This window comes from Mesonia sp. K4-1, from assembly GCF_008017825.1.
GTDB lineage: Bacteria > Bacteroidota > Bacteroidia > Flavobacteriales > Flavobacteriaceae > Mesonia.
In genome coordinates, this window is sequence record NZ_VRLS01000028.1 from 1 (window position 1) to 51,985 (window position 51,985).

Genomic DNA, 51,985 nt, shown 5'->3' on the forward strand with positions numbered 1-51,985 from the left:
AAGATTTACATCTTTGATCGTTATGGAAAATTATTAAAACAATTAAGCCCTAGCAGTCCAGGATGGGATGGAACCTACAATGGAAAACTAATGCCATCTAATGATTATTGGTTCAGAGTAGAGTACACTGATATTGATGGAACCCGAAAAGAATTCAAAGCAAACTTTACTTTGAAGAGATAAAAGGTAATTCCGCGAAAGCGAAAGACCAACAAAAAAAGATCCCTCCAATATTGGAGGGATCTTTTTTTTATAAATAAATTTATAAGAAAGTTTAAAGAAGTAGTCTTTAATTTGAAGTAAGCTTAATAAATAGTTCTTCTAAATTTTTATGCTTTTGGTGAAGTTGTAAAATCTTTAAACCATTTTCTTGAGCAAAATCAAAAACTTGTGAGCGCATATCTTCATCGGTATTAAAATACAGCCAATACACAAATCCAGCTTTATTTTCTGCTTTTTCTAAATGAGACAAGTTTCTAAAAGCAACTTCTTCAATTCTATAATCAAATTCAACTTCAATAATTTGTTCTTTAGAGCTCTTTAAGTCTTCCAATTTTTTATCAGCAATGATTTCTCCTTTTTTTATGATAATTACACGATCACAAATAGCTTCAACCTCTTGCATAATGTGGGTAGAAAGAAAAATGGTTTTTTCTTTACCTATACTTTTAATAAGTTCTCTAATTTCAATTAATTGATTAGGATCTAAACCTGTAGTGGGTTCATCTAAAATAAGAACATTGGGATTGTGTAATAAAGCATTCGCAAGCCCAACACGTTGTCTAAACCCTTTAGAAAGAGAGCCAATCTTTTTGTTTGCTTCGGGGGTGAGGCCTGTAATAGCAATTACATTTTCAACTTCTTTTTTATCTATAGAATGTACGGTAGCGCTATAATTTAAATATTCACGAACAAACATTTCTAAATATAGAGGGTTGTGTTCGGGTAGGTAGCCTACTTTTTTTTGAATTTCTATCTTATTATCTATCACATCTAAACCTTCTACCTTGGCGGAACCTTCGCTTGGGGTAATGTAGCCTGTTAGGATTTTCATTAAAGTAGATTTACCGGCTCCGTTAGGTCCTAAAAAACCAACAATTTCTCCATTTCCGATTTTAAAAGAAACATTTTTTAAAGCTTGTTGGTCGTTGTATGATTTCGAAATGTTGTGGACTTCAATCCCCATATGCTTAGTTTTGATTCAAAAATAATTAAAATAGCTATACTTTAGCTATAAAGGGGCATATTTGAATTTTTCGTTTACCTATCTTCAAAATCTGACGTATCTTCGTTAAAAAAAAAGAAAGTAGCTGATATTTATTTTTATAATTCAGCGAAAGCGAAAGAAAGAAAAATGGAAAATTCAACAAAACTTAGAGGATGGTTAGATAAATTTGACTTAAACCACCCATTGGTTATTGCTGGTCCGTGCAGTGCAGAGACAGAGGAGCAGGTTTTAAAAATAGCCCATCAATTAAAAAATACAGATACCAGCGTTTTAAGAGCAGGAATTTGGAAACCTAGAACCAGACCTGGTAATTTTGAAGGAGTAGGTTCATTAGGGTTAAAGTGGTTGCAAAAAGCAAAAGAAGAAACAGGTTTGATGACCACTACAGAAGTGGCAAACCCAATTCACGTAGATCTAGCTTTAAAGCACGACGTAGATATTTTATGGATAGGAGCGAGAACGACCGTTTCTCCTTTTATGATACAAGAAATTGCAGAAGCTTTAAAAGGAACCGATAAAACGGTGCTAGTTAAGAATCCTGTTAATCCAGATTTAGCTCTTTGGTTAGGTGCTGTAGAGCGATTTTACAAGCAAGGAATAGAGAATTTGGGAGTGATTCATAGAGGTTTTTCTACTTACGACTCCTCTGAATATAGAAATATTCCTGAATGGCAAATCCCTATAGACCTTCAAAATGAATTTCCAGATTTACCGCTTATTTTAGATCCATCGCACATTGCAGGAAGAAGAGATTTAATATTTGAACTTTGCCAAACCGCTTTAGATTTAAATTATGATGGTTTAATGGTAGAGACACATTATGATCCCGATAATGCGTGGAGTGATGCTAAGCAGCAAATAACTCCAGAAACTTTAGATAAGTATACAATTGACCTGAAGGTAAAGAACAAGGTTTCTTCTAACGAAGATTTTAATTATCAGTTAAAAAAGCTGAGAACCAAGATTGATAAGATTGATGAAAATTTGGTTGAATTATTGGTGAAGCGAATGCAAGTGGCCGATGATATTGGGAAAGTGAAGAAAGAACATAATGTTTCTATTTTACAGCCTGAAAGATGGAAACAAATTTTGGAGCGTATGATTTCTTTATCTGAAGGAAGTGGCTTACAAAAAGATTTTATATTAAATGTTTATAAAGCCATTCATCAAGAATCTATTGCACATCAAAAAAATATTAAATAAAACTCAGTCAATTTAGAGCAAAGTAAATTTGACCAAAATATATTATAATTTAGGAATTTTATAATCTATGAAAGGAACCGTATATAAATCTACAGGGAGCTGGTATTTAGTTAAAACTGAAGAAGGAGAATCTTATAATTGTAGAATTAAAGGTAAATTCCGTATTCAAGGTATAAAAAGTACCAATCCAGTATCTGTAGGGGATGTGGTTCATTTTGATGTAGAAGAAAATGGAGATGAAGTTACGGGAGTTATCAAAGAGATTGAGGAGCGACAAAATTATATAATTCGTAAATCGGTTAACTTATCTAAGCAAACCCATATTATTGCTGCGAATATAGATGTTGCATTTTTAATAGTAACCTTAAATAATCCGCCCACATTTACCACATTTATAGACCGGTTTTTAGTGACTGCGGAAGCTTATGGAATTAAAGCGGTTTTGCTTTTTAATAAAATTGATACCTATTCTGAAGAAGAAAAAGATGAAATTCGGTACCTCGCAGCGATGTACAGAGAGATAGGATATACTTGTTTGGGTATTTCTGCTAAGACGGGAAAAAATATCGATCAGTTGCAAGAATTAATGTTAGGTAAAACCTGTCTTTTTTCTGGACATAGCGGAGTAGGAAAGTCTACTTTAATCAATAAAATTGAACCTTCTTTAGATTTAAAAACTTCACAAATCTCATCTCAGCATATGCAAGGTCAACATACCACGACGTTTGCTGAGATGTTTGATTTGAATATGGATGCTAAAATTATTGATACTCCAGGTATTAAAGGATTTGGAGTTGTAGAGATCGAGAAATTTGAACTCGGAGATTATTTTCCAGAATTTTTTAAGTTAAAACATCTTTGTAAGTTTAATAATTGTTTGCACATTGAAGAACCAAAGTGTGCTATTAAAGACGCTTTAGATGAAGGTGATGTTTCTTGGTCTAGATATAAATCCTACCTTCAAATTTTAGAAGGTGATGAAGAGCATTATAGAACCGATATTTACCCTAAGAAATGAGAGTGATTTTACAGCGTGTAAGACATGCGAGTGTGAGTGTAGATGAAAATACAATAAGCACTATTGAAAAAGGCTTATTGGTTCTCTTGGGCATCGAAGAAGAAGATACTCAGGAGGATATCCATTGGCTTTGTAGGAAAATAGTAAATATGAGAATCTTTTCTGATGAAAATAAGGCGATGAATCTTTCCGTAAAGGATATTGGAGGAGAAATTTTAGTCGTAAGTCAGTTTACTCTATATGCCAGTACTAAAAAAGGCAATCGTCCAAGCTTTATAAAATCAGCAAAGCCAAACACGGCTATTCCTTTATATCATAAATTTATAAAAGAATTAGATACTCATCTAGATACTCCTGTTAGAACAGGAGAATTTGGAGCAGATATGCAAGTAAGTCTCTTAAATGATGGCCCGGTAACGATATTAATAGATTCTAAAAATAGAGAATAAATTATATATTTGGTTTTTACTTTTCTTTTAATAGAATTTATATGAAAAATTTTAATCTGATATTCTTTATAGCTTTCTTATGTCTAAATGTTAGCTATTCCCAAAAGGAGATAGCTCCTCTACTACAAGAAGATTTTAGAAATGCTAATGCGGTTATTAGAAGTTACACGACCCAGGTAGATATATCTCATACTAGATCTATGAATGTTCAGATGTTTAAACTAATTACTGTACTTAATCCAAAAGGAGATAAAACGGCGTTTTCTTATGCTAATTATGATAAAGATTGGGAATTGAAAAGCATAGAAGCTTTAATATATAATTCAGCAGGAAAGTTAATTGATAAAGTTAAAGAAAAAGATTTTATAGATGAAAGTGCTGTAAATGGTTCTACATTATATTCAGATTCAAGGATTAAATATTACGATTACAAACCACATAGTTACCCTTATTCAATTGCATTTTCGGTAGAATATAAGACTAATAATACTGCATTCATCCCAAGCCATAGTTTTATTTCACATTATAATACATACCTTCAAGAAAGCGAATACATTTTGAAGTATGATAAGCTTAAAACTAATTTAAATATTAAAGAAAAAAACTTTGATGATTACAACATTAAGAGAATAACTTTTGAAAATGGGGTAAAATATAAGGCAGAAAATCTAAGCCCCATTCCTAATGAAGATCTTCATGTTCCTAGTGATAATTTTATGCCACGAGTTATGGCTGTTCCCCTGAATTTTAGTTTATCTGGATATGATGCAAAAGAAATTAAAGATTGGACTAATTTAGGAGAATGGTTTCAAAATCAGATTCTATCAGGTAGAACGAGCCTCTCTCAATCCACTATTGGCAAAGTTAATGAATTGACGAGTGGAGTTACTGATAAATTGGAAAAAGCTAAAATCATATATCAACACGTACAAGATAATACGAGGTATATTAGCGTTCAAGTTGGTATAGGAGGTTATCAACCTATAGAAGCGCAAGAAGTGGATGAATTGAAATATGGGGATTGTAAAGGACTTTCTAATTATACTAAAGCTTTACTTGAAGTTGCAGGAGTAGAATCTTATTATACCCACGTAGAAGCGGGTGATGCTAAAATTAACTTCGAAGAGGATTTTGCAAGTTTAGCGCAAGGTAATCATGCTATACTATCAATACCTTATAATGATAAATTATATTGGATAGATTGTACAAGTCAAACTTCACCATTTGGGTTTTTAGGAGGTTTTACAGATGACAGGAAAGTTTTCGTAATGACTCCAGATGGAGGGAAAATAGTAAAAACTCCTAAATATATTAATCAAGATAATTCTCAATCTACAGTTGCGAATATTACTTTCTCCCCAGAAGGAAATGTGGATATTGTAGGTAGTATAAATTCCAAAGGAATTCAATACGACCGTAGACAATATATAGAGAAATTATCTTTAGAAGAACTACAAAAAAGAGATTATCAATATTGGTCTAAAATTGATAATATTAAGGTTATTAAACACGAGTTAGAAAATGATAAAGATGAAATTAATTTTAATGAAGATTTTCACTTAACAGGAGAAAACTATACGACTGTTATAGGAAATAGACTGTTTATTCCTGTCAATCCTATTCATGCTAATTCTTATATTCCCGAACGTTATAGAGATAGAAAAACACCTTTCCATATTTCTAGAGGTTATTATGATGAAGATAAAATAGTTATAAACCTTCCAGATAATTATATCGTAGAATCACTGCTAGAAAAATTTAACCTAGAATCGGAGTTTGGGAATTACTCAATGAGTATTGAAGTGGACGAGCAATCATTAATTTATCAGAAAAAACTTCTCATTAAAGAAGGAAGATATTCCAAAGAGAAGTATAGTGATTATCGAGAATTCAGAAAAAAAATAGCTGAAATAGAAACCAAGAAAATTTCATTAATTAAAAATTAAAAGACTATTTATATGAATAAATCTTTACTAATTTCTTTAGCCTTTATATTTTATTTTATAATAAGTACCACTATTGCTAGAGCGCAAGAATATGAATTTAGAAAAGTAAATAAAGCAGAGCTTTTAAAGAAAGAAAGTGATATTGAAAGTGATGCAGGGGCTGAAATACTCCACCTAAATAAAGAAATTTATTTTGATATCACTCCCTACACCATCTCTTTAATTACAGAAGTTCATAAGAGGATAAAGTTCTATGATACAGATGTCGAAGATTTAAAGTATGCTACAGAAAGTATTCCTTTATATGTAAAAGATGGTGATGAAAAAGTAACAAAATTAAGAGCCTACTCTTACAATTTAGAAGGAGGGGAAGTTGAAGAGACTAAATTAGATAGAAGCCAGATTTTTGATAAAGCTTTATCAGAAAACTATGAAGAGGTAACTTTTACAATGCCTAAAGTAAAAAAAGGAACTGTAATTGATATCTATTATAAAATTAGTTCACCTTATTATATTTATATAGACGAAATTCAATTTCAGTTCGATATCCCTGCAAAAAAAATATCGGCGCAAATTAATACGCCTGGCGATTTTAATTATAATCAGATTAATAAAGGAAGCGTTGCACCAAAATTGACCACCAACGCTCAAATAGATCAAAGAATGGGAATGTTTGCTAATCAATATAGTTACGAAATTGAGAATGTACCAAGTTTAAAGGAAGAAAAATATGTAGATAATATTAATAATTATAGAGGAGGAGTTTTATTTGAATTAAGTTCGATTAAACAAAGTGATGGTTATATGAAGTATTATTCTAAAACATGGGAAGATGTAGCAAGAACATTGGCATCTAGTGATGATTATAAAAATGGTCTAAATAGGACAAATGCATTTGAAGAAGATATCGATCAAATAATTAATCAAGAAGTAGACACTTTAGAACGAGCAAAGAAGATATTTAAGCATGTAAAAGAAACACTAAGGTGGAATGATAAAAAATCTAAATATTTTGAAAACGGAATTCGTAAAACCTATAAAGATAAAATAGGTAATTCTGCAGATATAAACCTTTCTTTGGTGGCTATGTTACGATATGCGGGGATAGAAGCTAGTCCGGTAGTAATTAGCACAAGGGATAATTTAAAACCTTTTTATCCGACTTTAGACAGACTCAATTATGTTATTGCATTAATTAGGCATAATGGAAAAGAGTATTTTTTAGACGCTACAGATAAATATAGCGATTTTAATATTCTACCCATTAGAGATTATAATTGGAATGGGATTATGGTAGATAATCCAAATAAATTATGGAAACTTATAGGATTAAAAGCACCAGATAAAAGCTCTTCAGTCTATCTTATTAATGCTGATTTAAAAGAAAATGGAACTATCTCGGGTTCTGTGAAAGTTAAGAAAGAAGACTATTCAGCATATTTATTTAGAACAAATTATTTTTCAAAATCAAAAGAGGATTTGCTTAGGGATAAAGAAAGTGATTTAAAAAACATCCTTATCAACGATTACGAAGTTAAAAACATTCATCAAACGGGGTTTGTTGTTGAAGAATATACCTACGAATTTGAGCCCTCTATAGAAAAAGTTAATAATCAGTTATTCTTTAAGCCATTTATGTTTTTCGCAACTGATGATAACCCTTTCAAGTTAGAAGAAAGAAATTTCCCTGTTGACTTTATTTATCCTTTTGAAAATAATTACGTAATTAATATTAAGATACCTGAGAACTATGAGATTACTACTTTGCCAGCCCCTTTTAAATTAAGTCTTGGGGAGAATACAGGTTATTATCAATATAATATTACGGGAAATGGTAAATTTATTAGATTGTCAATTAATCTAGAAATGCATAAAAGCAAAGTAAGTCCAAGTCAGTATGAGTTTTTGAAGCAATTTTATAGCAATATGATCAATAAAGAACAAGAGCAAATAGTTCTTACAAAAATATAATTCATGAACATTCAAGATGCGCAAAAAGCAGTAGATAGTTGGATCCAAGAACACGGGGTTCGTTATTTCAATGAACTCACCAACATGGCACAACTAACTGAAGAAGTAGGAGAAGTGGCGAGAATTATAGCTAGACGCTACGGCGAGCAAAGTGAAAAAGAGAGCGATAAAAATAAAGACTTAGGTGAAGAATTAGCCGATGTAGTTTTTGTCGTTTTATGTTTAGCCAACCAGACAGGAATTAATCTACAAGAAGCATTCGATAAAAAGTTAGACCTAAAAACGAAGAGAGATCACGATCGTCATCATCAAAATAAAAAATTAAAGTAATGAGCTTAAAAAAAATCACTAAGATGCCCACGTTTTGGAAATCAGTTGCAATGCTTTCCATCATGTTTATCATCATTTATAACATCATTAACCTAGGTTTTTCATTTGGTTTTGATACTAGCGCTTTCGCGGAATCAAATTTACAACAACCTTATCTTTTTAGATTTTTGGCCGCTAATCTCGTTGGAGGTTTTTTATATGGTTTCATTATGACCTATTTTAAATTTAAAAGTAGGCTTAAAGAAGAAGAAAAAAGAAACGCTTCTTAAATGGATCTTCAATTACATAGTGAAACCCATCAGCTTAACGGAAAAGTAAAAATTACAGGTTCCAAAAGTGAATCGAATAGGTTATTGATCTTGCAAGCTCTTCAGCCACTTTTAAAGATAGATAATATTTCCAATAGCGATGATACGGTAGTTTTACAAGAAGCATTAAAATCTCAAGAAAGTATAATAGATATTCATCACGCTGGGACGGCAATGCGTTTTCTAACCGCATACTATGCAGTTCAGCCAGGTAAAACTGTTCATTTAACAGGGAGTGGTAGAATGAGACAGAGACCTATTTCTCCACTAGTCGATGCTTTAAAATTTTTAGGAGCAAAAATTGAGTATGTAGAAAATGAAGGGTTCCCTCCATTAAAAATCAATGGACAAAAAATAAGCAAACAAGAAGTGCAGATTGATGCTCATATCAGTAGTCAATATATATCTGCTTTAATGTTAGTTGGTAGCTCTTTCTCAAACGGATTAAAAATTCACCTTAACGGAAAAATCACTTCTCTTCCTTACCTAAAAATGACCGCTCAAATTTTAGAAAAGGTAGGCGTAGAAACTATTTTTGAAGACACCTATATTCAGGTTCAATCATCTACAATAAAAGCAAAAAATATAGCCGTTGAATCAGATTGGAGTTCGGCTTCTTATTTTTATAGTTTGGCAGCTTTATCTACTTCCGCAGAAATAGAGCTTTCCACCTATCATAAAAGTAGTTTACAAGGAGACTCTTTACTCGTAAGTATTTATAAGCAATTGGGAGTGAGTACAACTTTTAAAGAGAATTCTATTCTTCTATCAAAAGAAAAAATTACAACTCTAAATGAACTTAGGTTAGATTTAAACTCCTCACCAGATTTAGCTCAAACCATTGTAGTGACTTGTTTTGGTTTGGGAATAGCTTGTCATATTACCGGTTTACATACTTTAAAAATTAAAGAAACAGACCGTTTGTTGGCTTTAGAAAATGAATTAACAAAATTGGGAGCAACTATTTCGGTTACAAGCGACAGCTTAAGTTTAGCTCCATCTTCCCAAATTCATAAAAATATAGCCATAAAAACTTATGAAGATCATCGTATGGCCATGGCATTTGCTCCATTAGCATTAAAAGTGCCAATGGTTATAGAGAATGCCGAGGTGGTTAGTAAGTCTTTTCCTGATTTTTGGAAAAACTTAGAAGATTTTAAAATTTACCACAAAATACTTCCGTAAAGAGATTTTATTTACCGCTCTTATGAGTGCACATCTACCATAAAGGCTATTTAAAATAAAAATCTCAAAATAAAAGCCTATTTACTTGACAACCCCTATTTTGAGGTTGTATATTTGCCGTTCTTAAAAAATATAGTATGGGAATGAAACTTTCACAGTTCAGTTTTGAACTGCCAAATGAACTTTTAGCTGAATATCCATCAGAGCATCGTGACGAAGCTCGTTTAATGGTGGTTAATCGAAAAGAAAATACCATTGAACACAAAATGTTCAAAGATCTTATCGAGTATTTTGAGCCAGAAGACGTGATGGTCTTAAACAATACAAAAGTATTTCCTGCTAGACTTTTTGGAAATAAAGAAAAAACGGGTGCTAGGATAGAAGTTTTCTTATTAAGAGAACTTAATCCAGAAACGCGTCTTTGGGATGTATTGGTAGATCCAGCTCGTAAAATTAGAATAGGAAATAAATTATACTTTGGGGATGATGAAAGTCTAGTAGCCGAGGTAATAGATAATACAACTTCAAGAGGAAGAACGCTTCGTTTTTTATATGATGGTTCTTACGAAGAGTTTAGAAAAAAACTAAATAAATTAGGAGAAACACCACTTCCTAAATACATTAAGCGAGATGTAGAGCCGGAAGATGCAGATCGTTACCAAACTATCTACGCAAAGACAGAAGGAGCTGTAGCGGCACCTACTGCAGGTTTACACTTTTCTAAACATTTATTAAAGCGTTTAGAGATTAAAGGAGTAAACTTTGCGGAAGTTACTCTTCACGTTGGGTTAGGAACATTTAACCCTGTAGAGGTAGAAGATCTTTCTAAGCATAAAATGGATAGTGAAGAAGCAGAGATTGCATTACCAGCAGTTGATACTATTAACGAAGCTATCAAAAACAAAAGAAGAATTTGTGCTGTAGGAACTACGGTAATGAGATCTTTAGAAAGCTCAGTTTCTTCAAACGGAACTTTAAATGAATTTAAGGGATGGACCAATAAATTTATATTCCCTCCGTACGATTTTAGTATCGCAAACTGTATGATCACTAATTTTCATACGCCTAAATCAACACTATTAATGATGATATCGGCATTTGCAGGGCACGATCTTATGGAGCGTGCGTATGATGAAGCTATCAAAGAAAAATATAAATTCTATAGCTATGGTGATGCTATGTTAATTATATAAGATATTTTTAAATAAAAAGAAAGCTGCACTTATAGGTGTGGCTTTTTTTATGGCATTACCTAAAGGTCGGGCTTTACACTGTATCTTTTTTTTGCCATATATAAAAGCAAAAAAAGGATGCCGTTTCAATCCCTAATGCGGTCTCATAGAAAACAATTACCTTTGCCAAGTGAAAGAGAAAAAAAAAGATATACGTGCATTAACCAAAGAACAACTGAGAGAATTCTTTGTTTCCATAGGAGATAAATCCTTTCGAGGAACACAGGTTTACGAATGGCTGTGGAGTAAAGGAGCTCATCATTTTGATGATATGACCAATCTCTCTAAAGAAACTAGAGAAATGCTATCCCAAAACTTTGTTATTAATCATATCGAAGTAGATGAGATGCAAAGAAGTAGCGATGGTACAATTAAGAATGCAGTAAAGCTTCATGATGGTTTTACAGTAGAATCGGTTTTAATTCCTACATTTTCTAGAACCACAGCCTGCGTTTCTTCACAAGTGGGATGTAGCTTAGACTGTAAATTTTGTGCTACGGCAAAATTAAAAAGGATGCGTAATCTTAATCCAGATGAGATTTATGATCAGGTAGTAGCTATAGATAAAGAAAGTAGAATATATAACAATATGCCACTTTCTAATATTGTCTATATGGGGATGGGAGAGCCATTAATGAATTATAAGAACGTCATACAGTCTATAGGGAAAATAACCTCCCCAGAAGGTCTAGGAATGTCTCCTAAGAGAATTACGGTCTCTACTTCGGGTGTTCCTAAAATGATCAAAAAAATGGCCGATGATGAAGTGAAGTTTAATCTTGCGGTTTCTTTGCATTCTGCCATTGATGAGGTTCGAACGCAAATTATGCCTTTTAATGCGACATTTCCTTTAAGTGATTTAAAAGAGTCTTTAATTTATTGGTATGAAAAAACAGGTAAAAAAGTAACTTACGAATATCTTATCTGGAAAGATATAAATGACAAACAAAAAGATATTGCTGCTTTAGTAGAGTTTTGTAAGGCAATTCCTTGTAAAGTTAATATTATAGAATATAACCCTATAGACGATGGTATTTTTCAGCAAGCTGAAAGTAGAATAACCGATAACTACAAAGATGCTTTAGAAAGAAATGGAATCACCGTTACTGTAAGAAGATCTAGAGGAAAAGATATTGATGCTGCCTGCGGCCAGTTAGCTAATAAGTCTTCAAAGTAAATTAGAAAAAAAAATACAATATAAAAAGCCCGCTCAAATTGAGCGGGCTTTTTTTATCCTAACAGTATAAAGCTATTAGATTATTTTATAAACTTGATAGTTTCAACTTTTCCTTGTGTTCTAATTTGCGCTAAATATAAACCGCTATTAAGAGAGTTAACATCAATAGTTGCTTCTAAAGAATTTAAATTTTTAGATATTACTCTTTTTCCAGTAACAGAATATATATTGATTTCTTCTAATGAATAGTTTGAAGATTCAATGTTCAAATTACTTCTTACTTTATCATAAGAGTGCACAATACTATTAGCTTCAAAACTATTTACTGCTAAATTTTCATCTATAGAATAATCAAATATTAGTAAAAAAGCTGCAGGAGATGCTGCGTAAGATTTAAAAGTAATGTAGTAGTCACCATCAGCTGGTGCAGTAAAACTTGCAGTGATAGTAGTAGCCATATTCTCCACATCAGCAAAAGCACCAGTTTGAACGATTCCTGTCTGTGAGTAAATTACAGATCCAGCTGCCGCGTCAGTTACTGTATTACCAGAACTCATAATAACATCTAGACTTTCATTTGCAGAAGTTCCAGTTGCATCAGCTCCATTAAAAGTAACTTCTATATCATAATTTTTTCCAGCTTCTAAGGTAAGTGCAGGAGAAAAAAGATAATCATCTTTTTGTACAGTTGTATTAGATCCATTAGTAAAGAATGTTTCCATAGTTGAGTCTCCATCTAAATCTAAGTCTTGTCTAATCCAACCAGTACCATTAGCATCGTTGTCTATCACTGTGTGGCAAACCCCGAAATCACCTTCATCATCGGCGTCATTAGAATAAGGGATCGCTGTTGTACAGTCAACTGAAACTTCAGTTAGTTCAAAATCAAACCCTAAACCACTCCAATAATCATCAAAAGCGATATAATATGTTTGTCCAGAAGTTACAGCGAAACTAATTTCTGATAAGTAATTTGTAGTGTCAATATCGTCATTTCCTCCTAAACAAGTTAAGGTTCCGCAAGTTCCAGAATAAATGTGTATTCGTGTATCATCACTGTAGGTAACGCCATCATTTATAGCTAAGTTTGTAGATACTGTAGCTAAACCATCCATAGTGGCAGTATAGGAATACCATTCTCCAGCAGTAGCTCCAGGTCCGTTATCAACGCAATCAGGCATCGGGATTTCGGTTCCGTCTATAGTCCCAACAGTGTTTGTTCCTACGACTGCTGTTCCTGCAGTTGCACAAGTGTCCTGTGCATTCATTGTAATTGCTGCAGCTATAGCTGCAAGCGTTAAAGTAATTTTTTTCATCGTTATAAGTTTTAAAATTTTATACTAAGATAGGAAGATTCTATAAATTTCGATCAACTTCAAAGATATTTAACAAGATTTTGAGGGTACATATAAATATGGTAAAATTTTTTATCGATAAAATATGCCCTTATTTTATATTTATATTTACATATAACTTGAAACAATTTTTATGAAAAAAATAACATTTTTATTAGGACTTTTACTGAGTTTAGGAATTAATGCTCAAAATTTAACCTTCGATAATTTAACTAGTAATCAAGGTGAAGATAAAGCCATAAACTTTAATATCTCTAGTAGCTCTATTAATGAGCATAATTATCGTATAATTTCAAAACTACCGCCAATAAGTGGTGGTACAAATCAAAGACGAGAACCAAATTTATTAAAATTTCAAACTCGAAGAGGGGATTCTGGACTATGGGGAGATGTTATGGTAATTAGAGGTAACTCTATAGGTATTGGTTCCTCAAATCCAGATGAAAAACTTACCGTAAAAGGTAAAATACATGCTGAAGAAGTAAAAGTAGATTTAAATGTACCAGCAGATTATGTATTTGAAAAGTATTTTACTGGTTATTCTAATCTAAAACCAGATTATAATTTTTTAACATTAGAAGAGATAGAAAGTTTTATTAGACAAAATAATCATTTACCAGACATCCCTTCTGCTAAAGTGATTAAAGAGGAAGGTTTGCATTTAAAAGAAATGACCAATCTTCTTTTACAAAAAGTAGAAGAACTTACTTTGTATACCATAGAACAAGAGAAAAGGCTCAATGAACAAGAAAAATTAATTGAAGAATTGAAAGTTTTAATTGAAAATAAGTAGTTATGTGTAAATTAAAACTTTATTATTTAATAATTCTGTTTATAGGATTTAACACGGTTTACTCTCAAGTAAACAATCATTGGCAATTAGGGTCTTCGGATATAGATTTTTCAAATGACCCTGCCACGATAAATAATATACCTGGAGCTTCTGGTCAATATGGTTTGGCGTCAATAAGTGACACTAATGGAGGGTTGTTGTTTTATACTGACGGAAATAAAGTATGGAATAAAAATCACAATACTATCGGTGAACTATCAAATTTCACAACTTCATCCTCGAGACAAAAGGTTATAATTGTTCCACATCCAAGTAATGGTAATATATATTATATTTTCTGTTCTTATTGGGATGTTAATAGTGATGCTGGTAATAATAATGTTTGGGCAAGTTATTATTACGGTATAGTAGATTTTTCTAATAACAGCTTAGGAGAGTTGACTGATTTAATAAGTGATAATGATACTTCTCCTGTTGGTGCGGCTCACTGGCTCTACACTGATCCTTTAATTCTTGATCAGAATTATGTAAATGTATATAGAAAACCAGAATTAACAATGTTATATGATGAACAAAGCAATTCTTATTGGGTCATTGCAAGGTCTAAAAATAATATGCTTAGCTTTAAAATAGATAGTCAAGGATTAAACAATAATCCGGTGATATCAACAATTCAAGGGTTAGGTGATAATGCTACTTTATCTCCAACAGATAATATGTTTAGGTTTTCTCCAGATAATTCTAAGTTGGCAGGTTTGTTCTATAAGGAAGGTAATACACCAAATTATTATGGGAATGTATTTTATTTAATGGATTTCGATATAAATACAGGTCAGTTTTCTAATTACCAAGATATTGATGTTCAGTCATCTAGTGTAACAATTTTCAAAGATTTTGAATTTTCAGAAAATTCTGAAAATATATATTTTACTAGGTTTAAAAATCATATATATGAACCAGATCCTGCAATTTATCAGGGTGAAATTTGGGTAAAAAATTTAGTTAACCTATCTTTACCTTTAAGAAAGCTAAAATATTATGGGTCACAAAATTTTCCTTCAGGGTTTTCTTCTTTACAAAGAGACCGTTTCGGCAACATTTTAGTTAGTTCATCTTCGATTGGTAGAATACGTGACCAAAACTCTTACTCTAACTCATCTGTAGAAGCTAATTATATAAATACTTCTTCGGGTTTTTTTCCGCAATTAATATATCCTTTAATTGAATGCGAAAATAATAAAACTATTGTAACTGAAGTTTTATCAGGTCAAACTGATAATGAGTCTGTAAGTAATATATTAATAGCAAAAAACATAGTAAATACAACTGCTTCAGTTGCTTACGACGCAGGGGAAAGTGTAATCTTAACACCTGGATTTCACGCAAAAAATGGTTCAAATTTTCATGCATTTATAGAAGGTTGTAATGTTACAGTAAGCAGAACTGCGAATTCTGAAAATTATTCGTTTTCAGATCAAATTTTAAACAATTTTACTGGGGAGGTGAAAATTTACCCTAACCCAGCTAACAATTCTTTTACTATTGAAACTAATAAGAATTTGAAAGGATGGTCTTTATATGATAGTAGGGGAATACAACAAAAAAGAAGTCCCTCCTTAAAGTCTAAGAATTTAGGTTTAGTTGATATTTCTAATTTAGAAAAAGGAGTTTACTTTATTCGTATAAACTGTGAAGATGGTATTACAATCTCAAAGCAAATTATTAAATTATAAGTAAAAGTTTTTTTAAGTAAAGAAACCAGTGAAAATTATTTCACTGGTTTTTTGTTTATATTTGTTGTTATCTTGAAACCCATAGCTCAAATAAAAGAACCTATAACCCATGAGATGGAACTTTTTGAAAAAAAGTTTCAGCTTTTTATGTCTTCTCGGGTAGCGCTGCTTAATCGCATTACGCATTATGTAGTAAATAGAAAGGGGAAACAAATGCGACCTATGTTTGTTTTTTTAGTTGCCAAAATGGTTTCTAAAGGAGAGGTAAATGATCGAACCTATCGTGGAGCATCTGTGATAGAGTTAATTCATACCGCCACCTTAGTACATGATGATGTGGTTGATGATAGTAACCGTCGCCGCGGATTTTTCTCTATTAATGCGCTTTGGAAAAATAAAATTGCAGTATTAGTTGGGGATTTCTTACTTTCTAAAGGCTTATTACTTTCTATAGATAATAACGATTTTGATTTATTAAAAATCATTTCGGTGGCCGTTCGCGAAATGAGCGAAGGCGAGTTGCTTCAAATTGAAAAAGCCAGAAAATTAGATATCACCGAGGATGTTTATTACGAGATCATAAGGCAAAAAACAGCAACACTTATTGCTGCATGTTGTAGTTTGGGCGCAGCTTCCGTAAAGCCAGATTCAGAACACGTAGAACGTATGCGGGAGTTTGGTGAGTTAATTGGGATGGCTTTTCAAATAAAAGATGACCTTTTTGATTATGGGGATGAAAAAATAGGAAAACCTACGGGGATTGATATCAAGGAGCAAAAAATGACACTTCCGCTTATTTATACTTTAAATAACTGTTCCGAAAAGAAAAGAAGGTGGCTTATTAATTCTATTAAAAACCATAATAAAGATAAAAAGCGCGTAAAAGAGGTAATACAGTTTGTTAAAGATTCAGGCGGATTGGATTATGCGGTAAAGCAAATGAAAATATACCAAGAAAGGGCTTTCTCGATGTTAGAAAACTATCCGGCTTCTCCTTATAAATCTTCTTTAGAAATTATGATGAACTACGTAATTGATAGAAAAAAATAATTATTTTTTTCTTTAGGCAACCATTTCTAAAAACCTCTCGTCTATATTTATAGAACATCTAACCAACAGAGGTGAAAATTATACCACTACATAAAAACGAAAAGAAACTTATACAAAAGGCGGTGAAAAAGAACCGTATGGCGCAGCAAACGCTTTACGAAATTCATGCTCCAAAAATGTTAAGTGTCTGTAGAATGTATATTAAAGACGTACATTTTGCCGAAGATGTAATGCTTAGAGGTTTCTTTAAAGTTTTTAATCACCTTGACGGATTTCAGCATAAAGGAAGTTTTGAAGGTTGGGTAAGAAGAATCATGGTACGAGAGTCGATCGACTTTTTGAGAAGTAAGAAGGAGATTCATTTTTCAGATCGTATCGAGAATTATGATAGAGAGGAAGATGCGCAAGATTATGCTTCCGCGGAAGCGATGCAGCACTTACAAGAAGTTATAGATAAATTGCCTGAAGGTTATAAAGTGGTATTTGTAATGTACGCCGTAGAAGGCTACAAGCATCAGGAAATAGCAGACTTGCTTAGCATATCTGAAGGCACATCAAAATCGCAATTATTTAAAGCAAGAAAATTATTGCAAGAAAAACTAGCAGTACAAAAAGAGGAGAGTCATGGGTGAGTTAGACAAACAAATAAAAGAGAACTTGGAGGCTAGAAAAATTAGTCCGAGTGCAGGGAGTTGGGATAAGCTTTCATCTCAGTTAGAAAATCAAGATAAGAAGAAAGTGAATTACAAATGGTTTATAGGCATTGCTGCAAGCTTTGTGGCAGGGATTTTAATCGCTTCTTTATTTGGAAATGGTGGGGAAACTGAAATAAAAGTAGTCAACACTCCGCAAAGTGATGCTTCAAATTTTAAAACCGTGAACCAAGAAAATATTTTCTCTAAAGAGGTAGAGGGAGAATTGGTGTACGACTCTAAACAATTAAAAGAGATAGTAGGAGAACTTCCCGAAAGTAAACCAAAGGTTAGTGAAGTTGTTTCCACAGAAAAAAGTAACATAAAAGTAAGAAATATCCCAAGTAAATCAAGTAATGCGCAGCATAAAAAAACACTTTCTCCTCAAAACGAGAATGTTGAAAATAAAGCTTTGTTAGCTATAAGAGATTCAGGGAAAGTAGAAAATGCTACAGAGGTTCTTGATGTTTCGCCAAAAGAACTTGCCCAAGTAAGTGAACAAGAGGTAGATGCGCTTCTAGAAAAAGCTCGGAGAAACGTAAGATTAAGACAATTTAATAATCCTTATGCCAGAGTTTCCTCCAAAGAATTATTAGAAAGTATAGAAGTAGAAAATAAAGATTCTTTTAAAGAAAAAATATTTTTAGCCTTAGAAAGTGGGTTTCAGCATGTAAAATCTTCAGTCATTAAATAACCAATAATAACTATTAAAAATCTGTGTAATTCTAGCTATTCCATTAGCGCGGCTAGAAAAGTACAATCTAAAAACAACGTATTATGAAAACAATCATCATTAGTTTAAGCATTTTATTAAGCACTTTGGTAGCTCAAAATATGCAAGCACAAATCAATATTCAGGTCAATTCTGATATTGATTTAAAAATAGAAAATCTTGAAAAGCAAAAAAATCAAGTTCAAAAGAGCGAAAAAGAAAAACTCAAAAAAGAAGTCGAGGCGATTAATCAGCGTTTAAATGAAAACGAGATTGGAGAACAAGAAGCTGAAGCCTTAAAAAAAGCTGCCGCGGAAAAAAGAGCGTTGAATATAGAAAATCAACTAGATATTATTGATGCTAACATCGCTTTGCTTAAACGAAATTCTACCACCGAAGATGGAGAAGAAGTGGTAGATTCTTATTATAGACGCTTAGATTATTTAAAATATGATGAAAAGGATGAAGAGCAAGAAGATTATGATTCTATTCCTAAAAGAACAACCTCTGGTTTTACCATGGCATTCGGTCTAAACAATGCTTTGATAGACGGTCAATCTTTAGACGATTCTCCATATAAAATAGGAGGAAGCCGTTTTTTTGAATTAGGATATGAATTTGAAACTGTATTGGTAAAATCTGGTTTTGCAAGATTAAGATATGGGCTGTCTTTTCAGTTTAACGGCCTTAAAGCAGATGATAATATGTACTTCGTAGAAGATGGTGATCAAACTTATTTAGAGGAATTTCAGTTTGATGTAGATAAAGCAAAATTAAGAATGGATAATTTGGTATTTCCGCTGCATTTTGAATTCGGACCAAGAAGCTTAAGTTATGGAGAAAACGCAACGTATTATAATACCAGTAATTTCAAAATAGGTTTAGGAGGATATGCAGGAGTTAACTTAAATACGATACAAAAATTAAAGTATGAAGAAGATGGGGATAATCGTAAAACAAAACTTTCTCAAAGCTATAACACCAGTAACTTTATTTATGGGGTAAGCGCTTATATAGGTTATGACTCGTGGGCTTTATATGCTAAATATGATCTTAATACTGTCTTTAAAGACAATCCTTTAGAGCAGAACAATATTTCTGTAGGAATACGATTTAGTAATTAAGTGTTAATTTAAATTTTATTCTATAAAAAGGATGCTCAATTTACAGCATCCTTTTTTTGTATTTAGTATTTTTGCAAGCCTAAAATAATTTCAAGATTTCATTTTTATGATTCAAAAATCAACCATAGACCAAGTATTTGATGCTGCTCGTGTAGAGGAGGTAATTGGTGATTTTGTTCAGTTAAAAAAATCTGGGAGTAATTATAAAGGTTTGAGTCCGTTTAGCGACGAAAGGACGCCAAGTTTTATGGTTTCTCCCGTTAAACAAATCTGGAAAGATTTTAGTAGTGGAAAAGGAGGAAACGTCGTTGCTTTCTTAATGGAACACGAACATTTTAGTTATCCTGAAGCGATAAAATACCTCGCTCGAAAATACGGTATCGAAATCGAAGAAACCGAACAAACCGATGAGCAAAAACAGCAGGCAGACGAACGCGAAAGCATGTATTTGGTTAGTGAATTTGCCAAGGATTACTTTAAGCGTCAATTATTAAAAACCGAAACAGGTAAAGCCATTGGTTTGAGTTATTTTAAGGAACGTGGCTTTACAAAAGAAACTATTGAGAAGTTTGGTTTAGGGTACTCTCCAGATGTTTGGGATGCTTTTACGAGCGAAGCGATTAAGCAAGGGTATAAATTAGAATTTTTAGAAAAAACGGGGTTAAGTATTGTAAAGGAAGAAAAGCAATTTGACCGTTTTAAAGGCAGAGTGATGTTTCCTATACATTCGATGTCTGGTAGAACATTAGGTTTTGGAGGTAGAATCTTAACCAACGAAAAGAAAGCGGCCAAATATCTTAACTCACCAGAAAGCGATATTTACCATAAAAGTAAAGTCCTTTACGGAATTTATTATGCAAAACAGAGTATCGCCAAAGAAGACAATTGTTATTTGGTAGAGGGCTACACCGATGTGATTCAAATGCATCAAGCGGGGATTGAAAATGTAGTTTCTTCTTCGGGTACTGCACTTACCAGCGAGCAAATTAGATTAATTAATAGACTAACTCAAAATATTACGGTTTTGTTTGATGGCGATGCGGCCGGAATAAGAGCTTCCATTCGTGGGATAGATCTTATTTTGGAGCAAGGCATGAATGTAAAAGTTTGCGGTTTCCCAGAAGGTGAAGACCCCGACTCTTTTGCAAAAAACAATACAGAGAATGATATTAAAGAATACTTAGAGCATAACTCCAAAGATTTTATAAGCTATAAAGCTTCTTTGCTAGTAAATGAAGCTAAGGGAGATCCTATAAAAAAGGCGCAAGTTATTCGGGATATGGTCAATAGTATTGCTAAAATTCCAGATCGCATTCAGCAGGAAATTTACTTGAAAGAATGTGCTCGCATTATGGAAATTTCAGAGAATGTGTTATACAGTACACTTGCTCAAATTTCCGCGAAAGCGAATAATGATGCATCTAAAAAAACAGCCTCGGCACCCAAAGAAATGTCGGTGGTCAAAGAGACTCCTGTAGAGCGTGTAAAAGTAAATCAGCAACATCAATTAGAGCGCAACATTATAAGTTTGTTGTTGAGGTATGGAAGTGTAGAGGACGATTTTGAAGATTTTGTTTTGCGAGAAGATGAGGAGGGAAATGTGCATTTAGAAGGAGAGACGCAACAATTAAAAGTTTATGAAAAAGTTTTTTTAGATCTTCAGGAAGATGAAATTGAATTTACCCACGAAGGTTTTAAAGAGTTATACAAAGCAATCATAGAAGAATTTAAAGCTAAAGGCGGAATAAAAACTGAAACATTTGTTAATAATTTGGTGCCTGAGCAAGCTTCGGAAATTACTACTATTTTGATGCAACAAGAAAAAGATGTTTTGCATCGTTGGGATGATCAAGAAATTTTTGTAAAAGATAAGAGCGAATTAGAACCAAGGGAGGTAAATGAAACCATCCTAAACCTTCGACGTTTTTTAATTAAACAGAAGGTAAATGAGCTAATGGAAAGCATTAAAGAAAACCGCGACAATCATCATGCCGAGGTTATTGAAGAAACGATGGAGTATAAAAGCTTAGAGGTCCTTATTGCGCAAAAACTTAACCGTGTAATTTAGTCCTTCTTTAAATGTAAAGGGATTTCACAAACTGGTATGGGGTTCATTTTATGTTGATTGGCATTGTTTAATCTTTTGTAAATTGAAAAAACCTCACGTTTTCTACCTTCAAAATTATCAACCCTTTTACCTAAATCATCCTCGTGCATCGCCCATTCTAGTTCATCGTAAGATGCTCCAATTTGATCTTCGTCACTGCGACTGTCACCAAAAAGACCATCGGTGGGAGCAGCTTCAACAATTTCTTGGTTGACCCCTAAATATTCGGCAATCTCGTAAACCTCACTTTTTAGTAAATCTGCAATAGGACTTAAGTCTACACCGCCATCTCCATATTTAGTATAAAAACCGACTCCAAAGTCTTCAATTTTATTGCCAGTTCCTGCGACTAAATATCCGTGTAAACCAGCAAAATAATATAAGCTAGTCATTCTTAAACGAGCTCTTGTATTGGCTAAAGTTAGGCTAAGTTGATCGTTTTCTTCCGCTAAGGGAAAAGCAGATTTCATAGTTTCAAAAGTAGGAGTAAGGTCAACTTCTATATTAGTTACATTTCTAAATTGCTTTTTTAAGCTTTCAATATGTTGTTGGCCACGGGTAACTTGGCTTGCAGCTTGGTGTATAGGCATTTCTACACACAGTGTACGTAAACCGGTTTTGGCGCAAAGCGCTGAGGTTACAGCAGAATCGATACCGCCACTTATTCCAACCACAAAACCATTTGTTTTGCTGTTTGTAGCATATTCTTTTAACCAGTTTGTTATATGATTTACTACTTTTTCTGTTTGCATAGCCTTCCTTTTTTTAGTTATTTTCAACTACCTTTGTCACGAAAATAATACGAAATTAGATGTAAAAAAAGTCTATTGCGTTAAAGACTACCTAAACTATTTTTTATGATGAAATATCTTGTGGGCCTTATCTTACTTTTGGGATTGTTTTCTTGCGAAGAAGAAAATAAATTAGAAGAGGAAATAGCACAAATTCCTATTGATTTTCAAGTAGATCGTTTTGATGTGGAGTTTGCAAACGCTTCCGCGGAAGAATTACCGAGATTAAAAAAAGAGTATCCTTTTTTATTTCCGCCGAGATATGCTGATAGTTTATGGATTCAGCAAATGAATGACACCATTCAATTAGAATTAGAGAGAGAAACTCAAAAAGCATTTCCCGATTTTAAGAAGGAGAAAGAAAACATCACTTCTTTATTTCAACATTTTAAATATTACTTTCCGCAATTTAAAGCGCCCCGTGTAGTCACTATGATATCTGAAGTTGATTATCGTAATAAAGTTGTGGCTACAGATAGTTTACTGCTTATTTCGTTAGACACTTATTTAGGGGAAGACCATCAGTTTTATGATGGGATGCAGGTTTACTTAAGAAAGAATTTTAGAAAAGGACAACTCGTAAATGATATCGCTTTTGAATATGCAAATCAATTAATAGAAAGTCCTAAAGGAAGATCGTTCTTAGATCAAATGATTTATTATGGTAAGATTTTATATTTAAAAGATAAAGTTCTACCCAAGATGAGTGATGCCGATAAAATGGGATATACCGATAAAGAATTAAAATGGGCTCAGGCGAATGAAGATCAAATTTGGCGATACTTTATTGATAGAGAACTCATTTATGAAACCGATAGTGAGCTTAGAGCTAGATTTATCAATTTGGCGCCTTTTAGTAAATTTAGGTTAGAATTAGATAATGAAAGTCCGCCACAAATCGGGCAATATATAGGTTGGCAAATTGTGAGGCAGTTTGCTCAAAAAAATGAATCAATTACATTAAAACAGTTACTTACTTTAGATGCCGAGCGTATTTTTAAAGAAGCTAACTTTAAACCCAGAAAACCAGAATGAGTACAAAAAAATCTGAAATAAAAATTCAAGTAGAGGTAGATGAAAATAACATTCCACAAAATTTAAATTGGAGTGCCCAAGATGGCGGAGTTGATCAAGAGGAAGCGAAAGCGATGCTTTTATCACTTTGGGATAATAAAAATCAAGAAACCTTACGTATAGATTTATGGACTAAAGATATGCCAGTAGATGAGATGAAAGTGTTTTTTCATCAAACTTTAGTGGCGATGAGTGATACTTTCTATCGTGCTACAGAAGATGAAAAGATGATGGAAACCATGAAAGATTTTTGCGATTATTTTGCTGATAAGTTAGAATTGAAAAAAGAATAATGCTTTCTAAAAAATTTTTTAGGAAAAAACAAAATGATGTGAAATGAAAGTTATCTGTACTCTTATATTCTTAAGCACTTTTTTTGTGCAAGCGCAGTATAATGATAGCTCAAAACAATATCCTAGACGAGCCCGGAGTCAGGAATGGTTGAAGGAATACCAAAAAATTCAGTCAAAAAAGAAGCAAATAATTGCAATTAAACATAAGATATACTCTGATACTGTTTATAGAAATCTCAACAAAACAATAATCTTGGATAACAATTTTCGTGATCCAGAAAAACATATTTGCAATACAGTATTTGTGTTAAGTTTTAAAAAGCATCATTATTTACTTAATTCATTAAAAAGAGATGAATTATTTGATGTGTTAAGTTTATTTAATGAGCGAAATATAAAAAAAATTGAATTATTAGATACTGAAATAGCTATGGCTTAATGGGGTAGTCAGGGATTGTGTGGAGTAATAGAATTAACTTGTCGAAGAAAAATCTATCGAAAAATAAAAAGTATTTTGTGATACCTTATATAGAAAAAAAAGAAATCACTCAACTAATATTTGTGTATAATGTAAATTCAGGTAAGGTAAATACTTACCTGGATGCATTCCATAAGATTTTTAAACCAGCTAGTTATTCTTGTAATCTGTGTGCAATTACTTATGGCATTTTCACGGAAAATAAAACTTGGAAAAACTTTAGAAAACGATAGAGGTTCCTATGGAATTCTTACATATAGATGAGTTTAAAAAACAATATGCATCTAAATTTTCTCAGAAATTTGACTTTCCAATTATATTAGGAGTAACAGCTAAGGGTTGGGAAGTAGTAGTTGATGCATCTACTTTAAATGAATTAAATTCCGCGGAAGCTTTAATTGAATTATTAGATAAAGAAATTTAATTATAGAGATTTGTTAATTTCATCTATATAGTTTAAAACCTCTTCCCCACCTAAATTTTTAGAAGAAGATGTAATAAAGTAAGGAGGTAGGCTTTCCCAAGTTTCTAACAATACCGCATTGTAGTCATTCACCTGCTTTTCTAATGCTTTAGGTTTAACCTTATCTGCTTTGGTAAAGATGATAGAAAATGGTATTTGATTTTCCCCTAGCCATTGCATAAATTCTAAATCGATTTTTTGAGGTTCATGTCGAGAATCAACCAATACAAAGGCACAAACTAAAGGCTCTCGCTGCTGAAAATAATCGGTAATAAATTTCTGAAAAGTCTTCTTTGCTTTTTTGCTTACTCGGGCATAACCATAACCCGGTAAATCTACTAAATGCCACTCATGATTAATTAGAAAGTGGTTGATAAGCTGCGTTTTTCCTGGTCTACCTGAAGTTTTTGCTAAACTTTTTCTTCCGGTAAGCATATTGATAAGAGAAGACTTACCAACATTACTTCTTCCAATAAAAGCATATTCTGGTAATTTGCTGGTAGGACATTTCTCTACTTGGCTATTACTCATTACAAAAGAGGCTGACTTAATTTCCATACTTAAAACTTTCTTTCAGTCAACCATTTATCGAGTAATTTATTGAATTCATTTGGGTGCTCCATCATGGCAGCGTGCCCGCATTCATCAATCCAATATAAAGTTGAATCGGGTAATAGTTTGTCAAAATCTACAGCAACTTCTGGCGGAGTAACATTATCTTGTTTTCCCCAAATGATACACGTAGGAGTATTCATTTTTGGTAAGTCTTTAGCCATATTGTGACGAATAGCCGATTTGGCAATAGAAAGTGTTCTAATCAACTTGTTTCTATCGTTTACCGTGGCATATACATCGTCAACAATTTCTTTTGTGGCTACTTTAGGATTATAAAAAACGTTTTCAGCTTTTTTCTTTATGAATTCATAGTCACCACGTTTTGGGTAACTTTCTCCCATAGCACTTTCGTAAAGCCCAGAACTTCCAGTGATCACCAAAGCTTTAATTTTTTCAGGATACCTTTTGGTAGCTAGTAAGGCTATATGGCCTCCTAGAGAATTTCCTAATAAAATTACTTCTTCGTAATTTTTATGATCTATAAATTCTTTAATGTATTTGGCAAAATTACCAACATTAGTTTTTAATAAAGACATGGTATATAAAGGAAGTTGTGGGATCACCACTTTGTATCCTTTTTTAGGGAAATAATTGGCAACGCCATCAAAATTACTTAACCCTCCCATAAGACCGTGTAGAATAATAATTGGAGTACCTTCTCCAATTTCTACATAGCTGAATTTTCCTTCAGATATAATTTCTTGTTTCATTCAGTTTTCTTCCGGTTAGCTAAAGCAAATATACTATAATTCTACAAGTATAAGTATTTTTAAGTAAACCTAAAGTGAAATAAGCTCGCTGTTTTATTCTTCATTCTCTTTCAGGAGGATAGCAATCCTCTTTATAAATCCCTCCCACATTTTAAACTTCTTTCAGCCTAGATTATTCCTTTAGTTCTCATAATTAATAGATTACTGAAGCTAAAACTTATTAACAATGTGGGGTAAAGTGGTAAAAAGTGGTAAAAAAATCAATATATTTGACATAGAATAAGAAAAAGTGATCAATCTAATAGGTACATACGAATGTAAAATTGATGCTAAAGGTAGGCTAATGCTGCCTTCAGCACTCAAAAAGCAACTGCTTCCAGTGTTGGAGGGAGGGTTTGTATTGAAGAGAGCTGTTTTTCAGCCTTGTTTAGAATTGTACCCTATGAAACAATGGGATGAGTTAATGGTTAAAGTGAATTCCTTAAATCGTTTCAATAAAAAAAATAATGATTTTATAAGAAGATTTACTGCAGGAGTGAAGATTATAGAAGTAGATGCCAATGGGAGATTATTAGTGCCTAAGGATTTATTGAATTTTGCAGGACTTCAAAAAGAGTTAGTCCTTTCTAGTGCAATAGATATTATGGAAATCTGGGATAAAAATAAATATGAAAATGCTATCGATGATGCTGCAGATGATTTTGGAGCTTTAGCGGAAGAAGTAATGGGAGGAAACAATGGAGAATTTGGAATATCATAATCCGGTATTATTACATGAAACGGTAGAAGGTTTAAATATTAAACCAGATGGCGTTTATGTAGATGTCACTTTTGGAGGAGGAGGTCATTCTCGAGAAATTTTAAAAAGACTTGGAGAAAACGGAAGGCTTTTAGCTTTCGATCAAGATCAAGATGCTCAAGAAAATGCAATTGATGATGAGCGTTTTACTTTAATTCCTGAGAATTTTAGATTTATTAAAAAGTTTTTACGTTTTGAAGGTTATAAGAAGGTAGATGGGATTTTGGGAGATTTTGGCGTATCGTCACATCAATTTGATGTAGCTGAAAGAGGTTTTTCTACTCGGTATGATGCCAAACTAGATATGAGAATGGATCAAGAAGGCTTGCTGAGTGCCTATGAGGTGATTAATGAGTATGAAGAAGAGGCGTTAAAAAAAGTTTTTTATGAGTATGGAGAATTAAAAAATGCTCCAAAATTAGCAAAGGTTATTGTAGAAGCTAGAGAAGAAGCTCCTATTAAAACAGGAGAGGAATTGAAAGAGTTGTTGCTTCCATTATTATTTAAAGGAAAAGAATTTAAAATACTTGCTCAAATCTATCAGGCGATACGAATCGAAGTGAATCAAGAAATTGAAGTGCTTAAAGAGTTTCTAAAGCAGACGGAGCAATTATTAGAAAAAGGAGGTAGGATTAGTTTGATTTCTTATCACTCTTTAGAAGATCGATTGGTGAAAAGGTATATAAGAAACGGATTGTTTCAAGGGGAAGCAGAAAAAGATTTCTACGGAAATATTTCGGTTCCTTTTAAAAAAGTAGGCGGACTTGTAAAGCCGTCTCCTGAAGAAATTAAGCAAAATAATAGAGCAAGAAGTGCTCGTTTAAGAGTTGGGGAAAAGTTATAAAATGAAAGAAGGTTTTTACAATGTATTAAAAGGTAAGTTTTTGATTAGCGATGATGCTATGAAAAACTGGCGTTTTATTCTTTTTTGCACGCTACTCGCTATCATTATGATTGCTTGTTCTCATAGTGCAGAAAGAAAAGTGCATTTAATTGCTAAAATGAATAACGAAGTTAAAGAATTAAGAAGTGAGTCTATAGAAGCACAAAAAAACTTAATGCAGCTTAAAATGAAATCTGCCATTGAGAAAAGAATGCAAGGAACAGGTATAGGTCCGTCCAGCACGCCACCACAAAAAATAAGAATTAAACTCTAGATGACAACAGAAAAAGGCATACTAAGAAGAATCTACCTGGTGGCAATCGGGATGCTCCTTTTTGCTTTAGCAATAGGGTTTAAGTTGGTGAATATTCAAGTGGTTGATGGTGATAAATATAGAGAGCTTTCAGAGCAACGTGTCTATAAAAGTTTTGTCATTCCTGCGAACAGAGGAAATCTTTATGATTCAAACGGAAGTTTGTTGGCTACCTCGGTACCAGAATATGATATAAGGTTTGATGCGATCACGGTTTCTCAAGAAAATTTTGAAGAAAACCTAAAACCTCTATCGGAATCTTTATCAAAAATGTTTGGTAAATCAGCTTCTCACTATGCGCAAGATATAAGAAGAGCTAGAGCGCATAAAAACAGATACTATTTAATAGCTCGCGGAGTAAGTTATACGCAATATGTGCAAATGAGGGAATTTCCTATGTTCAACTTAGGAGCGTTTAAAGGAGGTTTTATTGCAGAACAACGAACGGTAAGAGAATTGCCTTTGGGTAAAATTGGTGAGCGTACCGTGGGTCGAGGTCAAGCGGGGCTTGAAGGTGCTTATGATGATTATTTGAAAGGTCAAAACGGGAGAAGGTTAAAACAAAAAATAGCCAAAGGTCAGTGGAAACCTATTGGAGATGCAAATGAATTAGAACCAGAAGATGGGTTAGATGTGGTTTCTACTATAGATATTACCATTCAGGATATTGCACATCATGCTTTACTAAAGCAATTAGAAAAATATAAAGCAGATCATGGGACAGTAGTAGTAATGGAAACTGAAACTGGTGAAATTAAAGCGATGGCTAATCTTGGAAGAACATCTGAAGGGACTTATTACGAAAAGAGAAATTATGCTATTTACGAATCTCAAGAACCTGGTTCTACCTTTAAATTAATGACCATGGTAGCAGCCTTAGAAGATAAGGTTTTAGATACCAGTGATGTATTTGATTCAGAAAAAGGAAGAATTAAATATTACGATCGCGTAGTAAAAGATTCACGCTACGGCGGATACGGGGAGATATCAGCAGCAAAAGCATTTGAGGTTTCATCTAACACGGTGTTTTCAAAATTTATTAATGAAGGTTATAAGAATAAACCAGAAGCTTTGGTCAACCGTCTTAATTATATGGGATTAAATCAAAAAATTGGTTTAGAAATAAAAGGAGAAGGTCAGCCGCATATTCCACACCCAGATGATGCCAATTGGTATGGTACTACACTGCCGTGGATGTCTTTTGGTTACGGGGTTTCAATTACACCGCTTCAAACTCTGGCATTTTACAATGCTATTGCTAATGATGGCGTAATGATTAAGCCAAGATTAATTAAAGAAATTAGAAATAGAGATAAGGTTGTAGAGCATTACGAAAAGGGAGAAATCAATAATTCGATTTGTTCTAAAGAAACCGCCTCTAAGGTGAGGGAGATGATGAAGAATACTGTGCTTAGAGGAACAGCAAGAAATATTTATACAGAACAGTTTTCTATGGCAGGCAAAACGGGTACTTGTTTAACAGGTTACGGTCGTGGTGATGGTTCTTCAGAATATATAGCATCCTTTGCTGGGTATTTTCCTGCAGATGATCCTAAATATTCTTGTATTGTGGTGGTGACTAAGCCAGATCGAAGCTTAGGCTATTATGGAAATATTGTAGCGGCTCCAGTATTTAAAGAAATTGCTCAAGAAATTTATACCGATACGCCTACCACCAATGAATTTGAAGATGTAAATGTAGATTATAAAAATGTGCAGAAAGATTATGAACAGTTTTACGTAACCGCTCAAAAATATAAATCTATTATGCCTAACGTTGAGGGCTTACCTGCAATGGATGCAGTTTCACTTTTAGAAAATCTAGGTTTAAAAGTAGTATTAAAAGGAGCAGGGAAAGTAAGAAATCAATCCATTACGAGTGGAGTAAAAATAAAGTCTAATCAAACCATTTATTTAACGACAAGTTGATTTTATTAAAAGACATATTATATAAAGTAGCTATAGAATCGGTGGTTGGGAATACCAACATATCGATTCAACATATCGATTTCGATTCTAGAAATATTTCATTGAATGATGTGTTTGTAGCCATTCGTGGCGCGGCAAGTGACGGTCATGAATATATAGCTAAAGCGGAAAATAATGGAGCAATAGCTATTGTTTGTGAAGAACTTCCGCAAAAGCAAATTAGTGGGATTACCTATGTCTTAGTTGAAAATACAAAAGAAGCTTTGGCGATAATGGCGAACAACTATTATGAAAAACCATCGAGCCGATTAAAATTAGTAGGGGTTACAGGAACCAATGGGAAAACGACTATATCTTCTTTGCTGCACCAACTTTTTACCTTAGCAGGCTATAAAGTCGGACTTATTTCTACTATTAAAATTGTCGTGGGAGATGAAGAATTTCCTACACGATTAACCACTCCAGATTCCTTAACGATCAATAAGTATTTAAGAAAAATGAACGAAGCTGGGGTTGAGTTTTGCTTTATGGAAGTAAGCTCTCACGGTATCGCTCAGCATAGAACCTCGGGATTAGATTTTGCAGGCGGAATTTTCACCAACCTTTCTCACGATCATTTAGATTACCACAAAAGTTTTAGTGAATATCGCGATGTAAAGAAAAAATTCTTTGATGAGTTGCCAAAATCTGCTTTTGCAATTACCAATATAGACGATAAAAATGGAGCTTTTATGTTGCAAAACACAAAAGCTACTAAAAAAACATATGCGTTAAAAACCAATGCCGATTATAAAGCTCAAATTTTAGAAAATGAATTGAGTGGTTTGTTGTTAAAAATAAATAATAACGAAGTGTGGTCAACGCTTATAGGAAATTTCAATGCTTATAACCTTGCTGCAATTTACGCTGCCGCGGATTTATTAGGCTTGGAAGAATTAGAGAATTTAAAATATCTAAGTCAGTTAAAATCGGTAAGCGGAAGGTTTCAGTATATCATTTCCGATAAGGAAAAAATTACTGCCATCGTAGATTACGCTCATACGCCCGATGCGCTTAAGAATGTATTAGAAGCTATTAATACAATTAGAACTAAAAATGAAGAACTAATTACGGTAGTGGGCTGCGGTGGAGATCGTGATGCCACTAAACGCCCTATTATGGGGAAGGTAGCCAGTGATTTAAGTACTAAAGTAATACTTACCAGTGATAATCCTAGAACCGAAGATCCAGATAAAATTATTGAAGATGTAGAGGCTGGTGTAGAGGCGCACAATTGGAGTAAAGTGATTTCGGTAACCAATAGAAAACAAGCAATTAAATCGGCTTGTGCTATGGCAAAAGCTAAAGATATTATACTAATTGCAGGAAAAGGGCATGAGACTTACCAAGAAGTAAATGGGGTAAGATCTGATTTTGATGATATGAAAATTGTTCAAGAAATGCTAGAGCAGTTTAATAAATAAAGAAAACAACAAAGAATAAGATGCTATACTACTTATTTGAATTTTTAGAAGCACAATACCAACTGCCAGGAGCGCAACTTTTTCAGTTTATCTCTTTTAGGGCGAGTATGGCGATTATTCTGTCTTTGTCTATTTCGACCATTTTTGGAAAAAAAATAATCAATTATTTGCTTAAAAAACAAGTAGGAGAAAGCGTAAGAGAATTAGGGTTAGAAGGTCAGGCTGAAAAAGCAGGAACACCGACTATGGGAGGATTAATAATTATTTTCTCTACTCTTATTCCGGTATTGCTTTTTTCTAAATTAGAGAATATCTATGTTATTTTGCTCATTATCACGACCCTTTGGATGGGAGCAATTGGTTTTTTAGATGATTACATTAAGACGTTTAAAAAAAATAAAGAAGGTTTACAGGGTAAGTTTAAAGTAATAGGTCAAGTAGGTTTGGGAATTATCGTGGGGGCTACCATGTATTTTCATCCTGGAGTTACTATTAAAGAACACGTAGAGGCAGATCCTCAAGCTCAAGAGCAATTAATAGAAAAAGATATCAGCGAAAGCGTAGCAGAAAAATCCACAAAAACCACCATCCCTTTTGTAAAAGGAAATGAGTTTGATTATGCGACTTTAATTTCTTGGATTAACCCTTCTTACGCAAAATATGCTTGGATTATTTTTATTCCAATTGTTATTTTTATTGTAACGGCAGTTTCTAACGGTGCTAATTTAACCGATGGAATTGATGGTTTGGCAGCAGGATCTTCGGCTATTATTGTGCTCACTTTAGGGCTTTTTGCTTGGGTATCGGGGAACGTAATTTTCTCTGATTATCTCAACGTGATGAATATTCCCAATTCGGGAGAGATGACGGTTTTTATTACGGCATTTGCAGGAGCATTAGTTGGTTTTTTATGGTATAACACTTTTCCTGCTCAAGTTTTTATGGGAGATACAGGAAGCTTGACTATTGGTGGTATTATCGCGGTTTTAGCTATTGCTACCAGAAAAGAATTATTAATTCCTATCCTTTGCGGAATTTTCTTGATGGAAAATCTATCAGTAGTGATGCAGGTAGGTTGGTTTAAGTACACTAAGAAAAAAACAGGAATAGGGAAGAGAATCTTTTTGATGTCTCCATTACATCATCATTACCAAAAGAAAGGTCATCATGAGAGTAAAATTGTAGTCCGTTTTTGGATTATAGGAATCTTGTTAGCGATCATCACTATCATCACTTTAAAACTAAGATAATGAGTAAGCGATTGGTCATATTAGGTGCTGGAGAAAGTGGTGTAGGCGCAGCTATTCTTGGTAAAAAAGAAGGCTATGAGGTTTTTGTATCCGATCGTGGGCCGATTGAATTAAAATATAAGCAAGTTTTAATTCAGGAAGAAATAGAATGGGAGGCAGAAAAACATACGGAAGATAAAATTTTAAATGCCGATTTGGTGATGAAAAGTCCGGGTATCCCTGAAGATGCTCCTTTGGTATTAAAATTAAAGGAAAACGGAATTAAAGTTATTTCTGAAATCGAATTTGCTAGTAAATACACACACGCTAGTTTAATAGGAATTACAGGAAGTAATGGCAAAACTACGGTGACCTCTTGGATCTATCACGTTCTTAAAAATGGGGATTTAGATGCTATAATGGCTGGGAATATTGGAGATAGTTTTGCGAAAAATGTTGCGCTTAATAATCCAGATTATTATGTGTTGGAGTTAAGTAGTTTTCAATTAGATGGTATTGAAACTTTTAATCCGCATATAGCGGTTTTAACCAATATCACGCCAGATCATTTAGATCGTTATCATCATAATTTTGAGGAGTATATCGCTTCGAAATTTAGGATTGTAAAAAACCAAACGAACAAAGATTATTTTATATATGACGCCGATAATAAAACCATTTGTGATTGGCTCAAAAAGAATAAGATAAGTTCTATTCAACTTCCTATGAGTTTAAAAGAACACGAAGGAGAAGGAGCTTATTTAAAAGACGATAAAATTTACATAAAAGTTAATAATACAGAATTTATAATGCATAAAGATAAAATAGCGCTTAAAGGAGAACATAATACTAAAAATGCTATGGCTGCTACTACTGTAGCGCAATTATTAAAAATTAGAAAACAAACGATACGTGAGAGTTTAGAAAGCTTTCAAGGAGTAGAGCATCGTTTAGAGCGCGTATTAAAAATCAATAACGTGCAATATATCAATGATTCTAAGGCTACAAATATTAATGCGACGTACTACGCCTTAGATAGTGTGCAGCCAGAAACTGTGTGGATTGTAGGAGGAGTAGATAAGGGAAATGTGTATGAAGAGTTACTACCGTTAGTAAACGAAAAAGTAAAAGCTATTATTTGTTTAGGGGTAGATAACGAAAAAATCATCAACTCATTTAGCAATTGTGTAGAGACAATTGTAGAAACTAAATCGATGGAAGAGGCCGTGAAAATGGCTTATCATCTAGCTGAAAAAGGAAATACCGTTTTACTTTCTCCTGCTTGTGCAAGTTTTGACTTGTTTAAGAATTATGAAGATAGAGGAAGACAGTTTAAAGAATACGTAAGACAATTATAAACATTGGCAGTAAAAACAGACATATCATCTAAGAATATTTTCTTTTACTTAAAAGGAGATAAGGTTATTTGGGCCATAGCGGCACTATTAGCTATATTTTCTTTTATACCCGTTTATAGTTCGAGTAGTAATTTGGCCTATTTATATGGGGATGGAAGTACGTTTAGTTACCTGCTAAATCATTTTGCTTACTTGGTCTTAGGGTTTATTTTAATCTATGCAATACATAAAATTCCTTATCATTATTTTAAAGGATTGTCCTTAATTCTATTGCCTATTATTGTTGTGCTTTTACTATATACTCTAGCGCAAGGAACGACCATAGATGGCGCTAATGCAAGTAGATGGATAAAAATTCCTATTATTAATAAAACCTTTCAAACCTCTACGGCAGCAGCAGTGGTTTTAATGATTTATGTAGCGAGGTATTTATCAAAAATAAAAGATAGGACGGTTACTTTTAAAGAAACTATTTTACCACTTTGGGTTCCCGTTGGTATTATTTTAGGTTTAATTCTACCGGCAAACTTCTCTACCACAGCGATCATTTTTGCTATGGTTTTTGTTTTGGTTTTTTTAGGAGGCTATCCGCTAAAATATTTAGGTGTTATTTTACTTTCTGCCATTGTAATCTTATCCATTTTTGTGCTTTCGGCGAAAGCATTTCCAGGGGTTTTTCCTAACCGGGTAGATACATGGATTAGCAGAATAGATAACTTTTCTAATGGAGAAGATACCAAGGAAGATTATCAAATAGAAAGAGCAAAAATTGCTATCGCTCGAGGCGGAATTGTAGGAACGGGAATAGGAAAAAGTGTACAAAGAAACTTTTTACCACAATCCTCATCAGATTTTATTTATGCCATTATTGTTGAAGAAATGGGGTTACTCGGAGCTTTTGGAGTGATGTTAGCCTATTTACTCATCTTATTTAGATTGGTGATTATTGCCACTAAAGCCAATACCGTATTCGGTCAGTTGCTAGTCATTGGCGTTGGTTTACCGATTATTTTTCAGGCGTTGATCAATATGGCGGTTGCTGTAGAATTATTTCCGGTAACGGGACAAACTTTACCACTGGTAAGTAGTGGAGGTTCTTCCATCTGGATGACTTGTGTGGCGTTGGGAATTGTACAAAGTGTAAGTGCAAAACGAGAAGAGATGAAGTTGAAAGAAGAGGAAGATCAAGAACGAGAAAACAGAGAAGATTTAGATAATCCTTTAGAAGTGTTAAGCGAAGCAATATGAGCAAATTAAAAGTCATATTATCTGGTGGAGGAACAGGCGGACATATTTATCCGGCTATTGCTATTGCTGATGAAATTAAGCGCAGAAACCCTGAAGCTGAAATACTTTTTGTAGGAGCTAAAAACCGTATGGAAATGCAAAAAGTTCCTGCTGCGGGTTATTCTATAAAAGGACTTTGGATTAGTGGAATTCAGCGTAAGCTTACTTTAGATAATTTAAGTTTTCCGTTAAAATTAATTTCAAGCCTATTTAAATCACATCAAATATTAAAACAATTTAAGCCAGATGTGGTGATTGGTACAGGAGGTTTTGCAAGCGGACCTTTATTAAAAGCAGCAAACCAAAAAAATATACCCACCTTAATTCAGGAGCAAAACTCCTATGCGGGGATCACGAATAAGTGGTTGGCAAAAGGTGCTCAAAAAATATGTGTCGCTTATGAAGGGATGGAAAAATATTTTCCGTCAAGTAAGATTCAATTTACTGGAAATCCAGTAAGACAGGATTTGCTTCAAATTGATGAAAATAATGAAAAAGCAATAGCTCACTTTGAGCTTAGGCCAGAAAAGAAGACCATACTTGTCTTAGGAGGAAGTTTAGGCGCTAAAAAAATTAATGAACTCATAGAAGAAAATATTGTTTTCTTTAAAGAGCAAAATGTACAGTTGATCTGGCAAACGGGAAAATTGTATCATGAAAAATTTAAGGCGTACGCTGCTAATGAGCATATTAAAGTGCATCAGTTTTTAAATGAAATGGATTTGGCTTACGCTGCTGCGGATTTAATTATATCACGTGCAGGAGCAGGATCTGTAAGCGAATTATGTGTGGTAGGCAAGCCAGTAATTTTTATTCCATCGCCCAATGTAGCTGAGGATCACCAAACTAAAAATGCTAGATCTATTTCGCAAATTAATGCTGCAATTTACCTTAAAGAAAGTGCGCTAAAAGAAGAATTTAAGAATACATTTGCAGGCTTGTTGAAAAATGAAAAAAAGCAACAAGAGCTAAGTGAAAATATAAAGAAAATGGCCAAACCCAATGCTACCAAAGACATTGTAAATGCGGTCGAAAAATTGATAAAAGCATAACTTGAAGAGTTTAGAAAACATATCGACTATTTATTTTCTCGGCATTGGCGGAATAGGGATGAGTGCTATTGCTCGATATTTTCATGCAAATGGTAAACTTGTGATGGGTTACGATAAAACTCCAACACAACTTACCAAAGAACTGCAAGAAGAAGGAATAGACATCACTTTTAAAGAAGAGGTGAATAAACTTTCTGCGCAATTAAAAGATAAAGAACATACATTAATCATATATACTCCCGCTGTTTCTAAGGAAAACCTACTGTATCAATACATCATAGAACATAATTTTTCTATTCTTAAGAGAGCAGAAATATTAGGATTGATCACAAAGGATATTCCAACTCTAGCGGTTGCTGGTACCCACGGGAAAACCACGACAACTGCCATCTTAGCACATATTTTGAAACAGTGCGGAGTACAACTAACTGCTTTTCTTGGTGGGATTAGTGAAAACTACCAAACCAATTTTATCAACGATGGTAATGAAGCCGTTGTCGTAGAAGCCGATGAATTTGATCGTTCGTTTTTACAACTTTCTCCAAATATCGCCAGCATTACTTCTATGGATGCAGATCATTTAGATATTTATGGTAGCAAGAATGAATTAGAAAATTCTTTCAGAGAGTTTGTAGCTAAAGTGCCCAACCAAGAAGATTTATTTTTTGCAGAAGGATTAAACTTACAAGGAAACTCTATTGGTTTCTCCTCAGATTCAGATTATGTGATAAATGATATTTCAATACATAATGGGAGCTACTTTTTTAATTTTAAAACTCCGCATGAGGTCTTAAAAGAAATCGAATTTAGTTTACCAGGGAAGCATAATCTTATGAATGCGGCTATGGCTTTGGCGATGGCGATAAAATTTGGAGTTGATTCCGCGAAAGCGAAACATAGCTTAGCGAGTTTTATAGGAGTAAGAAGAAGATTTACCTATCACTTAAGAACAGGAGACAAGGTTCTTATAGAAGATTACGCACATCACCCAAGTGAGATTAATGCAGTTTATCAAGCAGTGAGAGAAATGCATCCTAACAAAAAAGTGTTGGCGGTATTTCAGCCACATTTGTTTAGTAGAACTCAAGATTTTGCTAATGAGTTTGCCACAAGTCTTTCTCCGTTTGATGCGGTAATGTTATTAGAAATATATCCAGCAAGAGAAAAACCTATTGCAGGGATCAATTCAAAAATGTTACTCGATAAGATTGATAATGAACAAAAAAGTTTGATAGATAGAGAGTTGCTGATAGATAAAATTAAAGAAGCTTCCGCAGAAGTGGTTTTACTACTGGGAGCTGGAGATATAGGAGATGAAGTTCAAAAAATTAAAATTGCGTTAAACCATGAAAGTTAATTGGAATTACATAAAAGCTTTCTCATTATTGGTGCTAGTGATTTTTCTTTATAGTTTTTCATCTGCACGAAATAATCAAAGGAAATTAGATAAAATTGAAGTGCAATTTACTAACGATGAAAATCTGTATGTGACTGAAACAGCAGTTAATAAGTTGTTGATACAAAATCAAGACTCGGTTAAAAACCTGGCGAAAGAAGTTCTAGATTTGAATATACTAGAAAAAAGATTAGATACACATGCGATGATTGAAGATGCAGATGTGTATTTGACAGTAAATGGGGAGCTTGGAGCAAAAATAACTCAGAGAAAGCCCATTGCAAGAGTATATGGAAATGAATCTTATTATATAGATAAAAATGGTAAGAAGATGCCATTATCAAAAAACTATTCGGCGAGAGTACCATTTATAAAAAATATTAAGAAAGAAGATATTGCAGAAGTATATCCGCTTTTAGCGAAAATTGATAAGGATGAATTTTTAAAAAAACATATTACTCTAATTAAAAGAAACTCAAAAGGAGAGTATGTACTCGAAATGAGATTGTACGATTTTGAAATCTTATTCGGAGAAATAAATTCAATAGAAAGCAAGACTAATAATCTAAAAGCATTTTATAAAAAAGCAATGTTAGACCACCAATTAGATTCGTTTAAGTGGGTGAGTTTAAAGTATAACAATCAAGTTGTTTGCACAAAAAAGTGATATGAGTTTTACTATGGAAGAAAAAGATATTGCAGTAGGATTAGATATAGGAACCACCAAGATAGTTGCTATGATTGGCCGTCAAAATGAATACGGCAAAGTGGAAATTTTGGGAATAGGTAAATCTAAAAGTTTAGGCGTGCATAGAGGTGTGGTGAATAACATTACCCAAACCATACAATCTATTCAGCAAGCAGTACAAGAAGCAGAAGCAGACTCAGGCGTGAAGATTGAAGATGTAGTGGTAGGTATTGCAGGTCAACATATAAGAAGTTTACAGCATAGCGATTATATTACTAGAAACAATTCTGACGAAGTAATTAGTGATAAAGACATAGATATTTTGTGTAATCAAGTGCACAAACTGGTTATGCTTCCTGGAGAAGAAATTATTCACGTTTTACCACAAGAATATAAAGTTGACGGTCAAGCCGAAATTACCGAACCTATAGGAATGTATGGAGGTAGATTAGAAGCTAATTTTCATGTAGTGGTAGGGCAAATATCTTCCATTAGAAATATAGGAAGATGTGTAAAAAGTTCTGGCTTAGAATTGGCAGGAGTAACTTTAGAGCCATTAGCTTCGGCAAATGCAGTATTAAGTCAGGAAGAAAAAGAAGCAGGAGTTGCCCTTATTGATATAGGAGGAGGAACTACAGACTTGGCCATTTTTAAAGATGGTATAATTAGACATACAGCCGTTATACCTTTTGGAGGAAACGTAATTACCGAAGACATTAAAGAAGGTTGCTCGATCATTGAAAAGCAAGCAGAATTATTAAAAGTAAAATTTGGTTCGGCTTGGCCAGGAGAAAATAAAGATAACGAGATTGTTTCTATTCCAGGTTTAAGAGGTAGAGAGCCCAAAGAAATAACACTTAAAAACCTTTCTAAGGTAATTCACTTTAGAGTAGTTGAAATTATAGAGCAAGTTTATTTAGAAATAAAAAATTACGGTCACGAAGAGCAAAAGAAAAAATTAATTGCTGGGATCGTAATCACTGGAGGAGGAGCTCAATTAAAGCACTTAAAGCAATTAGTAGAGTACATTACAGGAATGGATACCCGTATAGGATATCCTAATGAACACTTGGCAGGAAATTCAGATGAAGAAACTACAAGTCCTATATATGCTACAGCAGTTGGTTTAGTACTTAATAGTATTGAAAAGAGTAAGAAGAGAGAAGAAGAGAAGAAAGAGAGAGAAGCTTTAGAGGCAGAACAGCCACAAACTCCACTTGTAGAGGAGGAAGAAGTATCTACAGAAGTAGAGCAAGAGCATGATCTTGTAGAAGATCCTCACGCTCCAGAACAAGAAGAGAAAAAAGAATCTAACGTTGGTAGAAAAAATATTTTTGAAAAGTGGTTTGACAATTTTAAAGATTTTTTAGACAACGCAGAATAAAGAATAGCTAAAAAAAGAAAAAGAATATTAATACCGAAAATAATAGAATTATGAGCAGCACAGAATTCGACATTTCATTCGATTTACCCAAAAATCAGTCTAACGTAATTAAAGTGATAGGAGTAGGAGGCGGAGGCTCCAATGCCATTAATCACATGTTCCAACAAGGAATAAAAGGAGTAGACTTTGTAGTTTGTAATACAGATGCACAAGCATTAGAAAATACAGGAGTTCCTATTAAAATTCAGTTAGGGGTTAATTTAACTGAAGGATTAGGAGCAGGTGCTAATCCAGAAATTGGAGAACAAGCAGCTCTAGAAAGTTTTGACGATTTAAAAAATATGCTCGATACCAATACCAAAATGATCTTTATCACCGCTGGTATGGGTGGAGGAACAGGTACTGGTGCTGCCCCAATCATTGCTAAACAAGCAAAAGATATGGGTATTTTAACGGTTGGGATTGTTACTATACCATTTCAGTTTGAGGGTAAAACAAGAAATGATCAAGCTCAATTAGGAGTCGAAAGATTAAGAAAAAATGTTGACTCGTTAATTGTTATCAACAATAACAAGCTGCGTGAAGTTTATGGTAATTTAGGTTTTAAAGCTGGTTTCTCTAAAGCAGATGAAGTTTTAGCAACTGCATCTAGAGGTATTGCCGAAGTAATTACACATCACTACACGCAAAATATTGACTTGCGGGATGCTAAAACTGTATTAAGTAATAGCGGAACCGCTATTATGGGATCGGCCGTATCTTCAGGGAGTAATAGAGCTCAAGAGGCAATCGCTAAAGCTTTAGATTCTCCATTGCTTAACGATAATAAAATTAGTGGTGCTCAAAATGTATTGTTGCTTATCGTTTCTGGTTCAGAAGAAATAACTATAGATGAGATTGGAGAAATTAATGACCACATTCAAGCAGAAGCTGGTCATAGCGCCAATATTATTATGGGTGTTGGAGATGATGAAAGTTTAGAAGAATCTATTTCAGTTACCATTATCGCTACGGGATTTAATGTAGAGCAGCAAAATGTAATTGTAAATACAGAGACAAAAAAGATCATTCATACGTTAGAAGACGAACAAAAAGCAGTTCAAGATCTAACGGCTAAGAAGAGCAATATACCTTCAAGTTTTAGTGCTCCAGTAGAAAAAGCACCAGAGCCAGCTCCAAAAAAGGTGGTTCACGTTTTAGAAGAGGAACCTAAACGAAGCGAGCCTAAAAAAGATGAGCCTTCTGCCAATTTAAATCAAATGAATTTAATTCCGACTTCGGAATTAATCAAGAACATTGATGTTTCTTACGAAGAAGTAACTTATGACGAAGATGATTTTGTTATTATAGATGCTTCAGATAACCTTAATGATATTGATGTTAATGAAGCACAAGAAGTCTCTTCAAAAGAAGAAGATTCTCAAGCTATGTTTACGTTCGATTTTCCGTTAAACGAAGAAAAGGAAGTTAAGGAAGAGCCAAAAGCAGAGGTGAAATCAGAAAAAATAGTTCATAATCTTTCTGAAGACGAGGCCAACAATATAGAAGTAAATGATGAAATAGAGGTTATCTCTAGCAGTACTTCTAGCAACGGAGAAAAACGTTATAGTTTAGAAGATTATATGGAGTTAGAGAACACCATTAATGAAGCTAAACCATCTGCTCCTCAACCACAGGTTAAAAAACCTGAAGTAAGGAGAGAAGAAGAGATTGTATATAAAAGTACACAGCCTGCAGAGAAAAAGCCAACTCCACCAGCGGTAGAGGAAGATCCATTTGATAATCCTATTTCTGAAGATTTAATCGCTAGAGCGGAAGAAAGACGTGCTAGAATGAAAAGCTTTAATTACAAGTTTAGAAATAACAACAGCATAGATGAGATTGAAAAACAACCCGCTTACAAAAGAGCAGGATTAGATTTAGACAATCCTTCTCATGATAGAGAAAAACTCTCAAGAACAAGTATTAGTGAAGATAGTAATGATGAGGTTAGTTTTCGAAAAAACAACTCATTTCTTCACGATAATGTAGACTAATTATATAGAAATATAAGGTAGATATAACCCGAAGTTATTTTAAAAATAGCTTCGGGTTTTTTAAGCAATAATAACTATCTTCGTGCTATAAATAATAGAAATTATGAGTCTAGAGAAAGAAGTGATGACGCAGATGAAAGTTGCGATGAAAGCAAAAGACGCTGCAGCATTAGAAGCTTTAAGAGCAGTAAAAAGTGCTATACTTATGGCCAAAACAGAAAGCAATGCAGGAGAACTTTCTGAAGATCAAGAAATGAAACTAGTTCAAAAACTAGTAAAACAACGTAAGGATAGTGCAAGCATCTATAGAGAGCAAAATAGACCAGATTTAGCAGAACCTGAAGAAAAACAAGCAGAAGTAATTGCAGCATTTTTACCTGAACAACTAAGTGAAGCAGAGATTGAAGCAAAAGTTGAAGAAATCATTTCTAAAACTGGAGCTGAGAGTATGAAGGATATGGGGAAAGTCATGGGAATGGCAAGTGAAGAATTAGCTGGAAAAGCAGATGGTAAAACCATTTCTGCTATTGTGAGAAAAAAATTAGCTTAGAATACTTTAATATCATAGAACAAGAAATACTCAAATTCTTAGTTCTCTAAAATATTAGGCCCCGTGGCGCAACTGAATAGCGCATCAGATTTCGGCTCTGAGGGTTGGGGGTTTGAATCCCTCCGGGGTCACAAAAAAAGTCTTGTTTTAAACAAGACTTTTTTTATTTTGAAATATACGTTATCGAAATAATACTGAGTAAATTTATGAGATAAATATCTAGCAAGTCAATTAGTAATATGCGTTGTGTGACATCTTATTTACTTTAGCTTCTTTCTCATTACATAATAGTCATTATGCTCCTTATATATCTTGAAATCGTTTCTAATGTATAATTCGATTGCACCTTTGAAATTACTTGCGCCTGCTTTACCTTTTATAGGGTAGGATTCAATATAATCATAATCTGTATTTGAATAATCGGCAATAATTTTTTCAAGAAATTTTTGAGATATTCCTTGTCTTCTATAATCTGGATGCACTAAAAAACATACCACCGAACAAACTTTGTCATCAGGATTATCAATTAAATCATAATCTCTCAATAATTTTTGATAATTAGACCTATTGTTAGCATTACACCACCCAATTGGCTTGTCATTTTCAAAAACCAAATAACCTTGTAGCTCATGTTCATCTATACGATCAATTATTAAAGAGCGGCTAGTAGCAAGCGTACACGTTTCTACATCTCCAAGAAAATGATAGTCATTGCAATAGCATTTTGACCATTCGGGGTTCTCTTTATGAACCATATTATCAAAAAGATATAAATAATCGTCTTTTAGATCTTTAGTTAAGGGTTTTATTTCCATATCATTTAATCGTTTTTTTTTGAATTGGTATATAAAAATCTACAATAGCTTTCTTTTCTGGATGTTCATTAAAATTATTGTAATAAATTTCAAAAGGTTCTCTATCTGCTTTTTTATATCCTTGGTCATTCATCCAGACAAATAATCCAGTCCACGACTTTTCAAACTCATCTACTCCAATTATAAAACTTCCAACGATAAATTTTCCAGTTTCAATAGTTGTGAGTCCAACTTCACCATCTATTTCCTCTGGTTTATTGAGTAGAATTGAAGCACTCATTCTTACTTTATTGGCGTCAGTAAATTTAAAACTGTCGTGATATATCGTCATCATTTTTGTTTGGTCATTCATTAATCCTTTAGGTGTAGCCCATTGCATTAATTTTCCGAAGGCATTTTCAAGATTTTGAGAACCAATACATGAGACATAAGCCACATTCATTTTTGGTACTTCTTTAATTTCAATTCTTGCGTTCATTTCTATCCAATTTTTAAGATTATCAATAATACAAATGTATTTTTCAGAGTTAGGATAATCTTGTCCGTTCTTGCTTTTAAGTTGACGGATTTTGCTAAACCTATTCGGATTTTGCTTTTTAAACTCAGTCGGACTTACTTTAAAATATTTTTTAAATGCTCTAGAGAAAGAAGAATTGTCACTAAAACCATAATTATGTGCTATTTTAGTTGCGGTTATATTTTTATGTAGCAAATCCGAAGCTGACTTCTCTATTCTTTTTCGTGTTATATATTCATTTAAGGTTTCTCCTGTAACAAATTTGAAAATTCGATGGAAATGAAATGGTGAAAAAAAAGCGATTTCTGAAACTGACTGTAATGATAAATTCGATTCTAAGTTTTGATCAATATATTCAAATACGCGATTAATTCGGGTTTTGTAATTGGCTTCTATATTTTTATCAGTAACTGGCATTAATCAATATATGGTAAAGCGATTTCGATCTAGATGATTTAATAAGTTTGACACAAGAGGTTTTTGAGTTTTTGGAAGTAATATAGAAAATCCTCGAGAATTTCTATTAGTAAGATTTACACGGGTTCGTAATAATTATTTTTGATAAAGAGTTTTAATTTCTTTTTTAAATTCTTTGTCGGATCTTATTATATTCTCAGTCCCTTGAATAAAATATTTCACTATTGAATCTTTAGTTTTAGAATTCTTTGATAGACAATTTTCACCTTTTGAGTTAAGTACCAAGGCAGAACAATAATTAATTAGTCCACTATCTTCTCCACTAACCCCAACAATATAAACTTCATCACTCCAAGAAAATAATTTCAAATCTGACCAAATTAAAAGAGGGTGTTTCCTATTAATATATTTCACATTATCCCATTTCCCGAATTTTTGAAATATCAGTTTTTGAGAGTCCATCGAATTAAAAAAGGGTTTAAATTTTAATTCATCTATTTTTGTAGAATCGGGGTCATTTAAACTTAACGATGGGAATATTTCATAGGTTTTATAGCGGTTGTTTTTTTTATGAGATGCGCAACTGACTATGAAAATCAACAATAAAATTCCTATGAGGAATAATAATAATTTGTTCATTATCTTTTATTTTAAAATTGGTTTTTTATTTAGCCACACAAAACGTTCTTGTATATGATTTGCTTGCTGATTAAGTATCTAATTTAGTAAATAAAAACTGAATAAAATATCTGCTAGATTTTAAGTAAATCTTATAAAATCAATAAGTTAATTAGCCATGGGGCTACTGGTAGTTTTTTAAGAATCTTTTTTATATACGATTAGCTTTAAAGCTTTTTCTGAATCTTCTAAAATCAAAACTTTATAGTTCTTCCACTCTATAATAAATTCTTTATCTACAAGCTTATCAAGTGATATAAACGACACGGTTTTCTGCTTGCCATCTTCTGCTAATAAAACATTATATGAGTTAAAGACATCTGTTTGATTTCCATTTATATCTTCAGACGATTCTCTAATACAATCTTTAAACAGAATTTCAAGGTTACCAATTACTGCTGTTTGTCCTAAGTCTATAAACACTGTTTTTTCGAAGTCTAATTTTTCAACAACTAAGTTAACTTTCTTTTTATTTATCTCTAAAGAAAAGGAATAGTTTTGATATGCTTTTGGATAGTTTACTTTTTTATTACCACTAGATTCTTCATAGTGCCAGAGATAAGTAGTGTGTTTAGTACTGTTTTCAACTAAGTTTAATTCTAGTTGAATATGTGGAGAATTGTTGTTTATTGGGTTGGATTGTATAAATAGATTGGTAGGTTCTATAACTAATTTCTCATATAAAGTACTAGGGTTTTTTCCTTTATTTAAAGGGATTCTAATAGAACTGTTTGTCATAGAATTTTCTAATTGTGCAAATCCTGTGCAATGTATAAATACAAGTAGTATGATGAATACAGTATTTTTAGAAACCTTCATTCTTAGAGGTGATTTGTCATTAAAAAAGTTTATGAAATTTGAATGCGAACATGTAATAAAACATTGTTGTTGTAGCCAACAAATGAATCCCAAATCCAATGAAATTTATGACTTTCACATAAGTTTTATTATGAAAACCAATTATAGAGTATAAAGCGAAAATTAAAATATAAGCCTCTAAGCATATTATTAATAACTCTCTAAATTCAAAGTTATGTTGTTTAAAATTAGGAATAGTAATGGCCCAAAAAGCAGATACTCCTATCACAGTAACTGTATTTAAATAAGAAATTATTAAAGATGTTTTTTGCATTTTATAACCAATGATTAAGGCTACTAAATGACAAATCAAGATTAAAGTTATAATTATGCTTACGAGTAAATCATTCATAACTTAGTATTGATATTTTATTACGGTATTAGATAATGTCTTCTTTTTTGCAATTGTCTTATTCTGTTATATGTACATCGTTGCTCACTGTTTTTATAGGCATCGTGAATTTAAACTCTGTAATATCATCAGTAGATTCTACTTCCATTTTACCATCATGAGCTTTTGCAATTTCAGAAGAAATATATAGTCCTAGACCCAATCCCGATTTATTATTTGTAGCATTTGTGGTAAAAAAGGGCTTAAATAAATCTAATTTTTTTGCATCTGGAATTTTGTTTCCCCAATTAGAAACTGCTAAACTAAATATTCCATTTTGAGCAACTATTTCTGTTTTGATAGGTTTATTTCTTGCTCCGTGTTTTATGGCATTACCTAACAAGTTAGAGTACAATTGGCCAATTCTATTTATATCACATTCAAAATTATCTTGTAAATCAAAATGGAGGGTGATCTCGTGATCGCTATCTACAGTTTTAATTTCTTTCGAAACTTGAAGTAAGAGCTTTTTTAGGGCTTGTTTGTTAGGTGTAAGTTTTAGCCTAATACCATCACCTAAATGTCCTTTGGCAAAATCTAAAAGATTGTCGATTAAACCTTGCATTCTATACGATGTAGATTTTATAGTACTTGCTTGGCGGTTTGCGATCTCGGGTAAATCCATTTGCAATAATATATCTGCACACATTCTGGTTGTACCTACTGGATTTCGTAAATCGTGACCTAAAACAGCGATAAAAGTTTCTCTTAATTCACCAACATGTTTTTCTTGCTGAAGTTTTGCAGATAATTCACTCATCTCTTCAATGGCATCGAGATGAAAAGAAATAAGTTGAGTATAAAGTTCAAACAAATCTTTAATTTCTTTATTATCTAACTTTGCTGGTTCTGGGTCGATAGCACAAAGAGTACCAAAAAACTCACCATTTTTTCTAAAAATCGGGAACGAAATATAGCTTTGAAATCCATACTGTGCAGGTGTATGATGATAGCAAAACTCTGTGCTTTTTCTTACCTCATCTATAATTACAGGGTTTGAATGTTGCCTAATTTCATTACAGATGGTGGTTTTTAACAAAAGTTCATCTCCAGTCTTTAAACCAAAATTTATTTCATCTTGGGACATACAAGTAATCCACTTATCATCAGTAACGCGTGCCACGGCAGAGAATCTCATTCCAGTAGTCTTGCAGATAATATTTAAGATTGAAGGAACTGCGCTAATTTGCGTTATGTTGTAAATGTCGCTTTGAAGCGATTGAGATAATGCTGAGTTCATCATATTTTGATTGGTAAATGAAGATACTAATTATTACTGATTTTTTTTTAATATGACGTCTCGACTATATGGAGTAAAATTATGTAAGTTAATATATGGATTAATAATTCTGAATATTTTTTTTCATTCGTTCATTAAATATTGAGTACATACGTTTTTCATTATAGGCAATTTCATCGATTATACAAGTTCCGCCCATTCGTAAAATTATAACTTTTTTATCTTTAAACATATCTTCTTTAATGCCATAGGTTGGTGAAATGCCTCCAGCATACTCTAAAAAAATTAATTTTTTTTGTTCGTAAAAACTATCTGCCATTTCCATCATCCTCATTTGTAATCTCGATTGTTCTTTGGCTTTAAGGTGAAGTTGTTCCGAAAACTTATAGTTCAATAATATAGATGAAAGAGTATTTAAATCAGAATTCACTTTTACTTTCAAATTATTAATAATCTCATTATTGGTCAAATTTGATATTGGATAATGTAGAATTTCATTAATTTTGAAATCCGCAAGTTCGCTCTGATAATAATCATATTCCGTATCTTGATTTTGTGCCGAAATTGAAATCGAAATTAAAGATACTGTTATTAAAAGAATTAGTTTTTTCATTCTTGCTTTTTGCTAAGAGTTTATGTGTATGAAAAGTAGTAGTTTAAATTAATAATTATTTTTGAATTTATTACTTACTTTAATTGTTCTGAATAAATGCTGATGTAATCGAAATTGGGTTAGTGCGATTAAAAATTATTAAACCTAGATTTTTAAGACATTGCTCTTACAGGAAAAGCTAGTAGTACATTTTTTAATTCTTCGACAACTTTTTTTAATTCTCTTGGGTTCATTTCACAATCAACATAATATTCTAGTTCCTTATTTATACGTTGAGGTACTGATGAATTGTCAAATATTAATCGCACAGTTTTTAAGCAAGGTTCTTCTTTAATAAATTTAAATTTTAAATTAGGTTCTATAAATTGAAGTGAATCGGTGGTGATTTTAATATTATTTAAAAGTTTCTCAAACCATTCTGTAATTTCCCTTAATTCTTGAACAAGGAGGAAAGGGGCGACCGTTTGCCAATTTTCATAATCGTTTTCTACTTTTACATCAACTAACAGTCAATTTGAATCGTATTTACAATTTGTTATTTCTGGAAACTGATAATTAGTTATTTTAAATTCAACGGTTTGCTTATTAACTCCTTTAAATATCATTAGCTTGCATTAATTTATAGTACATTATAAACTTAATTAATAACTCATCTTTTACTTTCTTTCAAATACTAAATCAGGTCCGTCCACATAAGAATTCCCTAAAGTCATTTTTTCATTTGTTAGATCGTAGGCCCATTTTGATTCATTTACTTTAACAATAAGTGTTTCGGGGCCATCTGTTCCTATTAAATGGTCTTCTCCAAAAAAATATTCATATGTGCCATTAGGATATCCAGCATTTTCCCCGCCAGCCACGGTTAAAGTTCCGTTGGCTTGAAAATCATAGATAATATTTTGATCAGAATAATCTATAGAACCCTCTGAAGAGTCTCCTCCTTCAAGTCCGTAAAACTTAGCTTCCATTAATTTCCATTCCCCTATAATTTGAGTAGTAGAAGAATCATCGTCATTTGAACAACTAGAGATGGTAGCAATAGTAAATAATAAAATCAGTATTTTTTTCATAATAAAAGCTTTAAATTTTTTTGGTTCAATATTTTGAAATCATTGTGATAAATGTATTCCTAAAAAGTTTACTTATGATGAGTGGTATGTTTAATCTACTAACTTAGTAAATAAAAACTAAATAAGAAATCTGCAAGGAATTTTATAAGTGAGCGAGAATTAGCAGCTATATTGCTAGCAGGTTTTATTTAATTTCAATTGTTTCTCCATCCTTTGGAATGTTTGTCTTTTCAATAAGTCCAAGTTTAGTTAACTCTGAATTTAGTTGTTTTCTTGATGTAGGACAATGATTAACCGCTTCTAAATGATTAGCAATTACTTTTCCTGGTGAATTTTTAACAAACTTAATAATATCGTCCATTGTCATTAATAGTGGTTTAAATATGTCTAATTGAGCTGTTCCGCAAGCTACCACACTAACTTCGGGTTTGTATTGTGTTAGTACTTTGTCTACAGCATCTGTATAAATTGTATCAGAACTTAGGTATATTGATTTTTCATTAGGCAGCTGTACAAAAAAGCCCATTACATTTCCCATGGGTTTAGCAACAAATCCATAACCGTGTTGAGCAGGAATGCCTTCAATTGTTCCTCCAAGAAATTCAGTTCTCTCCCAATATTTTACTTTTTGAACCACATTTAAACCTCTTTTTGTTAATGCATCTGCATCTTTTACACTACAAATTACAGGTGTTTGCTTATCCCTTAAAAATCTTATTGCCGTCATGTCTAAATGGTCTGGATGTAAATGAGTAATTAGGCAATGCGTTGCTTTATTTACAATTTTCATTGCATTACTAGGCAAGTCTAATATCGGATTTCTTTGAGGCTTAAATCTAAAAAGAGTAAACGTTGGACCAGCGGAGCCTTTTTCTCCAAGCATTGGATCTACCAAAATTATTTTTTCATTGGTTTCGATAACCATGGTAGCATTTCTTAAATGATGTATTTTCATTGTCTTTTATTTTAAACACAAAATTGGAAAAGAAGTTTTAGAGTTTCATTGATTGAAATCAAGAAATTCGTTTTCTGATTCGGCTAAGGGTTTCAGGTGAAATATTTAAATAAGAAGCAATATGATATTGAGGGATTTTTTCTAACCAACTTGGTTTATAAATAAATAATTCTTTGTAAAGCTCTTCTGGTGTTTTGGTTATTCGGTTGTATTCTAGTAACTCTTTGTGTTTTAGTAGTTTCTGAAATGATAAATCGATAAACGATGTGCCGCACTCGTGTTTTTTTAATAGTTTGCGAAAATCTGTTTTTTGGATACATAAAAGTTCAATATTCGTTAAACTCTCTTGATTCTTTTTTGTTTTTAAGTTGTTGTTGAAGGAGGGTAAATCTGTAATGAATTGAGGTTTGGTATAAAAATTTATATTTGTTTCTTTGTCGGATGTAGCATAATATTCTCTTACTATTCCGTGATTTAAAAAGCGTAATTCTTTTTCTTCTTTATCCGATTCAAGTATTTGAGTCCCTTTTTTAAAAGATTTGAACCTGAACAAGGAAAGCAATTCCCGTAAACCCTCTTTATTTGTTGGGTACTCTATCTCGAAAAATAGCGATATTTCTTTAAATTTAGGATTCATTTTCAGCTCGTTGCCAATGGGTTTGAATATGGTGTAAGTTAAGATTTCAATTAAAGTAATAAATTAAGACCTATAACTTAGAAAAAACAAAAGAGGAGAACAAGTGAATAAAAATCTGTTTGTAAATATTTTGACACAGGTAATTTATGTTTCAAGTTTAATGTAGAGGCAGCGTTGATTTTCACCTCAGTTCTTTGTTAGGGTACGTTTTTTATTTTTGTTTTTATTTTTTGAATAATTTTCTGTTCTATATTTCTATTGCAAATGTAATTTACAGGAAATTTAAGTCCGAATAAACCATAGCTTGAGAAGTTTAAAAGTAAATCATCATTATCATAAATTATATATAATTTACTGTAATTTCCAATTTGGATTTGCCACATTGGAATATTCATAATTTTTACACAATCAGAATTATTAGTAAAACTCCATTCCCTTTGATCTGTAAGTTGAAGTAAATACTTTTCAATAATTAATTTATTTTTACTATTTAAAATATTTTTTTCACGTTGTAATTTGTCATTTTTTATATACCAATAGATAATAAAAACACAAATAGTTATTGTTACAAATGGTATGATTAAAGTTCTTATATTATTAATTTCAATTTTCAAGAATGAATCAATCGTTATCATATAAAGTAGGATGCCAAAAAGCATAACCATATAAATAATTTCGATTACTTTTGGTGTTAAACTTCTATAAATCAATTTATTATTTTTAATTGATTTTTTAATATTAATCTCATCCGTTAGTTGCCGATTCTGTTTATGTAAATGCACCCTAATGTGTTTGTATATGGTTGTACCGTAGTTTACGCTACGTAATTTAGCAAATAAATACCGAATAGATGATTTTTAAATATTTTCGGAAATAGTCTAGAACTAGTAATGGATTATATGCATTGTTAGTAATAATTTTATCCGATTGACTTTTTTTGATCATCAAATCTTTTTTCGATTCGTTCGACAGGATTTTTCTTTGAGCCAAATTTTTATGATAAGGAAGTGGTCCGTCATATTCTTTGTCAACGTCATCTAATATTAAGTTCCTGAACCAATCATTTAATTTCCCAAACAAGTTTTTCTGCTTATTACTTTTCATTATTCAGTTTTTTCTGCAGACTTTTTTCCGCAAGAAAGGATCAGAAATAAAGAGAAATCATTATGAATAGTTATTTTCAAACTGTTTCCAACGTTCTCGTATAACCGTCAGTTACGGGTTAATATGTGTTAATTTTCGTTTTGGCACAGACTTTAGCAATTCCGAGTGGATTCGAACGTAGTCGAATCCGCCGTAATTGCGGTTATACATTGTGTCTGTTGCACAAGTTACAAAAAAGCCTTAATTTCATGGAATGCAAGGAAAAAAGAATTATCAAGAAAAACTC

51 protein-coding genes and 1 tRNA gene are annotated in these 51,985 nt (G+C 32.7%); 37 read left to right on the forward strand and 15 right to left on the reverse strand.

All coding sequences use genetic code 11. The annotated features are described in order from the left end of the window. Nucleotides 1-183, forward strand: a 183-nt coding sequence (locus FT986_RS05060; RefSeq protein ID WP_147864140.1) for a T9SS type B sorting domain-containing protein, incomplete at its 5' end; no start/stop codon positions are given. 106 nt (nucleotides 184-289) lie between these two features. Here the strand turns inward: FT986_RS05060 and gldA are convergent. Continuing rightward, complete coding sequence (gene gldA, locus FT986_RS05065) at nucleotides 290-1,186, reverse strand: gliding motility-associated ABC transporter ATP-binding subunit GldA (protein ID WP_147864141.1); 897 nt, start codon at nucleotides 1,184-1,186, stop codon at nucleotides 290-292. Nucleotides 1,187-1,354: 168 nt separating this feature from the next. Here gldA and FT986_RS05070 point away from each other — a divergent pair, with 168 nt between their 5' ends. The 10 genes from FT986_RS05070 to rlmN all read left to right on the forward strand — a co-directional run bounded on the left by FT986_RS05070 (nucleotide 1,355) and on the right by rlmN (nucleotide 12,047). Further along, entirely contained in the window at nucleotides 1,355-2,431 is a 1,077-nt protein-coding gene (locus tag FT986_RS05070) for a bifunctional 3-deoxy-7-phosphoheptulonate synthase/chorismate mutase type II (RefSeq protein ID WP_147864142.1), read from the forward strand. 67 nt (nucleotides 2,432-2,498) lie between these two features. Continuing rightward, nucleotides 2,499-3,449, forward strand: a complete 951-nt coding sequence (gene rsgA / locus FT986_RS05075; RefSeq protein ID WP_147864143.1) for a ribosome small subunit-dependent GTPase A — start codon at nucleotides 2,499-2,501, stop codon at nucleotides 3,447-3,449. Beyond that, nucleotides 3,446-3,898 carry a D-aminoacyl-tRNA deacylase gene (gene dtd, locus FT986_RS05080; protein ID WP_147864144.1) on the forward strand — a complete coding sequence of 151 codons (453 nt, stop codon included), beginning with the start codon at nucleotides 3,446-3,448 and terminating at the stop codon, nucleotides 3,896-3,898. The genes rsgA and dtd overlap by 4 nt, the downstream gene beginning before the upstream one ends. Before the next feature lie 41 nt (nucleotides 3,899-3,939). Beyond that, nucleotides 3,940-5,844: a DUF3857 domain-containing protein gene (locus FT986_RS05085; protein ID WP_147864145.1), complete on the forward strand. Its 1,905-nt coding sequence runs from the start codon at nucleotides 3,940-3,942 to the stop codon at nucleotides 5,842-5,844. Nucleotides 5,845-5,856: 12 nt separating this feature from the next. Next, on the forward strand, nucleotides 5,857-7,815 hold the full coding sequence (locus FT986_RS05090) for a transglutaminase-like domain-containing protein (RefSeq protein WP_147864146.1): 1,959 nt from the start codon (nucleotides 5,857-5,859) through the stop codon (nucleotides 7,813-7,815). A 3-nt stretch (nucleotides 7,816-7,818) separates the two neighbouring features. After that, nucleotides 7,819-8,145: a nucleotide pyrophosphohydrolase gene (locus tag FT986_RS05095; RefSeq protein ID WP_111540439.1), complete on the forward strand. Its 327-nt coding sequence runs from the start codon at nucleotides 7,819-7,821 to the stop codon at nucleotides 8,143-8,145. Beyond that, nucleotides 8,145-8,414 carry a hypothetical protein gene (locus FT986_RS05100; protein ID WP_111540438.1) on the forward strand — a complete coding sequence of 90 codons (270 nt, stop codon included), beginning with the start codon at nucleotides 8,145-8,147 and terminating at the stop codon, nucleotides 8,412-8,414. Before FT986_RS05095 ends, FT986_RS05100 begins: the two co-directional genes overlap by 1 nt. Continuing rightward, nucleotides 8,415-9,638, forward strand: coding sequence for a 3-phosphoshikimate 1-carboxyvinyltransferase (locus FT986_RS05105; RefSeq protein ID WP_147864147.1), 1,224 nt, complete (start codon nucleotides 8,415-8,417; stop codon nucleotides 9,636-9,638). A 143-nt stretch (nucleotides 9,639-9,781) separates the two neighbouring features. Beyond that, a complete protein-coding gene (gene queA, locus FT986_RS05110; RefSeq protein WP_111540808.1) occupies nucleotides 9,782-10,831 on the forward strand; it encodes a tRNA preQ1(34) S-adenosylmethionine ribosyltransferase-isomerase QueA in 1,050 nt (349 codons plus the stop codon). 169 nt (nucleotides 10,832-11,000) lie between these two features. Continuing rightward, nucleotides 11,001-12,047, forward strand: coding sequence for a 23S rRNA (adenine(2503)-C(2))-methyltransferase RlmN (rlmN, locus tag FT986_RS05115; protein WP_147864148.1), 1,047 nt, complete (start codon nucleotides 11,001-11,003; stop codon nucleotides 12,045-12,047). Nucleotides 12,048-12,127: 80 nt separating this feature from the next. Here the strand turns inward: rlmN and FT986_RS05120 are convergent, their stop codons facing one another. Then, complete coding sequence (locus FT986_RS05120) at nucleotides 12,128-13,363, reverse strand: T9SS type A sorting domain-containing protein (protein ID WP_147864149.1); 1,236 nt, start codon at nucleotides 13,361-13,363, stop codon at nucleotides 12,128-12,130. 172 nt (nucleotides 13,364-13,535) lie between these two features. Between FT986_RS05120 and FT986_RS05125 the strand changes: the two genes are divergently transcribed. The 7 genes from FT986_RS05125 (at nucleotide 13,536) to dnaG (ending at nucleotide 21,574) form a co-directional block, all read left to right on the forward strand. Beyond that, nucleotides 13,536-14,195, forward strand: coding sequence for a hypothetical protein (locus tag FT986_RS05125; protein ID WP_147864150.1), 660 nt, complete (start codon nucleotides 13,536-13,538; stop codon nucleotides 14,193-14,195). A gap of 2 nt (nucleotides 14,196-14,197) precedes the next feature. Next, nucleotides 14,198-15,928, forward strand: coding sequence for a T9SS type A sorting domain-containing protein (locus FT986_RS05130; RefSeq protein WP_147864151.1), 1,731 nt, complete (start codon nucleotides 14,198-14,200; stop codon nucleotides 15,926-15,928). Nucleotides 15,929-16,000: 72 nt separating this feature from the next. Continuing rightward, nucleotides 16,001-16,978 (forward strand): polyprenyl synthetase family protein, encoded by a 978-nt coding sequence (locus tag FT986_RS05135; protein WP_147864152.1) that lies wholly within the window; start codon nucleotides 16,001-16,003, stop codon nucleotides 16,976-16,978. Between the two features lie 71 nt (nucleotides 16,979-17,049). After that, the gene (locus tag FT986_RS05140; RefSeq protein ID WP_147864153.1) at nucleotides 17,050-17,610 is read left to right on the forward strand and encodes an RNA polymerase sigma factor; all 561 of its coding nucleotides are present in this window, start codon (nucleotides 17,050-17,052) and stop codon (nucleotides 17,608-17,610) included. Then, the gene (locus FT986_RS05145; RefSeq protein WP_147864154.1) at nucleotides 17,603-18,364 is read left to right on the forward strand and encodes a hypothetical protein; all 762 of its coding nucleotides are present in this window, start codon (nucleotides 17,603-17,605) and stop codon (nucleotides 18,362-18,364) included. Before FT986_RS05140 ends, FT986_RS05145 begins: the two co-directional genes overlap by 8 nt. An 83-nt stretch (nucleotides 18,365-18,447) precedes the next feature. Then, nucleotides 18,448-19,506 (forward strand): hypothetical protein, encoded by a 1,059-nt coding sequence (locus tag FT986_RS05150; RefSeq protein ID WP_147864155.1) that lies wholly within the window; start codon nucleotides 18,448-18,450, stop codon nucleotides 19,504-19,506. A gap of 106 nt (nucleotides 19,507-19,612) precedes the next feature. Then, nucleotides 19,613-21,574 (forward strand): DNA primase, encoded by a 1,962-nt coding sequence (gene dnaG, locus FT986_RS05155; RefSeq protein WP_147864156.1) that lies wholly within the window; start codon nucleotides 19,613-19,615, stop codon nucleotides 21,572-21,574. Here dnaG and nadE read toward each other — a convergent pair. Continuing rightward, on the reverse strand, nucleotides 21,571-22,365 hold the full coding sequence (gene nadE / locus FT986_RS05160) for an NAD(+) synthase (RefSeq protein WP_147864157.1): 795 nt from the start codon (nucleotides 22,363-22,365) through the stop codon (nucleotides 21,571-21,573). The two genes, dnaG and nadE, sit on opposite strands and share 4 nt — an antisense overlap. Nucleotides 22,366-22,470: 105 nt before the next feature. On the opposite strand from nadE, the gene gldB reads away from it, so the two are divergent. The 4 genes from gldB (at nucleotide 22,471) to FT986_RS16120 (ending at nucleotide 24,673) form a co-directional block, all read left to right on the forward strand. Continuing rightward, nucleotides 22,471-23,439 carry a gliding motility lipoprotein GldB gene (gldB, locus tag FT986_RS05165; RefSeq protein ID WP_147864158.1) on the forward strand — a complete coding sequence of 323 codons (969 nt, stop codon included), beginning with the start codon at nucleotides 22,471-22,473 and terminating at the stop codon, nucleotides 23,437-23,439. Further along, a complete protein-coding gene (gldC, locus tag FT986_RS05170) occupies nucleotides 23,436-23,771 on the forward strand; it encodes a gliding motility protein GldC (protein WP_111540426.1) in 336 nt (111 codons plus the stop codon). Before gldB ends, gldC begins: the two co-directional genes overlap by 4 nt. A 43-nt stretch (nucleotides 23,772-23,814) precedes the next feature. Beyond that, the gene (locus tag FT986_RS05175) at nucleotides 23,815-24,210 is read left to right on the forward strand and encodes a hypothetical protein (RefSeq protein WP_147864159.1); all 396 of its coding nucleotides are present in this window, start codon (nucleotides 23,815-23,817) and stop codon (nucleotides 24,208-24,210) included. 280 nt (nucleotides 24,211-24,490) lie between these two features. Beyond that, on the forward strand, nucleotides 24,491-24,673 hold the full coding sequence (locus tag FT986_RS16120; RefSeq protein ID WP_255505906.1) for a hypothetical protein: 183 nt from the start codon (nucleotides 24,491-24,493) through the stop codon (nucleotides 24,671-24,673). On the opposite strand, the gene yihA is transcribed toward FT986_RS16120, so the two are convergent. Together yihA and FT986_RS05190 are read right to left on the reverse strand one after the other, a co-directional pair. After that, nucleotides 24,674-25,270, reverse strand: coding sequence for a ribosome biogenesis GTP-binding protein YihA/YsxC (yihA, locus tag FT986_RS05185; protein WP_111540424.1), 597 nt, complete (start codon nucleotides 25,268-25,270; stop codon nucleotides 24,674-24,676). It abuts the gene before it with no gap. A 2-nt stretch (nucleotides 25,271-25,272) separates the two neighbouring features. Continuing rightward, nucleotides 25,273-26,037, reverse strand: a complete 765-nt coding sequence (locus FT986_RS05190) for an alpha/beta fold hydrolase (RefSeq protein ID WP_147864160.1) — start codon at nucleotides 26,035-26,037, stop codon at nucleotides 25,273-25,275. 289 nt (nucleotides 26,038-26,326) lie between these two features. Between FT986_RS05190 and mraZ the strand changes: the two genes are divergently transcribed. From mraZ to FT986_RS05265, 15 genes are all read left to right on the forward strand, one after another. Beyond that, nucleotides 26,327-26,797: a division/cell wall cluster transcriptional repressor MraZ gene (gene mraZ / locus FT986_RS05195; protein WP_147864161.1), complete on the forward strand. Its 471-nt coding sequence runs from the start codon at nucleotides 26,327-26,329 to the stop codon at nucleotides 26,795-26,797. Then, a complete protein-coding gene (gene rsmH / locus FT986_RS05200) occupies nucleotides 26,784-27,680 on the forward strand; it encodes a 16S rRNA (cytosine(1402)-N(4))-methyltransferase RsmH (protein ID WP_147864179.1) in 897 nt (298 codons plus the stop codon). The genes mraZ and rsmH overlap by 14 nt, the downstream gene beginning before the upstream one ends. A 1-nt stretch (nucleotide 27,681) precedes the next feature. Further along, complete coding sequence (locus tag FT986_RS05205; RefSeq protein ID WP_147864162.1) at nucleotides 27,682-27,993, forward strand: FtsL-like putative cell division protein; 312 nt, start codon at nucleotides 27,682-27,684, stop codon at nucleotides 27,991-27,993. Further along, nucleotides 27,994-29,961: a penicillin-binding protein gene (locus FT986_RS05210; protein ID WP_147864163.1), complete on the forward strand. Its 1,968-nt coding sequence runs from the start codon at nucleotides 27,994-27,996 to the stop codon at nucleotides 29,959-29,961. It begins immediately after the preceding gene. Next, nucleotides 29,958-31,424, forward strand: a complete 1,467-nt coding sequence (locus FT986_RS05215) for a UDP-N-acetylmuramoyl-L-alanyl-D-glutamate--2,6-diaminopimelate ligase (RefSeq protein WP_147864164.1) — start codon at nucleotides 29,958-29,960, stop codon at nucleotides 31,422-31,424. Before FT986_RS05210 ends, FT986_RS05215 begins: the two co-directional genes overlap by 4 nt. Nucleotides 31,425-31,444: 20 nt before the next feature. Beyond that, a complete protein-coding gene (gene mraY / locus FT986_RS05220) occupies nucleotides 31,445-32,674 on the forward strand; it encodes a phospho-N-acetylmuramoyl-pentapeptide-transferase (RefSeq protein WP_147864165.1) in 1,230 nt (409 codons plus the stop codon). Then, entirely contained in the window at nucleotides 32,674-34,011 is a 1,338-nt protein-coding gene (murD, locus tag FT986_RS05225; RefSeq protein ID WP_147864166.1) for a UDP-N-acetylmuramoyl-L-alanine--D-glutamate ligase, read from the forward strand. Before mraY ends, murD begins: the two co-directional genes overlap by 1 nt. Nucleotides 34,012-34,014: 3 nt before the next feature. Beyond that, nucleotides 34,015-35,259, forward strand: a complete 1,245-nt coding sequence (locus FT986_RS05230) for an FtsW/RodA/SpoVE family cell cycle protein (protein ID WP_255505907.1) — start codon at nucleotides 34,015-34,017, stop codon at nucleotides 35,257-35,259. Beyond that, the gene (gene murG, locus FT986_RS05235) at nucleotides 35,256-36,350 is read left to right on the forward strand and encodes an undecaprenyldiphospho-muramoylpentapeptide beta-N-acetylglucosaminyltransferase (RefSeq protein WP_147864167.1); all 1,095 of its coding nucleotides are present in this window, start codon (nucleotides 35,256-35,258) and stop codon (nucleotides 36,348-36,350) included. The genes FT986_RS05230 and murG overlap by 4 nt, the downstream gene beginning before the upstream one ends. 1 nt (nucleotide 36,351) lies before the next feature. After that, nucleotides 36,352-37,707 carry a UDP-N-acetylmuramate--L-alanine ligase gene (gene murC, locus FT986_RS05240; RefSeq protein WP_147864168.1) on the forward strand — a complete coding sequence of 452 codons (1,356 nt, stop codon included), beginning with the start codon at nucleotides 36,352-36,354 and terminating at the stop codon, nucleotides 37,705-37,707. Further along, the gene (locus FT986_RS05245) at nucleotides 37,697-38,413 is read left to right on the forward strand and encodes a cell division protein FtsQ/DivIB (protein ID WP_111540415.1); all 717 of its coding nucleotides are present in this window, start codon (nucleotides 37,697-37,699) and stop codon (nucleotides 38,411-38,413) included. The genes murC and FT986_RS05245 overlap by 11 nt, the downstream gene beginning before the upstream one ends. 13 nt (nucleotides 38,414-38,426) lie before the next feature. Continuing rightward, nucleotides 38,427-39,818 (forward strand): cell division protein FtsA, encoded by a 1,392-nt coding sequence (gene ftsA, locus FT986_RS05250; RefSeq protein ID WP_147864181.1) that lies wholly within the window; start codon nucleotides 38,427-38,429, stop codon nucleotides 39,816-39,818. Between the two features lie 50 nt (nucleotides 39,819-39,868). Then, nucleotides 39,869-41,854, forward strand: a complete 1,986-nt coding sequence (ftsZ, locus tag FT986_RS05255; RefSeq protein WP_147864169.1) for a cell division protein FtsZ — start codon at nucleotides 39,869-39,871, stop codon at nucleotides 41,852-41,854. 103 nt (nucleotides 41,855-41,957) lie between these two features. Continuing rightward, entirely contained in the window at nucleotides 41,958-42,404 is a 447-nt protein-coding gene (locus FT986_RS05260) for a GatB/YqeY domain-containing protein (RefSeq protein WP_111540413.1), read from the forward strand. A gap of 57 nt (nucleotides 42,405-42,461) precedes the next feature. Then, nucleotides 42,462-42,535, forward strand: a tRNA-Arg gene (locus FT986_RS05265). A 129-nt stretch (nucleotides 42,536-42,664) separates the two neighbouring features. Here the strand turns inward: FT986_RS05265 and FT986_RS05270 are convergent. From FT986_RS05270 to FT986_RS05320, 10 genes are all read right to left on the reverse strand, one after another. Continuing rightward, nucleotides 42,665-43,219: an N-acetyltransferase gene (locus tag FT986_RS05270; RefSeq protein WP_147864170.1), complete on the reverse strand. Its 555-nt coding sequence runs from the start codon at nucleotides 43,217-43,219 to the stop codon at nucleotides 42,665-42,667. Between the two features lies 1 nt (nucleotide 43,220). Then, a complete protein-coding gene (locus FT986_RS05275; RefSeq protein ID WP_147864171.1) occupies nucleotides 43,221-44,153 on the reverse strand; it encodes a GyrI-like domain-containing protein in 933 nt (310 codons plus the stop codon). Nucleotides 44,154-44,288: 135 nt separating this feature from the next. Then, nucleotides 44,289-44,792 (reverse strand): hypothetical protein, encoded by a 504-nt coding sequence (locus FT986_RS05280; protein ID WP_147864172.1) that lies wholly within the window; start codon nucleotides 44,790-44,792, stop codon nucleotides 44,289-44,291. A gap of 177 nt (nucleotides 44,793-44,969) precedes the next feature. Further along, the gene (locus tag FT986_RS05285; RefSeq protein WP_147864173.1) at nucleotides 44,970-45,650 is read right to left on the reverse strand and encodes a hypothetical protein; all 681 of its coding nucleotides are present in this window, start codon (nucleotides 45,648-45,650) and stop codon (nucleotides 44,970-44,972) included. A gap of 449 nt (nucleotides 45,651-46,099) precedes the next feature. After that, on the reverse strand, nucleotides 46,100-47,323 hold the full coding sequence (locus FT986_RS05290; RefSeq protein WP_222706184.1) for a GAF domain-containing sensor histidine kinase: 1,224 nt from the start codon (nucleotides 47,321-47,323) through the stop codon (nucleotides 46,100-46,102). Between the two features lie 97 nt (nucleotides 47,324-47,420). Further along, the gene (locus tag FT986_RS05295; protein WP_147864174.1) at nucleotides 47,421-47,933 is read right to left on the reverse strand and encodes a hypothetical protein; all 513 of its coding nucleotides are present in this window, start codon (nucleotides 47,931-47,933) and stop codon (nucleotides 47,421-47,423) included. Between the two features lie 656 nt (nucleotides 47,934-48,589). Continuing rightward, complete coding sequence (locus FT986_RS05305; protein WP_147864175.1) at nucleotides 48,590-49,003, reverse strand: hypothetical protein; 414 nt, start codon at nucleotides 49,001-49,003, stop codon at nucleotides 48,590-48,592. 184 nt (nucleotides 49,004-49,187) lie between these two features. Further along, a complete protein-coding gene (locus FT986_RS05310) occupies nucleotides 49,188-49,958 on the reverse strand; it encodes an MBL fold metallo-hydrolase (protein WP_147864176.1) in 771 nt (256 codons plus the stop codon). Nucleotides 49,959-50,016: 58 nt separating this feature from the next. Continuing rightward, nucleotides 50,017-50,595, reverse strand: coding sequence for a Crp/Fnr family transcriptional regulator (locus FT986_RS05315; RefSeq protein ID WP_147864177.1), 579 nt, complete (start codon nucleotides 50,593-50,595; stop codon nucleotides 50,017-50,019). 197 nt (nucleotides 50,596-50,792) lie between these two features. After that, nucleotides 50,793-51,377: a hypothetical protein gene (locus FT986_RS05320; RefSeq protein WP_147864178.1), complete on the reverse strand. Its 585-nt coding sequence runs from the start codon at nucleotides 51,375-51,377 to the stop codon at nucleotides 50,793-50,795. Nucleotides 51,378-51,985: the final 608 nt, after the last annotated feature.

Coding starts and splice junctions, on each gene's coding strand:
- FT986_RS05270 (WP_147864170.1), bottom strand. CDS start 43,219: ATGGAAATAAAACCCTTAACTAAAGATCTAAAAGACGATTATTTATAT.
- FT986_RS05095 (WP_111540439.1), top strand. CDS start 7,819: ATGAACATTCAAGATGCGCAAAAAGCAGTAGATAGTTGGATCCAAGAA.
- FT986_RS05295 (WP_147864174.1), bottom strand. CDS start 47,933: ATGAAAAAACTAATTCTTTTAATAACAGTATCTTTAATTTCGATTTCA.
- FT986_RS05175 (WP_147864159.1), top strand. CDS start 23,815: ATGAAAGTTATCTGTACTCTTATATTCTTAAGCACTTTTTTTGTGCAA.
- FT986_RS05070 (WP_147864142.1), top strand. CDS start 1,355: ATGGAAAATTCAACAAAACTTAGAGGATGGTTAGATAAATTTGACTTA.
- FT986_RS05190 (WP_147864160.1), bottom strand. CDS start 26,037: ATGAAACAAGAAATTATATCTGAAGGAAAATTCAGCTATGTAGAAATT.
- murD (WP_147864166.1), top strand. CDS start 32,674: ATGAGTAAGCGATTGGTCATATTAGGTGCTGGAGAAAGTGGTGTAGGC.
- queA (WP_111540808.1), top strand. CDS start 9,782: ATGAAACTTTCACAGTTCAGTTTTGAACTGCCAAATGAACTTTTAGCT.
- dtd (WP_147864144.1), top strand. CDS start 3,446: ATGAGAGTGATTTTACAGCGTGTAAGACATGCGAGTGTGAGTGTAGAT.
- gldA (WP_147864141.1), bottom strand. CDS start 1,186: ATGGGGATTGAAGTCCACAACATTTCGAAATCATACAACGACCAACAA.
- murG (WP_147864167.1), top strand. CDS start 35,256: ATGAGCAAATTAAAAGTCATATTATCTGGTGGAGGAACAGGCGGACAT.
- FT986_RS05315 (WP_147864177.1), bottom strand. CDS start 50,595: ATGAATCCTAAATTTAAAGAAATATCGCTATTTTTCGAGATAGAGTAC.
- FT986_RS05090 (WP_147864146.1), top strand. CDS start 5,857: ATGAATAAATCTTTACTAATTTCTTTAGCCTTTATATTTTATTTTATA.
- FT986_RS05205 (WP_147864162.1), top strand. CDS start 27,682: ATGAAAGAAGGTTTTTACAATGTATTAAAAGGTAAGTTTTTGATTAGC.
- FT986_RS05260 (WP_111540413.1), top strand. CDS start 41,958: ATGAGTCTAGAGAAAGAAGTGATGACGCAGATGAAAGTTGCGATGAAA.
- FT986_RS05280 (WP_147864172.1), bottom strand. CDS start 44,792: ATGAACAAATTATTATTATTCCTCATAGGAATTTTATTGTTGATTTTC.
- FT986_RS05125 (WP_147864150.1), top strand. CDS start 13,536: ATGAAAAAAATAACATTTTTATTAGGACTTTTACTGAGTTTAGGAATT.
- gldC (WP_111540426.1), top strand. CDS start 23,436: ATGAGTACAAAAAAATCTGAAATAAAAATTCAAGTAGAGGTAGATGAA.
- FT986_RS05275 (WP_147864171.1), bottom strand. CDS start 44,153: ATGCCAGTTACTGATAAAAATATAGAAGCCAATTACAAAACCCGAATT.
- ftsZ (WP_147864169.1), top strand. CDS start 39,869: ATGAGCAGCACAGAATTCGACATTTCATTCGATTTACCCAAAAATCAG.
- FT986_RS05210 (WP_147864163.1), top strand. CDS start 27,994: ATGACAACAGAAAAAGGCATACTAAGAAGAATCTACCTGGTGGCAATC.
- yihA (WP_111540424.1), bottom strand. CDS start 25,270: ATGGAAATTAAGTCAGCCTCTTTTGTAATGAGTAATAGCCAAGTAGAG.
- mraY (WP_147864165.1), top strand. CDS start 31,445: ATGCTATACTACTTATTTGAATTTTTAGAAGCACAATACCAACTGCCA.
- FT986_RS05085 (WP_147864145.1), top strand. CDS start 3,940: ATGAAAAATTTTAATCTGATATTCTTTATAGCTTTCTTATGTCTAAAT.
- FT986_RS05130 (WP_147864151.1), top strand. CDS start 14,198: ATGTGTAAATTAAAACTTTATTATTTAATAATTCTGTTTATAGGATTT.
- FT986_RS05100 (WP_111540438.1), top strand. CDS start 8,145: ATGAGCTTAAAAAAAATCACTAAGATGCCCACGTTTTGGAAATCAGTT.
- ftsA (WP_147864181.1), top strand. CDS start 38,427: ATGGAAGAAAAAGATATTGCAGTAGGATTAGATATAGGAACCACCAAG.
- FT986_RS16120 (WP_255505906.1), top strand. CDS start 24,491: ATGGAATTCTTACATATAGATGAGTTTAAAAAACAATATGCATCTAAA.
- FT986_RS05120 (WP_147864149.1), bottom strand. CDS start 13,363: ATGAAAAAAATTACTTTAACGCTTGCAGCTATAGCTGCAGCAATTACA.
- FT986_RS05245 (WP_111540415.1), top strand. CDS start 37,697: ATGAAAGTTAATTGGAATTACATAAAAGCTTTCTCATTATTGGTGCTA.
- rsgA (WP_147864143.1), top strand. CDS start 2,499: ATGAAAGGAACCGTATATAAATCTACAGGGAGCTGGTATTTAGTTAAA.
- FT986_RS05145 (WP_147864154.1), top strand. CDS start 17,603: ATGGGTGAGTTAGACAAACAAATAAAAGAGAACTTGGAGGCTAGAAAA.
- FT986_RS05310 (WP_147864176.1), bottom strand. CDS start 49,958: ATGAAAATACATCATTTAAGAAATGCTACCATGGTTATCGAAACCAAT.
- FT986_RS05285 (WP_147864173.1), bottom strand. CDS start 45,650: ATGAAGGTTTCTAAAAATACTGTATTCATCATACTACTTGTATTTATA.
- dnaG (WP_147864156.1), top strand. CDS start 19,613: ATGATTCAAAAATCAACCATAGACCAAGTATTTGATGCTGCTCGTGTA.
- nadE (WP_147864157.1), bottom strand. CDS start 22,365: ATGCAAACAGAAAAAGTAGTAAATCATATAACAAACTGGTTAAAAGAA.
- FT986_RS05290 (WP_222706184.1), bottom strand. CDS start 47,323: ATGATGAACTCAGCATTATCTCAATCGCTTCAAAGCGACATTTACAAC.
- FT986_RS05150 (WP_147864155.1), top strand. CDS start 18,448: ATGAAAACAATCATCATTAGTTTAAGCATTTTATTAAGCACTTTGGTA.
- FT986_RS05105 (WP_147864147.1), top strand. CDS start 8,415: ATGGATCTTCAATTACATAGTGAAACCCATCAGCTTAACGGAAAAGTA.
- gldB (WP_147864158.1), top strand. CDS start 22,471: ATGATGAAATATCTTGTGGGCCTTATCTTACTTTTGGGATTGTTTTCT.
- FT986_RS05305 (WP_147864175.1), bottom strand. CDS start 49,003: ATGAAAAAAATACTGATTTTATTATTTACTATTGCTACCATCTCTAGT.